The organism is Rhizobium sp. ZW T2_16, from assembly GCF_044987325.1.
Classification (GTDB): Bacteria; Pseudomonadota; Alphaproteobacteria; order Rhizobiales; family Rhizobiaceae; genus Neorhizobium; species Neorhizobium cellulosilyticum.
The window spans coordinates 1-41,104 of the sequence record NZ_JBJDRG010000026.1 but is presented as its reverse complement, the minus strand read 5'-3'; the positions used below and the strand labels follow the sequence as shown (position 1 = coordinate 41,104).

At 57.3% G+C, this 41,104-nt stretch carries 39 protein-coding genes and 3 pseudogenes; 11 read left to right on the top strand and 31 right to left on the bottom strand.

Features of this window, described 5'->3' with window-relative positions; genetic code table 11:
• From ACI3K0_RS27920 to ACI3K0_RS27865, 12 genes and pseudogenes are all read right to left on the bottom strand, one after another.
• A pseudogene (locus ACI3K0_RS27920) lies at positions 1–234 on the bottom strand (IS6 family transposase); the annotation flags it as partial.
• A gap of 126 nt (positions 235–360) precedes the next feature.
• Positions 361–945, bottom strand: coding sequence for a DUF308 domain-containing protein (locus ACI3K0_RS27915; RefSeq protein ID WP_404946735.1), 585 nt, complete (start codon positions 943–945; stop codon positions 361–363).
• Between the two features lie 51 nt (positions 946–996).
• Positions 997–1,305: a hypothetical protein gene (locus ACI3K0_RS27910; RefSeq protein ID WP_286195194.1), complete on the bottom strand. Its 309-nt coding sequence runs from the start codon at positions 1,303–1,305 to the stop codon at positions 997–999.
• Between the two features lie 31 nt (positions 1,306–1,336).
• Positions 1,337–2,113 carry a molybdopterin-binding protein gene (locus tag ACI3K0_RS27905; RefSeq protein ID WP_206829503.1) on the bottom strand — a complete coding sequence of 259 codons (777 nt, stop codon included), beginning with the start codon at positions 2,111–2,113 and terminating at the stop codon, positions 1,337–1,339.
• Positions 2,110–2,964, bottom strand: a complete 855-nt coding sequence (locus ACI3K0_RS27900) for a cytochrome b/b6 domain-containing protein (protein ID WP_206829502.1) — start codon at positions 2,962–2,964, stop codon at positions 2,110–2,112. The genes ACI3K0_RS27905 and ACI3K0_RS27900 overlap by 4 nt, the downstream gene beginning before the upstream one ends.
• Before the next feature lie 109 nt (positions 2,965–3,073).
• Positions 3,074–3,700 (bottom strand): hypothetical protein, encoded by a 627-nt coding sequence (locus tag ACI3K0_RS27895; RefSeq protein WP_206829501.1) that lies wholly within the window; start codon positions 3,698–3,700, stop codon positions 3,074–3,076.
• 67 nt (positions 3,701–3,767) lie between these two features.
• Positions 3,768–4,358 carry a TetR/AcrR family transcriptional regulator gene (locus ACI3K0_RS27890; protein ID WP_206829500.1) on the bottom strand — a complete coding sequence of 197 codons (591 nt, stop codon included), beginning with the start codon at positions 4,356–4,358 and terminating at the stop codon, positions 3,768–3,770.
• 164 nt (positions 4,359–4,522) lie between these two features.
• The gene (locus ACI3K0_RS27885) at positions 4,523–5,287 is read right to left on the bottom strand and encodes an SDR family oxidoreductase (protein WP_404946734.1); all 765 of its coding nucleotides are present in this window, start codon (positions 5,285–5,287) and stop codon (positions 4,523–4,525) included.
• A 38-nt stretch (positions 5,288–5,325) separates the two neighbouring features.
• A complete protein-coding gene (locus ACI3K0_RS27880) occupies positions 5,326–6,120 on the bottom strand; it encodes an SDR family NAD(P)-dependent oxidoreductase (RefSeq protein ID WP_404946733.1) in 795 nt (264 codons plus the stop codon).
• 663 nt (positions 6,121–6,783) lie between these two features.
• Positions 6,784–7,305, bottom strand: coding sequence for a DUF309 domain-containing protein (locus ACI3K0_RS27875; RefSeq protein ID WP_206829497.1), 522 nt, complete (start codon positions 7,303–7,305; stop codon positions 6,784–6,786).
• A gap of 480 nt (positions 7,306–7,785) precedes the next feature.
• The gene (locus ACI3K0_RS27870) at positions 7,786–8,187 is read right to left on the bottom strand and encodes a DUF2177 family protein (RefSeq protein WP_404946732.1); all 402 of its coding nucleotides are present in this window, start codon (positions 8,185–8,187) and stop codon (positions 7,786–7,788) included.
• An 85-nt stretch (positions 8,188–8,272) separates the two neighbouring features.
• Complete coding sequence (locus tag ACI3K0_RS27865) at positions 8,273–9,343, bottom strand: DNA topoisomerase IB (RefSeq protein ID WP_206829593.1); 1,071 nt, start codon at positions 9,341–9,343, stop codon at positions 8,273–8,275.
• Between the two features lie 123 nt (positions 9,344–9,466).
• Between ACI3K0_RS27865 and ACI3K0_RS27860 the strand changes: the two genes are divergently transcribed.
• The 3 genes from ACI3K0_RS27860 (at position 9,467) to ACI3K0_RS27850 (ending at position 13,569) form a co-directional block, all read left to right on the top strand.
• On the top strand, positions 9,467–10,036 hold the full coding sequence (locus ACI3K0_RS27860; RefSeq protein WP_206829589.1) for a type 1 glutamine amidotransferase domain-containing protein: 570 nt from the start codon (positions 9,467–9,469) through the stop codon (positions 10,034–10,036).
• A gap of 88 nt (positions 10,037–10,124) precedes the next feature.
• Positions 10,125–11,201, top strand: coding sequence for a catalase family protein (locus tag ACI3K0_RS27855; protein WP_404946731.1), 1,077 nt, complete (start codon positions 10,125–10,127; stop codon positions 11,199–11,201).
• Between the two features lie 73 nt (positions 11,202–11,274).
• Entirely contained in the window at positions 11,275–13,569 is a 2,295-nt protein-coding gene (locus tag ACI3K0_RS27850; RefSeq protein ID WP_404946730.1) for an FdhF/YdeP family oxidoreductase, read from the top strand.
• Between the two features lie 381 nt (positions 13,570–13,950).
• Here ACI3K0_RS27850 and ACI3K0_RS27845 read toward each other — a convergent pair whose 3' ends face one another.
• Positions 13,951–15,645, bottom strand: coding sequence for an FAD/NAD(P)-binding protein (locus ACI3K0_RS27845; protein ID WP_404946729.1), 1,695 nt, complete (start codon positions 15,643–15,645; stop codon positions 13,951–13,953).
• A 155-nt stretch (positions 15,646–15,800) separates the two neighbouring features.
• Between ACI3K0_RS27845 and ACI3K0_RS27840 the strand changes: the two genes are divergently transcribed.
• The gene (locus ACI3K0_RS27840) at positions 15,801–16,295 is read left to right on the top strand and encodes a DUF1543 domain-containing protein (RefSeq protein WP_404946728.1); all 495 of its coding nucleotides are present in this window, start codon (positions 15,801–15,803) and stop codon (positions 16,293–16,295) included.
• Positions 16,296–16,413: 118 nt separating this feature from the next.
• Positions 16,414–16,671: a DUF3253 domain-containing protein gene (locus ACI3K0_RS27835; RefSeq protein WP_404946727.1), complete on the top strand. Its 258-nt coding sequence runs from the start codon at positions 16,414–16,416 to the stop codon at positions 16,669–16,671.
• Positions 16,672–16,711: 40 nt separating this feature from the next.
• Here the strand turns inward: ACI3K0_RS27835 and ACI3K0_RS27830 are convergent.
• The 9 genes and pseudogenes from ACI3K0_RS27830 to ACI3K0_RS27790 all read right to left on the bottom strand — a co-directional run.
• Positions 16,712–16,917, bottom strand: a pseudogene (locus ACI3K0_RS27830) (hypothetical protein); the annotation flags it as partial.
• Between the two features lie 117 nt (positions 16,918–17,034).
• Positions 17,035–17,403, bottom strand: a complete 369-nt coding sequence (locus ACI3K0_RS27825; protein WP_404946726.1) for a metallophosphoesterase — start codon at positions 17,401–17,403, stop codon at positions 17,035–17,037.
• A 533-nt stretch (positions 17,404–17,936) separates the two neighbouring features.
• Positions 17,937–19,115 (bottom strand): phosphopentomutase, encoded by a 1,179-nt coding sequence (locus ACI3K0_RS27820; protein WP_148147124.1) that lies wholly within the window; start codon positions 19,113–19,115, stop codon positions 17,937–17,939.
• A gap of 8 nt (positions 19,116–19,123) precedes the next feature.
• Positions 19,124–19,867: an ABC transporter permease gene (locus ACI3K0_RS27815; protein WP_148147123.1), complete on the bottom strand. Its 744-nt coding sequence runs from the start codon at positions 19,865–19,867 to the stop codon at positions 19,124–19,126.
• A gap of 5 nt (positions 19,868–19,872) precedes the next feature.
• Positions 19,873–20,877, bottom strand: a complete 1,005-nt coding sequence (locus ACI3K0_RS27810) for an ABC transporter substrate-binding protein (protein WP_404946725.1) — start codon at positions 20,875–20,877, stop codon at positions 19,873–19,875.
• A gap of 20 nt (positions 20,878–20,897) precedes the next feature.
• Positions 20,898–21,665 (bottom strand): nucleoside phosphorylase, encoded by a 768-nt coding sequence (locus tag ACI3K0_RS27805; protein WP_148147121.1) that lies wholly within the window; start codon positions 21,663–21,665, stop codon positions 20,898–20,900.
• The gene (locus ACI3K0_RS27800; protein ID WP_148147120.1) at positions 21,662–22,426 is read right to left on the bottom strand and encodes an ABC transporter permease; all 765 of its coding nucleotides are present in this window, start codon (positions 22,424–22,426) and stop codon (positions 21,662–21,664) included. The genes ACI3K0_RS27805 and ACI3K0_RS27800 overlap by 4 nt, the downstream gene beginning before the upstream one ends.
• Complete coding sequence (locus ACI3K0_RS27795) at positions 22,426–23,211, bottom strand: ABC transporter ATP-binding protein (protein WP_148147119.1); 786 nt, start codon at positions 23,209–23,211, stop codon at positions 22,426–22,428. Before ACI3K0_RS27795 ends, ACI3K0_RS27800 begins: the two co-directional genes overlap by 1 nt.
• A gap of 198 nt (positions 23,212–23,409) precedes the next feature.
• Positions 23,410–24,294: a helix-turn-helix transcriptional regulator gene (locus ACI3K0_RS27790; protein WP_148147118.1), complete on the bottom strand. Its 885-nt coding sequence runs from the start codon at positions 24,292–24,294 to the stop codon at positions 23,410–23,412.
• A 333-nt stretch (positions 24,295–24,627) separates the two neighbouring features.
• Between ACI3K0_RS27790 and ACI3K0_RS27785 the strand changes: the two genes are divergently transcribed.
• Genes ACI3K0_RS27785 through ACI3K0_RS27775 form a run of 3 tightly spaced genes read left to right on the top strand, consistent with a single transcriptional unit; the run spans position 24,628 to position 28,084 of the window.
• On the top strand, positions 24,628–25,482 hold the full coding sequence (locus ACI3K0_RS27785; RefSeq protein ID WP_148147117.1) for a dihydroorotate dehydrogenase electron transfer subunit: 855 nt from the start codon (positions 24,628–24,630) through the stop codon (positions 25,480–25,482).
• The gene (locus ACI3K0_RS27780) at positions 25,482–26,417 is read left to right on the top strand and encodes a dihydroorotate dehydrogenase (protein WP_404946724.1); all 936 of its coding nucleotides are present in this window, start codon (positions 25,482–25,484) and stop codon (positions 26,415–26,417) included. The genes ACI3K0_RS27785 and ACI3K0_RS27780 overlap by 1 nt, the downstream gene beginning before the upstream one ends.
• Complete coding sequence (locus tag ACI3K0_RS27775; protein ID WP_404946723.1) at positions 26,417–28,084, top strand: hydantoinase/carbamoylase family amidase; 1,668 nt, start codon at positions 26,417–26,419, stop codon at positions 28,082–28,084. Before ACI3K0_RS27780 ends, ACI3K0_RS27775 begins: the two co-directional genes overlap by 1 nt.
• 512 nt (positions 28,085–28,596) lie before the next feature.
• Here the strand turns inward: ACI3K0_RS27775 and ACI3K0_RS27770 are convergent.
• The 6 genes from ACI3K0_RS27770 to ACI3K0_RS27745 all read right to left on the bottom strand — a co-directional run bounded on the left by ACI3K0_RS27770 (position 28,597) and on the right by ACI3K0_RS27745 (position 32,545).
• Positions 28,597–29,481 carry an SDR family NAD(P)-dependent oxidoreductase gene (locus ACI3K0_RS27770; protein ID WP_404946722.1) on the bottom strand — a complete coding sequence of 295 codons (885 nt, stop codon included), beginning with the start codon at positions 29,479–29,481 and terminating at the stop codon, positions 28,597–28,599.
• A complete protein-coding gene (locus tag ACI3K0_RS27765) occupies positions 29,478–30,263 on the bottom strand; it encodes a hypothetical protein (RefSeq protein ID WP_404946721.1) in 786 nt (261 codons plus the stop codon). Before ACI3K0_RS27765 ends, ACI3K0_RS27770 begins: the two co-directional genes overlap by 4 nt.
• A gap of 7 nt (positions 30,264–30,270) precedes the next feature.
• Positions 30,271–30,864 carry a protein-S-isoprenylcysteine O-methyltransferase gene (locus ACI3K0_RS27760; protein WP_404946720.1) on the bottom strand — a complete coding sequence of 198 codons (594 nt, stop codon included), beginning with the start codon at positions 30,862–30,864 and terminating at the stop codon, positions 30,271–30,273.
• 64 nt (positions 30,865–30,928) lie between these two features.
• A complete protein-coding gene (locus tag ACI3K0_RS27755) occupies positions 30,929–31,519 on the bottom strand; it encodes a hypothetical protein (protein ID WP_404946719.1) in 591 nt (196 codons plus the stop codon).
• A gap of 138 nt (positions 31,520–31,657) precedes the next feature.
• On the bottom strand, positions 31,658–31,783 hold the full coding sequence (locus tag ACI3K0_RS27750) for an ABC transporter (RefSeq protein ID WP_244654578.1): 126 nt from the start codon (positions 31,781–31,783) through the stop codon (positions 31,658–31,660).
• Between the two features lie 183 nt (positions 31,784–31,966).
• On the bottom strand, positions 31,967–32,545 hold the full coding sequence (locus ACI3K0_RS27745; RefSeq protein ID WP_404946718.1) for a L,D-transpeptidase: 579 nt from the start codon (positions 32,543–32,545) through the stop codon (positions 31,967–31,969).
• 282 nt (positions 32,546–32,827) lie between these two features.
• Between ACI3K0_RS27745 and ACI3K0_RS27740 the strand changes: the two genes are divergently transcribed.
• Positions 32,828–33,586, top strand: a complete 759-nt coding sequence (locus ACI3K0_RS27740; protein ID WP_404946717.1) for an SDR family NAD(P)-dependent oxidoreductase — start codon at positions 32,828–32,830, stop codon at positions 33,584–33,586.
• A gap of 175 nt (positions 33,587–33,761) precedes the next feature.
• On the opposite strand, the gene ACI3K0_RS27735 is transcribed toward ACI3K0_RS27740, so the two are convergent.
• The gene (locus tag ACI3K0_RS27735) at positions 33,762–35,015 is read right to left on the bottom strand and encodes a type II toxin-antitoxin system HipA family toxin (protein ID WP_404946716.1); all 1,254 of its coding nucleotides are present in this window, start codon (positions 35,013–35,015) and stop codon (positions 33,762–33,764) included.
• Positions 35,008–35,319, bottom strand: coding sequence for a helix-turn-helix domain-containing protein (locus tag ACI3K0_RS27730; protein WP_404946715.1), 312 nt, complete (start codon positions 35,317–35,319; stop codon positions 35,008–35,010). The genes ACI3K0_RS27735 and ACI3K0_RS27730 overlap by 8 nt, the downstream gene beginning before the upstream one ends.
• A 340-nt stretch (positions 35,320–35,659) precedes the next feature.
• On the opposite strand from ACI3K0_RS27730, the pseudogene ACI3K0_RS27725 reads away from it, so the two are divergent.
• A pseudogene (locus ACI3K0_RS27725) lies at positions 35,660–37,921 on the top strand (hypothetical protein).
• 177 nt (positions 37,922–38,098) lie between these two features.
• Here the strand turns inward: ACI3K0_RS27725 and ACI3K0_RS27720 are convergent.
• Positions 38,099–38,983, bottom strand: a complete 885-nt coding sequence (locus tag ACI3K0_RS27720; RefSeq protein WP_404946714.1) for a helix-turn-helix domain-containing protein — start codon at positions 38,981–38,983, stop codon at positions 38,099–38,101.
• A gap of 247 nt (positions 38,984–39,230) precedes the next feature.
• Here ACI3K0_RS27720 and ACI3K0_RS27715 point away from each other — a divergent pair, with 247 nt between their 5' ends.
• A complete protein-coding gene (locus tag ACI3K0_RS27715; RefSeq protein WP_404946736.1) occupies positions 39,231–40,988 on the top strand; it encodes an ATP-binding protein in 1,758 nt (585 codons plus the stop codon).
• Positions 40,989–41,104 lie beyond the last annotated feature (116 nt).

Sequence of the window (41,104 nt, the reverse complement as noted above, 5' to 3'; positions counted from 1 at the left end):
ATGCCAGACGTCCCGGTGCGACGGCCGCCGGCGACGGATTTGCTTTGCGTAGGCCGGTCCGAATTTCCGCCCCCATCGGCGGATCGTTTCATACGAAACGACGACGCCGCGCTCCAGCAGCAATTCCTCGATCAGGCGCAGGCTCAGCGGGAACCGAAAGTACAACCAGACTGCATGGGCGATGTTCTGCTGCGGGAAACGGTGGCGCTTGTAGCTGATGGCTGAATTCTTCATCCCACCATCTCTACGCCCCACTCACTGACAGCAGGTTTATGTGACAACACCAAGCAAGTTGCCCTGCCGCATCATCTGTCATCATTTGAATATCTTCCAAGCGGTTTCATTGGCGCGAGGTAGCGCTTATGAGATGGGATGCATACTGCGACGCGACAGGGCGATCGTCAGCCATATTGCCGAGACCAGAAAATAGAATGCACCCACGCCAGCGTAGCCTGCGACCGTGGCGATAGAAGGCTCATTCGGCATTTGCGCTTGAAAGATGAAGAGTGCACCGGCCACAGAGGATTGGCCACCGCTCAAAATCATCGCCCACTGACCTCCACTCGTTCTCCAACGCCGCACGGCAGTTCCAAGCTGCAACAGTCCTGAAAAAATCGCCCATAGACCGAAAGCGCCGAGAACCCAGTTCATGTTCATTGTCAACGCCAGGATCACGGCTATCGTCATAACCGAGCTCGCTGCGACGTTGATCGCTTGGCTCCGGTTGGCGGCAAATCCACCACTCCTGGCCGCGTCAACGACGTTGGCCGCGGCATCCCACGCCGGATAGATGATCAGCAACGCGGCGGCCACTGCAAACGACTGCCGCCCGACAGTGAGCGCAGCCGCAACCCACATCACTGAGAAGGCCGCTCTGACGAAATAATACTGCTTGAGCCACTGGTCGTTGTCGCGTGTGGCGCGGAAGGTCTGAGTTGTCGACATTGTTTTCTTCCACTTTCTGAATTGGTATATGGGAGGTCCGCGCGAGCCTTGTCAGACGAAGCCAACATGCTTGCCAAATGGGGTGTTCTCGTCCCAATCATTTCGGCCGATACGATCGCTTTCACCGGAGAGTTTTACGGCGTTCTGTGAGCTGTCGTGAGAGGGAACCTTTGCCCTGTCACGCTGGTCGCTCTCCAAGCGCATGCGTTTCTCGAATGCCTCGCTGATCGCCTCCTGCCGCTTTGCGACCCATCGACCGTCGGGATCGGAGAGGATCGAATTGGTTTGGCCGATGTCGACCTGGCGAGACGAAGCTGTCGCAGAAATCGGCATGACTTCCTGAACCTTGCGTCTGCTCATGAACTGTCCTCCTGCTGCTTTTCTCAGGGCCCTAGATCCCGGCGTACCATTCGTAGCCGCGGTCTTCCCAATAACCGCCGTTCCCGCCCCACAAGCCGGCGAAGCTGTCGACCAGTTCTATGCGCATGATGTACTTGGCCTGTTTGTAGCCCAGCTGCCGCTCGACCCTCAGGCGCAAGGGGGCACCGTGGCCGACGCTGAGGTCTTGGCCATTCATCTCGTAGGCGAGGATGGTTTGCGGATGAACCGCGTCGATGAGATCGATGCTCTCGTAGTATCGGCCGCTTCCATCCAGCGTCTTTTCAAGTTCATCGGCACAATGAAGCACGACATACCGCGCCGTTGGCTTGAGCCCGGCTAAACGGAGCAGGCTGGCAAGCGGCACACCTGTCCATTTGCCGATGGCGCTCCAGCCCTCGACGCAGTCGTGGCGTGTGATCTGGGTGCGGGAGGGAAGTGTCTTCAGATCGGCGAGCGAAAATGCCTGCGGCCGATCGACAAGGCCGTCGATCTTCAATCGCCAATTCGCAAACTTCCCTTCCAGCAATTCCGCATATTCATCGCTGTCCGGGGCGCTCGTTCCGTTGACGCGGAAGGACGGAGAAATGTCCTTTTCGTCAAACTCGCGCGCCAGTGCATCGCTTCCCTGAAGCAGTCTCTGCGCTTTCATGGTCAGTTGCTCGGCTGAGCGAAGGACATTGGCAACGTCTGCGTTCTGGTCCAACAGGTCGCAGCCCGAAAGGGTAAGGGCGCTGGCTCCAAGCGTGCCGCCGATGAGAAGGCGGCGTCGGGTGAAAAGCTTGCTCATGATTGCGGGCCTTTCTCCTGGATCGCATAGCGTCCGGTGATCATCGAGCGGATGTTGTTCCAGGTCCCGGACAGGACCACCATTGCCACGTGCACGATGACGAAGATGACAAGCGCCGACGCTGTGATGAAATGGATCGTGCGCGCGGACTGGCGTCCGCCGAAAATATCGACAAGGGACGGCAGAGCGGCATCGACGCCCGGTGACATGGTCAGGCCCGTCAAGACCATCATAGGCAGGAGAACGACAATGACCGCCAGATAGGTGAGCTTTTGAAGTGCATTGTAATGCCTTGCCTTCTCCCCTTCGGGGAAGCGGAGACGAGCGTGGTCGAGGACCTCGCGGCCGAGATGGCGAGGTGATAGTTCGTGCACCTTTGGTGCCAGGTCTCGCCTGAAATGTCCGCTCAGCACGCTGAAGCCGAGATAGACAACGCCGTTGATCACAAACAGCCAGGCGAAGAAGAAATGCCAGCGACGTCCGGCCGCAAGATCCTGGAATGAAGGGATGGTTGCCCAAGAGGGAAAAGCGCGTGAGACTTGTTCGCCTTCAACATTCGACACGCCGAGGACGCCTGTGGTGGGTAGTTTCAGGCCTGCAATGCGAACAAAACCGCGCGGTTGGTCGCCTTCGTCATCGGCGCCAATCGTCAAGACGGCAGGATCACCGTCGGCGCCATAATGTCCCCAGTATAGTTCGGGGTGGGCGTTGAAGATCTGCAGCCCGCTCAGAAGAAGGAAGGTAAGGCAGAGCATGTTCAGCCAGTGCGTGAGCCGGGTCACGACGGAGTGGCGGCGGATAACGATCGTCCGAGGATATTGAACATTGTCATTGGAAGCGTCTGCGCTCATCTCAGCGTCTTTCAACTGTGCATTTAACGGCTGCATTCCAAGCAGCGCCGATCTGTAGTAGCTGGCCGAAGCAGTAAGGCGGCTGCTCCGGCCAGTGACGGCGTGGTCTTCACATGGGGGGAATCACGCCATTCTTGCCGACGACGACCTGATGGGCGATGGGGCCGGTTGCAGCCTTTTCGGCAGTGACGAAGACAACGGCACCCGGTACGAGATCATCCTTGGTGGCCGCAGCAATGGTCACGACCGGTGTCCCATCCGGAATGGCGATCTTCTTTTCCTTGCCATGATAGGTCACGGTGACAGTCCGGCCATCGACGCCTTTAACGGCATCCGCGACCGTCGCATTGGTCATGCTGCTGTCGGGCTTCAGATCCCAACCGTAGCTCCCCTCGCCCGTGCCTTTCATTGCCGGCGGGAAAATGAGGACCTCAAGCGCACCATCGCCGCCGTCGGCCTTTGGCAATGATGCGATACCCACAAAATCGCCCGGCTTGATGTCGGTGACCTTTGCGTTGGCAACGCTGGCGACTTTCCAGTCGTCGGCAAGGGCGACGTCGACGGTCTCACCTTCGCGGGTCTTCACTTTGAGCGTTGACGCCTGGTAGTCGACGATGCTGCCGCGGACATGGATCGGCGCGGCTTTCTTATCCTCGGCAGATGCGGGCGCCGAAAGGACAGTTATAGAAAGGATGCTGGTCAGCCCGAGAGCCAAGGCCGGGAAAGCATTTCTCATTTTTATCTTCCTACTAGTTGGTAGTTTCGATGGACGCGTATGACCCGAGTAGCCTTGCCACGCAGGATTAGTGAGAGACTGTCGGCGTGAGACGATTGAGGGCAGGTTCGAGTATCATTGAGAACACTTCCGGCTTCCCATTGGCTCTCGCCGAAAGCATTGCCCCGTATACGGTTGCCAGAAATGTTTCGGCTTCAACATGCGGCGCACTGGTAAGACTCAGTTCGCCCTGCTTGGAACCGCGTTCCATGACCGAAGCCAGCCACGAGGAGATGAAGCGAAAAAAGTTCGTCACCTCTGTTGCGACTTCCGTGGGGAGGGAAGGCAGCTCACTGGCAAGCATAGCACAGACACAGTAGGGTCTGCTGGCATCCTCAATGCATGCAGCCCAGTGGTTTGCATAAGCCTTGAGGATGTCCAGAGCATTCGGAACCTTCTGCTCAAGGACTGCCACGCTTGCGTGGCCATCCTCTCGATAACGCTTGACCAGCTCACGCACCAGATCGACCTTGCTAGGAAAATGATGATGAATGCTTGCTTTGCGGATACCAACAATCTCCGAGATATCAGCGTAGCTGAAGCCATTGTAGCCGCCGCTTATCAGAAGGTTTCGGGTGGACGCCAGAATGTCGTCGGAGGTGGTCGAAAGATTGCTCATGCAGCCTGTCTACCTTCTAGTAGGCAGATCGTCAACAACAAATTTTGGGTTTGCGTCAGCCGTCCGTGGAGACGGTCACGAGGCGGTGGCATTCTGCGTGAAGTCATGCTCGGCCGACAGATTTTGACCGATGCCGTTCGGATCGCGCGACGTCGGCCTTTGCCTCAAGGACTCACTGGAAGCGGGTTATCGACGATGCTGCGATTGAAGGCTTCGAAAAAGTCATGCTCCTTCGCGCCCGGATTGTCACGCAAGGGCCTGATGGCATCGACGATCACTTCGGGGGTGTCTGTGGCGAGCGCAACCAGCGTCTGCTCGATAAAATCGGGCAACGGCATGGCGCGCGGGTCACCGCTTTTATAGATCAGATCGGTGTCCACCCACGGCGGAGCGATTTCCTGCACGCGCACTGTGGTGTCGCGCAGTTGAAAGCGCTGCGACAGAGCAAAGGAATGAAGCGCCGCCTTGGTCGCCGAATAGATCGCGTTACCGGCGATCGGAACGAAGGCAAGCACGCTGGTGGTGTACAACACAGTTGCGTCGGGTTTCGTCTTCAGATGTTCGATCAGGGCAGAGGTCACACGGATGGGTCCAAGCAGGTTGGTGGCGATCAGGTCCTGCATGACGGCGTCGTCAACCGGTCCGGAGACATCGTCAAAGGGCATGAAGCCGGCATTGTTGAACACCACGTTGAGATCGGGATGGTTTTCGATCAGTTGCCGCGCGGCGGACTGGATGCTGTCGAGGCTCGACACATCGAGCGTGATCGCCGCCATGCCGGGGTTGGCTGAGGTCACTTCGTCGAGCAACGGGGTGCGCCGCCCGGAGACGATCACCTTGTTGCCGAGGCGATGGAGAGCTTCCGCAAGGCCCCGCCCGATACCGCTCGTGCCGCCGGTGATGAAGATGGTGTTGCCAGTCAGTTTCATGGGATCAGTCTCTCATTCTGGAGAGGGTTCGAACGTGTTCAGGCTGCTGTGGTGAAGCGTGGAGCCGGCCGGGTGGCGGAAAGCTGCGGGCCGAGGGCGAGACGTGCCGCCTCATAGGCGGTCCACAGCTCGATATCCTGGAGCGCGGGGATGGTGTCGGTCTCGCCCTGATCGAGCCCTGTAAGCGCTGCATCGACCATGTCTTCGGCCTGCATAACGATTTCGGTGGGAAGATGCTCGACCGGCAGGCCACCGAGAGCCCAGAAATCGGTCCGTGTCGCGCCGGGCAGCACGGCCTGGGCGCGGATGCCGCGGTCCGCAAGTTCGTGGTTGAGAGAAGTGGTAAACGCCTGAACGAAAGCCTTTGTCCCTCCATAGACGCCGTTGAGCAATTCGGGCGCGACCGCAACAATCGAGGCGATATTGATCACCGTGCCGCCGCCGCGCGCTACGAAACCGGGCACTGCCGCATAGGTCAAGCGCATCAAGGCGGTCACGTTGAGGCGCACCATAGCTTCCATGCGGTCGACATCACTTTCCATCAGCGTCGTGTGGGTGCCGATACCAGCATTGTTGACCAGCGCCGTGATGCTGGCATCAGAGCGCAGCACATTCTCGACGCGGGCAAGATCGGCCGCGTCGGCCAGATCGGCTGCAAGCACTCCGACCGCACGGTTCGTCTTGTCCGAGATCGCCGAGGCAAGCGTCTGAAGCTTGTCCCTGTTGCGGGCAACGAGGATCAGGTCGTAGCCGCGCGCGGCAAGACGGTCAGCATAGATCGCGCCGATGCCGGTGGAGGCGCCGGTGATGAGTGCAGTTCCCCTGGTGGTCATGGGTCTGTTCCTTGTTTGTGGAGAAAGCGCCATCGCTTTCGACAAGGACGTTATGGAGCAACTGACATTTGTCCGAAATGACATATAAACTACGTTTTTCAGACATAAAACTTGGAGGGTTGAATGCCTCACGTTTCCATGGTGCTGACGCCGGGCTTCCAGTTTCTCGCACTCGGCGTGCCGCGGCCCAGAGGCCCTGGACGAGGCAGCAGCCGAAATTGGTTGTCAGGCCGCTGTTGTAACCGACGTGCCCTCGTCCAGCGATGTGGTGGTTCTCACAGTGCCGTTCGCGGCTGCGTTCGCAGCTTGCACAGCAGTTCCTTCATGGCAAGATCGTCATCGATACGAACAACTACTACCCGGATCGGGATGGCACTATCAATGCGCTCGACCGACGCCAGACGACAATGTCGCAAATGATCGCAAGCCATTTCCAAGGGGCGACGATCATCAAGGCGTCAACGCCATTCTGGAGAAAGACCTTCTCGGTCCTGGTGGACTTCCAAACAGAGCCAAGTGTGCCTTGCCGATTGCGGGTGACGATGCCGCCGCCAGGGTCATTGTGGCCATCCTATCCGACTCAACATGAAGCATGTCACCACGATCGAGCGATAACGTGCCTGCCGTTGAGCGCCGAGAACTCGATGACTCATCGGCAAATTTCTACGTATTTCCCAGGACGAAGTCGAAGACTGGTTCAGGCTGTGCCTTGGTCGTCGTCCGCGATGCCGGCATAGCCTCAGCTGTCGCTTCGGCGAGATCAGCAAGTTGCCGAGGCGATATGCCTATGGCGCTCGAGAAATGGCCATGCGGCGCCGGGGTGAGGTTTCGCAACAGCGCGCTGGCGCGTCCAGCATGACGCATCGCTGGCGTCCGTTTGCCCTCCCGGATCTTTATCCCGGCTGCGGATAGCAAGATTAATCCCTTCAGGAAGGCCCGCAACTGGCTTCCTCTCTCTGCAGCCTGCCAAAGTCCCTCCCACGCCTCGTGAGCTTCCCAATAGTACCCATGATTGAAGAGGTCCTGGCCCCAGGCGAATTCCTCAGAATCGAGAGACGCACGAACTAAAACCGGCGGGACACCGTAGCTGTGTCCTCCAGGATCACGGACTGGATGTGGACCCTCACCGGGCAAGTAGGCGTAGCGGGGGAATGATCTATTTGGAAGTAACCGAAGACGTCCCATAGCCCTAAGTCCTTTGCAAAACCTTGAGACAGCATGCTCTTAGCTTGCTGGATGGACAACCGCCCCCGCGTAACCTGGCCTGAGAGCAAAGGCATGAGCCGCCTTGATGGGAACCGAACCTTCGACCCGCAAGGTCCAGACCAATTTAAAATTCAAAGATCTTTAAATAGCAGAAGTTTAGTATGCTGTGCACTGAGTGCGGCTGGCGATAACCTGAGATCATGAACTGAGAAGCGCTGTCCATTCCCAGAGAATGCGAAACATTCAGCGATCGCGTTGATCGACCTCCTGTTCCGAGGCTTTCTGGCGAGGCAACCGAAGACCACCTCGCCAGGACCTTTTACTTGCCGTGCCCGATGGCCAACCCACGGGTTAATCTGTACCGGAGACGGCAAGACCGGGATCGTAAAACTTGAATACTCAAATACGCGCAAGTCACTCTCCAGTCTTTTGAAGGTCTCAGATCGTTTGAAAAAGCGACTATTCGTAGTGGCGAGCTACAGCATATCCACCTGCGCTAGCGAGCCCTGTCAGCACAGTGCCCCAGATCATATCGACGACGCTGAGGGTTACGGGCCAGTTCTTTATGGTTGACAGATTGGTGATATCGTAGGTCCCGTAAGCGGCGAGCCCGAGCAAGGCGCCATTGCCGGCCGCTGTCCAGAGCGACCCCACTTCAAGCCCGGGCCGGACTGCCAGAACAACAATCGCTACAGCGAAGAACAGGTAAAACACTGTGGCCACCGCAAGATTTGGCGACGGCAGCATCAGATCGCCGAGTTGCTTTTGGTAGAACTTGCGGGCAACTACGCCCAGCCAGATGGCATCGATAGCCAAGAACAGGACGAGCGTCGAGAAATAGGCAATTCCAAATGTCTTCATCGTACTCATCCGTTTTCTGTATTGTCGCAAGGCTGACCATCGGTCGATTAGACCGTTGGCGCGGGCTGAGGAAATTACGTGGACGTTATGCGGCTGCCGCCGATCGGCGCTTCAGCCATCGCAGCACACGTATTTCTTCCTCGTCTAGCCACTGCTGCAAACGCTCGCTTTTGCTCTTGAGCTTCAGGACGTCTCGCAGCATCCCCGACTGGAAATCCTCAAACACGGCTGGATGGATGTAGGATGAGCGGCACACAGCGCGTGTGTTGACGAGCTTTGCAGCCACTGCGTCGATCGCTTCGTTCAACTGACGGTTCAGTTCGCGCTTTGTGGCCGCCACCTCAAGCGCCGCCAATGCCTCGACGGCCATGCAGGTGGCGCCCCAAGTTCGGAACTGCTTAGAGCTGAAGCTGTCGCCGGTTACCTCACGGATATAGTCATTAACGTCGTGTGAGGAAATCGCGCGGCAACCGCCTTCGTCGCATACGTATTGGAAGAGATGCTGACCTGGAAGCTCCTGCAGTTTTCGAACAACGTTGGCGATACGCCGATCGCTGTGCGCCAGATTCCATTCCTTGCCAGACTTGCCTTTAAAGCGGAACTTCAAGCTGCCGCCCTCGACCTTTACATGCCGGCTGCGCAACGTCGTCAGACCGTAGGACTTGTTCACCTCTGCATAGGCCGTGTTACCAATGCGGATGTAGAGGTTGTCGAGCATCCAGACGACCGTGGCCAGAGCTTTGTCCATTCCCAGACCGCGGGAGCGTAGGTCTTGCTCTACGCGTTCGCGCAAGTCCGGCAAACGGTCGGCGAAATCGACCAGCCGTTCAAATTTCGCTATACCGCGTTCGGCATGCCAGTCTGCGTGGTAGCGATACTGGCGACGTCCTCGCGCATCTTTGCCGATTGCCTGCAGATGCGAAAAAGGGTTCGTCGAGATCACGACATCGGTATAGGCTGGAGGGATCGCCAAGGCATTCAGCCGCTTGATCTCCTCGGCTTCCTTAATCCGTCGCCCATCCGGACGATAATAAAGAAAGCCTTTGGCGCCTACCTTACGCGTGATCCCCGTTTCAAGGCCAGGGACATAGACTAGTCCTGAAGCGAGCTTTGCGTCCGCGGCAATCGTGTCGATTTTCGTGATGATCTGGTTCATTGGCCAATAACTCACAGATCGAGCGGCTGTTCCGCGCTGCGGGACAATCGGCGAGCCGACGATCCGGAACATCATCGCGGCTTCTTCGTTAGCCGCCTCCCGTGAACGCAAAAGGAAACTTCAATGACATTGAACGGCAGAAAGATTGCAATTCTTATCGCACCGCGCGGTACCGAGGAGCCCGAATTCAAGCAGCCGAAGGACGCCGTTGAGGCGGCTGGTGCGATGGTGGCCGTAATCGGTATCGAGACCGGCGAGGCCAAGACAAATAACAACGACCTCGATGCTGGCGGCAGCTACCAGGTGGACAATGTGGTTTCTGAGGTTTCCGCTGAGGAATTCGACGGCCTTGTCATTCCCGGCGGTTGTGTCGGTGCGGACAAGCTCCGGGCCGACAAGGACGTGGTCGCTCTCGTGCAATCGTTCTTCCAGCAGGGCAAACCGGTGGGCGTCATCTGTCACGGACCTTGGCTGTTGGTAGAAGCCGACGTCCTTCAGGGACGGACCGTGACCTCGTTTCCGACTGTCCGCAAAGATATTGAAAACGCAGGCGGCATATGGGTTGATGAGGAAGTGGTCTGCGATCAGGGCCTCGTCACCAGCAGAACACCTGACGACCTTCCGGCATTCTGTGACAAGATCGTCGAGGAGTTCGAAGAAGGAAAACATCGAGGGCAAACGCGCAGCGCTTAACCTACTGTTTCGGACTATATATCAGCAATTTCGCGAGCGGAACTTTCGCTCGAAGTGCAGCGTTTCCCGTTCTTTCGGGGAGCGCCTCATGTCGATATCACAGCCAATCCGCTATTCATCTGATCTGGAGAGCATCAAGGATGATGAGACAGAGACGATCGCTGGCCTAAACGAACATTTCGACGTCATCATGCAGAAGACAGCAGAAGACTACGGTCACGCCGTCCGCTCAGTGCATGCAAAGGCGCACGGCATCATCGAGGCGGAAATGACGGTCGCAGGCGGCTTGCCGCATGAGCTGGCCCAGGGCATGTTCGCGACGCCTGGAGCGCATAAGGTTTTTCTTCGCCTCTCGACGAATGCCGGCGATATTCTTCCTGACGCAATCTCCTTGCCTCGAGGCCTTGCCATGAAGGTGCTTGATGTCGAAGGGTCCCGGCTTCCGGATGCCGAAGGCTCGACACAAGATTTCATCATGGTCAACGGTCCCGTCTTCCAGGCGCCAACCGCCAAGAAATTCCTATCCAGTCTGAAGCTTCTCGCCAAAACGACGGACAGGATGGAGGGCACAAAGACCGTGATGTCGAGCGTACTCCAGACGGTGAACAAGGGCCTTGAAGCCGTTGGCGTTTCAAGCCCGAGTATCCAATCGCTCGGTGGCGCGCCGAACCTCGATCCACTCGGAGAGACATACTTCAGCGTCACACCGTTCCGCTATGGTGATTACATTGCCAAATTCAAATTGAAGCCGATCTCGCGTGACCTGACAAAGCGGACGGACACCCTCATTGACGCAAGCGTTCGTGAAAACGCCGTTCGCGAAACTGTTCAGGCGGAAATGCAGGAAACCAACGGGGTCTGGGAATTCCAGGTCCAGCTCTGTCGAAATTTGGAAAACCAGCCCATCGAAGACCCGACGGTCGAGTGGAACGAGGAAGACGCTCCGTTCCTCACCGTCGCGACGGTCACCGCGATGCCACAAGATAGCTGGCGCGATGTGAACGTGAAAAAGGTCGATGAAGAGATGCGGTTCAGCGTTTGGACGGGTTTAGAAGCCCACCGGCCCCTCGGCAACATCAATCGGGCGCGTAAGGATCCGTACCGCCATTCGGCAGAATTCCGAGCCCGATTTAACGGTTGTCCGTTCCACGAACCGTCCCGCTGATCCGAGCTAGGAATGTCTCGCGAGGCGTTCCGGTAAACGGAGTGCCTTTGTTTGTTCTGATCGGAAAGCATCTATGACTAAGGTAATGCAAAATCCTGAATCCGAAGGCACCTCAGGTGGCTGGGGATCAGTCAAATCGATCGCACGTATCATCGGTGATGAGCGGCCCTCCCCAATGGTGCTTGAGGAACTGGCCCGGCAGAACAAGCCGGGTGGCGTGATGTGCGTTTCCTGCGCCTGGCCTAAACCAGTAAACTACCACCCTTTCGAATTTTGCGAGAACGGCGCGAAAGCGACAATCTCGGACCTAACGAGCGCTCGCTGCACGCCTGAATTCTGGACTGATCACACTGTGACGGCGCTTCGCGACTGGAAAGACTACGACCTCGAGCAAACCGGCCGGCTGACCCACCCCTTACGTTACGACAGGGCGACCGATCGTTACGTCGAAGTCGCTTGGGAAGACGCCTTCGAAGATATCGGTAGAACATTGCAGTCCGTCCCGCGCGAAAGTGTTGTTTTCTATTCTTCTGGTCATGCGGGGTTGGAAGCATCCTACCTCTACGCATTGCTGGCTCGGACCTACGGAAACAACAATCTTCCACAAAGCTCCAACATGTGCCACGAGACGACATCGGTCGGGCTGCAGAAGGTGATCGGTTCTCCAGTCGGAACCATCGTTTGGGATGACCTGGAGAAGGCTGACGCATTCTTCTTCTTCGGTCAAAATCCCGGGTCAAACAGCCCGCGCTTCCTTCACCCACTCCAGGAGGCGAAAAAGCGCGGCGCGAAAATAGTGACGTTCAATCCCGTCATGGAGCAGGGCCTCGTTTCCTTCGTAAACCCGCAGAGCCCTGTCGATATGCTGACGGGGCGCGAGACCCAGATCAGCGACGAGTATCTCCAGGTTCGCGCTGGCGGTGACATCGCTGCCATTCTCGGTCTTTGTAAGGTCATCGTCGAGGCAGACGATGCCGCCGTGGCGAACAGAGCATCGCGCGTTCTCGACGTCCCCTTCATCGAGGAGCACACGGTCGGTTTCGACAGCTTCATCGATCTCATCCGATCGACAGAGTGGGAGACCATCGAGGCAGAAAGCGGCCTGACTGAGAACGCGATCAGACGTGCCGGTGAGATCTACGTTCAATCGAAGCGTGTTATAGGTGTCTATGGCATGGGGCTAACCCAGCACTCTCAGGGCGCGCTGAACGTTGCCATGATCGTCAATCTCCTTCTTCTGCGCGGCAACATTGGTCGCGAGGGCGCCGGCTGCTGTCCGGTACGCGGCCACTCGAACGTTCAAGGCCAACGAACTGTCGGTATTGCCGAAAAGACCAAGCTTATCCCCATGGACAAGTTGAAGTCCCTCTTCGATTTCGACCCGCCAACCGAAGATGGTGTGACTATCGTCGATGCTGTGAAGGGAATGATGGCAGGAAAGATCAAGGCAACCATATCGCTTGGCGGTAACCTGGTCCGCGCCGTTCCCGATCAGAAGGCAATGGAAAACGCCTGGGCCCAGCAGGATTTGACCGTTGTCGTTTCGACGAAGCTGAACCGAAGCCACCTCTTTCCAGGCGCGAAGTCCTACATCCTTCCGTGCCTTTCACGCTTAGAGCGCGACGAGCAAGCCACGGGTGCGCAGTCCGTCACCACCGAAGACAGCTTTTCCCACATCTCGGGATCCGTCGGCAAACGTACGCCAGCCTCCAAACACCTTCGAAGCGAGCTTGCAATCGTGACCGGCATTGCGAGAGCGACCGTTGCCCCGAGCCCAACGCTGAAATGGGATGAGTGGACCGGCAATTACAGTCTCGTCCGTGACCTCATCGAGGCGACCTACCCGGATCAATTCGAGCACTATAACGATCGTATGTTTAAGCCGGGCGGATTTTACCGGGGCAATGCGGCACACGAGCGCGTCTGGAAGACCGAAGAGAAGAAGGCAGTCTTCACGACACCCAAACAGCTCAACGCCTTGGCGTTCAGCGACGCCGAAGGGCGCTACCGCCTCGTCACCATGCGGTCGAATGATCAGTTCAACACGACGATTTATGGATATTCAGATCGGTTTCGCGGGATCGAAGGAACCCGAGACGTGGTGCTGATGTGCGCCGATGATATCCAGTCGGCGGGGCTGCACGAGGGGCAGGTCATTACCCTTGTGAGCGATTTCGAAGACGGGATCACGCGTGAGCTTCCCGGTCTCACGGTAACCAAACATAATCTTCCGCCAGGGACAATTGGAGCGTATTATCCAGAGGCCAATGTGCTGGTTGCCGTCGACCATCATGATGAGTTGTCGAAGACGCCAGCGTCGAAAGCGGTGCCTGTCCGGATACAGGTGAAAACCCACGCAGCCCAATAATTAGTATCACGAGGTCACATGATGGACGCATACCTGTTTTCGACTGACCATGCCGGCTCGCATCCGCCTTACCTGATCGTTCCCGATCAGAATTCCCCTCGCCCGGGACATCCTGATGGCAAGTCTTGGGTCCCTTTCAAAGCGATTGGATTCAAGGACGCTACGTTGGTCGGTGATCCTGAGGCAATCGAAAAAGCTGTCAAGGCAGACGGATCGTACGTTGGAGGTTAGATAGAGTGCCCGGTTATTGTCTCAGCCTTGGTCAGTTTCATTCAAGCTATGAGACGCTGCGGTTATTACCGCACACGGCTTCACAACCCGGGTTAGCCCTTTTGAACCGTAGTCTGGTCCGAAGCCTGGCTGGACCGTTACTGGTGGCATTCACACGAATTCGATAGCGCGGGCCTTAGCTGACCTAGCAGCCTCCGCGGCACGACGGCTACGAGCTGGCCGCGTCACGTCGGCGATAATAGATTCAGCAACGATCTTTCCGAGCTCAGCGGCACTGGTGATGCCTTGTACAAAGGGCCGCTTGTGGAGAAGGTAGGAAACGGCAGGGATGTACAGACGCCGCACAGGCTTGATCCCGGCAATAAGTGGCCGACATTGCTCGTCGACATCAATGCCCCCGGTACGGATTGAGTTTCCACGCGGCGTGATGGTTCGTGCTTGCGATATCAGTCGAGCGTCGTGAAGCGACGGGAACGGCAAATCATCCGCCGATAAAGTTTTCTGTCCCGTGGCGTCGATCAAGGTATCGAACTGCAGCGTGCCGTCCTCGAAAGTGACGGTAGCACCGCGTTCGACATTGTCGGTTACGATCTCTGATCGGTCGCCAAGCTTTACAATATTCAGCCTATTGGCCTTACGGAGCGCAATCAGGCGCTCGATCGATAGATGGGGTACGGTGGCATAATCGTCGGCAAATATGCTCTTGAACGATCGGTTGAACCGGTCAAGGTCTTCGGCGGTGAAGTAGCTGACTGCGGTCTCAATAATCTCGTGGGTGATGAGGATCGCATACCGCCATCCAACGGTATGTTTCGCTAAGTAGTTTTGTTTTGCTTCATTAAGGTTCGATGCCGCCCATTCAAACGGATCACATTTGTCTCTGACGCCGTAATAGGCTGTTGCAAACGTGTCGACCGTCAGCCCTTCAAGCCCGATGAGCCGAGCATATTCTGGATCGGCGACCAAAAGTTCCTGACGGAAGAGGTCGAACACATCGTCGAGCAGACCGCTACTCCCGAGCGTAATACGGGCAGACACCGCTTGCGCTGTGCAGATCAGCGGGTCTTTGTAGGGGATGGGGAAGAAGAAGTCTGCCTCGGGCAGTAGACCTTTGCGAGACATCATCGACACTTCAAACCCGTCGTGACCATCCTTAATCTGGTAGTCGAGACAACCATCCGCGTTTCGATCGAAGCGGCCAAACATGGTCGCGACGGTCATTACCGCGTCAATCGCACTGAGCGATGTTCCGAGCACACCGATCTTGCCACTCGGGATCGAATGCAACGCGGTAGCGGGCCACGGGGCGGCAAAATAACCCGGCGACGTTTCGGGCGCGGACGGGAAACTGTGTCCCGTCGCTACAATCACATAATCGAAGAGTTCGATGCTCGCATCGTCTCCGTATTTTAAAGCGAAATGACTACCGCTGGGCGCGATGTCCGCGACCTGACAGCGCTCGCAGACACAGATCGTATAGTTCGCCTGCTCACCCAGTGCGACGATCGTCTCGAACTGCGCTCGGAAATAGTCGCCGATAACCACACGCGGGTAGAAGGCACGATCAGATATGCCGATGCGTTCGATCTCGAATTCCGACAGATATTCTTCGGATTGTTTGGCAAGCCAGGCAACGAGGGTCTCAGGAAGATCAGGGATTTCGATGCTTGGAATGTTCGACAGCATCGCCGGATCATTGATCCCGCGCTGGTAGGGCGTCCCCTTGCCGGCGACGTCCGACGCTTCAAGGATGACGATTGCCAACGGTGACTTAGACTTTATGAGATTTTGCAGGGCATACAGAGCCGTCGGGCCGGACCCGACGATGGCGACGCGTTTACGCATTTGGGGCTCCAGCAGCGCGGGACGCACTGCGCAGCTACCAAACGATTACGACGACGACCTGTTCCAACGTTGGCTGGTCACTCATTGACGACAGGCACGAAAAAGCCATTTACGCCGTGGACGGAGAAACAGAAGGCAAACGTATGAAGCTTTTCATGTTCTACATTGGCGGCGATTGCGGTGGATCGAACATCGAGTTGCATGATATCCGGTTTTCGATCGGAGAGAGCGCGGAAGCCTGCTACGACGACCTGCGGCGGCAATGGTGGGGCGATCCAAAAGGTCTCCACCTTGATTGTTGGGGCGAGCTCACCCAGGCGGATGGGTACGATATTAAACTGTTGACCACCTCACCCACAGACATTGAGAAAAAGTTGTTCTTCCTCAATCTCGGAGGATATGACGCCAACGAGTTCGGGGAGATCCACAAGAACGTCCTTCTCATCGCTCCAGACGCGCGAGCTGCCACGAAAAAGGCATTGTCGCGAGTCCGGCATTGGACGTTGCCCCATAAGGACAACGTCTTCGAGGTGGAAAAGGCGATCGACGTCAGCGCACAAGCAAAGCACTATGGATACTCGATCCGGTTGACAAAAGCTCTGGAGGAACGGCCGTTCGAATTCGTCTGCAAATATCTGAGGCTTGCCTAGCCTGTCGATTTCCGCCGCAGGATCATTGCCGGACCCATTCGTCGCCGCGGGCAGCGTGACCCACACTTATACGACATGCAGGATAACCGTTGGCCGCACCCCAGACTAGAGCAGAACCATGAGCGAGCAAGCAGTGTCAGCGATTCTGAGCTTTGTCGCAAGTCGACCCACGGGCACGACGTGCCCGAGCGAAGTCGCACGCAGCCTCGCAAAGGACAACAACGCTCCACTCGACTGGCGCGAATACATGCCTATTGTTCACGACGCAGTTGATGACCTTGTGGAGCTAGGAGAGATCGTTCTGACATGGAAGTCCTCATCGATGACCGAACGATCAGGTCCCGATCGTATAAGCTCCCCGCACAAGCAGGATTGAGGATGTACTTGCCGATTAAAGAACGTGAGTAGGTTCCTTTTCAGGCGAGCATCTGACGAACTTTTTCTGCAATCGTATCCATTTGAACGGTTTTGTCAGCACCTGCATATCGTCGCTGAGGTCGCCACTTTTGAGCACAGCATTCTCAGCATATCCGGTGATGAAAAGCACCTTGATCCCGGACCTCATTGCACGGACCGCATCCGCCAACTGCCTCCCGTTCATTCCGCCAGGTAAGCCGACGTCAATTGTGCATGTTTTCCGTAGTTTGCAGCCTGGCTCTAACGGTAGGTTTTAGGGAGAAATGCATCACGAGCGCCCAGTTTTGCGGAGGAATGTCGATCTCGATCGTCGTTTTATCATCTAAACGTACGATTTCGCACTAATCTTGTTCTGACCTCTAACCGTCGTGGTGCCTCCCCAATCCATCCAGTTGACTGCATCCCCATCCGTGAGCGTCCCGCGAAGAAGTTCACGCAGGTAAAAGTCATGGTTCCTAAGGATCAGGCAGGACCCCGGATAGAGGTCGAGCGTCGAACAGACCTGATCAAGCACCTTTGGACTATGAGGGCCACGATCAATCAGATCGTCCAGGAATATCACAACCGGTTTGGATTGGACTTTATTCGATTCCTCGGCGATGTAATCGAGCATCGCGCCGAGAAGGTCTGCGCGTCCATGGACGTCGGCGATAGCATACATAACAGGCGGAAAGTTATCGGTGGCGCTCACAATTATTCCTGCAAATGAATGTTGAGGCTACCAACTGCCCTCACGTTTTCAGTCCGTCAAAACTGGAGCAGCCAGATCGGCACCAAGTTCGAGTTTGTCGGGCATATACCCTAACTTTGTTAGATGAAGGCGCTCCATCAGAAGGTCGGCAAGAGAACTCTTAAAGACAACCAAGTTTCATATAGATTATGTCGGCATCACCTCAAAGGCCCGCCGACATCATCTCCAAAAACCTGGATCGAGCAGTCAACTGCCGATGGAGTCATGCTGCAAATGTTCGTCGGGTCAGCCCTAAGAGAATACTGGTCTCCATCAACGAGTTTTGAACATTTATTGGTGCGTAACCGTCAGGCTGATCGACTTTGATGGACGTAGGTTGCAGCATTCGCTGCGGCTTGCGTTTTCGAGCATTCGCACGTCACAAACATCTTTTCTTGTTTTGTCACAATCATTCGACGCAAGCGCTCCTCAGAACGTCGCGCATGACTTTGCCCAACGGGATTGGCTGCGGTGGATCCTGTTTCCTTAATCGCTCAGCGGATCTGCAACCGCCCCGCTACCATTTCGGCCACATCAGAAAATGATATGATCCCGAGTGACAGCGACGTGACGTCTGATCCGGTCACCAGCACCGGCACCCGTTCGCGGGTATGGTCCGTCCCGGCCCAAGTCGGATCATTGCCGTGGTCGGCAGTGATGATAAGAAGATCACCTTCGCGCAGGCGGCTCGTCAGTTCCGGCAGGCGGGCATCGAAGGCTTCGAGCGCGCGAGCATAACCGGAAACGTTACGGCGGTGGCCCCAAAGGCTGTCAAACTCGATGAAATTGGCAAAGACCAGATCACCGTCCTCCGCCTTGTCTGTCCATTCCAGAGCGTGGTCGAACAGCGCCATGTCGTCCTTGCCCTTGGACACGCCGGTAATGCTCTTCATCGCAAAGATGTCGCCGATCTTGCCGACCGCATGCACGCGACCGCCGGCAGCGACCACCCGGTCGCAAAGCGTGCCGTCAGGCGGTGCGATGGCAAAATCCTTGCGGTTGGCGGTGCGGGTGAAACTGCCCGGCGCTTCGCCGACGAACGGCCGTGCGATGATGCGGCCGACATTCAGCGGATGAAAGATCTCGGCAGCAATGCGGCAGGTGTCCAGCAGCCGATCGAGCCCGTAATGGGTTTCATGCGCGGCGATCTGCACGACGCTGTCTGCAGACGTGTAGACGATCGGCTTGCCGGTCGCGATATGCTCGAGACCGAAGGCATCGATGACTTCGGTGCCGGAGGCGTGGTTGTTGGCGAGTGTGCCGGCAATGCCGGCGCGTGACAAGAGTTCCGCCATCAGCTCGGCAGGGAAAGCAGGCTCGGTGCGCGGGAAATAATGCCAGTCACGTTCGACAGGCACGCCCGCCAGTTCCCAATGGCCGGATTGGGTATCCTTGCCGGCCGAGACTTCCTGCGCCGCGCCATAACGACCGGCGGGGACGGAAGAGAGGCCGGGGGCTGTCTTGCCCGAGGCGAGCGTGATCGCCGCGCCAAGCCCGAGCGCATCCATGTTCGGCACCTTCAGCGGTCCGCTCCTGCCATCCTCCGCGCGACCTTCGGCGCAGGCCTCGGCAATATGCAGGAGCGTGTTGGCACCCTCATCGCCATAACGTGCCGCATCGGGTGCTCCGCCGCAGCCGACGGAATCGAGAACGCAGAGGAAGACGCGTGCCATGACCTATCTCAAGACAGCTGGAAGCGGCCGAGCGAACGGCGGCGGATCAGTTCGATCACCTCGTAGAAGGCCCAGCCGATCAACGACAACAGAATGACCATGCCGATGACCACCGATGTGTCGCTGTTCTCCTGACCGGACGACAGAAGATAACCAAGCCCCTCATTGGCGCCAATCAGCTCGCCGATGACAGCAGCGGTCATGGCCAGCGTGGTGGCGACCGCCATTCCGGCAAGAACCGACGGCAGCGCCGAGGGCAGTTCGATATGGCGGAACCGCTGCCAGGGGCTGAGTTTCAGCACGGTGGCGAGATCACGGAAACTGCCTTCGCCATAACGGAGGCCCGTCACCATGCCGGACATGACCGGAAAAAAGGTGACGATGGCGATCAGCACGATTTTGGGTGTCGGCCCGATGCCGAGCCACAACAGCAGAAGCGGCGCGATGGCTATTTTCGGGGCGGTCTGCAAAAGCAGGATGAGCGGCGTGGCAAAGCGTTCTGCCCGTGGGAAGCGTGCGAATACCACGCCGGCAAAGATACCAGCGGCGGTTCCGAACACGAAGCCCGCGACGATTTCCGACAGTGTCACCCAGATGTGGCGGGTGAGCTTGGCGTTTTCGAACAGGAAGACAATACGGTTGAACACTTCGACAGGGCCCGGCAGCAGAAATGCCGGGACATCGAAGAGATAGACGATTGCCGTCCACAGGACCAGGGTCGCGATCAGACCCGCAATGCCACGCAGGATCATCAGGCTTACTTTCCGATCATGGACGGATCGACGACGAAGTCTTCAGCCTTCGGAGCGCTGTCGATCACCTTGAACTGCGCAAGGATATCGGCGTTCTTCTGCCAGCCGGCGATATCGGCCGCACCGAGACCCTTTTCCTTGGTGAGTGCGCTCTGCCAGACCGACGGAACGAAGGTCTTTTCGAAGGCGGTGGTAAGGATCGGCTTCTGATCCTTCGGCCAGGTCGGGGCGTATTTTTCGAGCGCGATGTCGAGCGCTTCCGGCACGTGGCCGTCGATGACCCATTCATAGGACTGCGTGACGGCGGTGGTGAAACGCTTCACGACATCTGCATTTTCGGACAATTTCTTGTCGCTGGCGACGACGACATTACCGAAGGATGGCAGGAAGTCGTTGGACAGGATCATGGTGATCTTGGTGCCGTCGGCCTCGAGATTGTACTTGCGAAGCTCGGAGAAGACGATCGCATCGACCTGACCGGCCTGCAGCGACTGGACGATGGCGCCGGTGGCGACGGCTTCGACGGTGACGTCATCGAGCGTCAGGCCCGCCTGCTGGAGGCCCACCTGCAGTTGCAGGTAGTTCGGGCTTGCAAGGCTGGTGACGGCGATCTTCTTGCCCTTCAGGTCCTTGTAGGTCTTGATGCCGCTTGCTTCCTTGGCCAACAGCGCGCCGATTCCGCGCTGGTAGGTCGTGTGGACGACCTTGACCGGCAGGCCATTGGCGGCAGCGGCAACCACGGCATCACCATTCGGGAAGCCGAAATCGACATTGCCGGCGGCAATGTTGGTGAGGATGTCGGCAGCGGCGGCATAGATGAACTCGACCTCGATGCCGTTCTTTTCGAAGATGCCCTTTTCGACGCCGGCATATAATGGCGCATAAAACGGTGCGGCGGCGCCATCGATCTGAAGGATCACCTTGTCGGCGGCTTCCGCCGTCATGGCAAAGAAGGGCGAGGTGATCAGGGCGGCAAGGCTTGCTGCCGTGGTGACGCGGAACTTGAACATTGTTGTGATCCCCTTTTTGTTCATTGTTTCGAGAAGGCACGTCCTGCAATGCGCAGGAGATTTCGCTGGGTGGGTTCGTAATCGTCGAGCCATTCGTCTGTGGCGCGGTTTCCGTGGACGCCGAGCAGGCAACCGGTTTCGAGCCCGATGGCGCTGCCGACCGTCATGATGATCTCGCTCTCCATCTCGACGCCGATAGCGCCCTTAGCCAGAAAGCCGTCGATGAAGGCGCCGGACAGATCCTGCCCGTCATCGACGGGGCGATAACGGCGGTCCTGGCCGAAATAATAGCTGTCGGTGGAGGCGACCATGCCAGGACGACAGGTCAACCCCTGCTCGGCCGCGGCATCGACCAGACCGGACACGATCGCGGGCGAGGCCTTGGCTTTACCGCCGGCGGCGCGGTAGGTGCGCGCGGTGCCGGTATCGCCGAGGGCGCGATCGACGGCGACAAACGAGCCGGGTTCATAATTCGCCACCAGCGCCGACATGCCGCCGATGCGCACGACGCGCTTTGCGCCGAGCATGGCCAGTTCGACCAGCGCGATCTCGGTCGAGGGACCCCCGATTCCGGTGGAGCAGATCGTCAGCCGCTGGCCCTCAAACGTGCCGGTGATGAGCGCGAATTCGCGCTTGCGGCCGAAATCGGTCACGTCTTCCAGCATGTCGGCCAGCAGGCGCACGCGATCGGGATCGCCGGGGGTGAGAACATTCTCGGCGATATCGCCGGGACCGCAAGGCAGATGCGGCGGGCGGCCGTTCTTCCAGGGAAAGGCTGCACTTGTCATCGCTTGGCACCCTTCCAGGACAGAAGCCGGTTTTCGAGCATTGTCAGGACGACATGCATGAGCAGACCCAGCACGACCGTCAGCAGCACTGCGGCAAACAGCAGCGGCGTCTTGTAGGTCGCGCCGGCATAGGTCATCAGGTAACCGAGGCCGAGCTTGCCGGACATCCATTCCGCCAGCACCGCGCCGACCAGCGCCTGAACCGCGCCGATCTTAAGGCCGACAAAGATTTCCGGCATTGCCGACGGCAGCTCGATCTGGCGGAACCGCTGGATATGGCCGAGACCGAGAAGTTTTGACAGATCCTTCATCTTCGGATCGAGCGTGCGGAAACCGGCGACTGCGCCGATGAACACCGGAAAGAAGACCAGCGAGAAGATCAGGATGATCTTCGACAGGATGCCGAAACCGAACCAGACCACGAACAGCGGCGCCAGCGCGATTTTTGGGGCGGTCTGGAGGATGACGAGCGGGCCATCGACCCAGATGGCGAGCTTGGGAAAGCGCGTCATCACATAGGCGAGCGCGATCCCCGCGACGAGGCCGAGGATGAGCCCCAGCACGATGTTCTGCACGGTGAAACCGAGATGCACCCAGAGCTCGCCGCTCATCGCGATACCGGCCAGCGCATTCCAGGTGCGCAGCGGCGACGGCAGGAGATAAGTCGGCATGGCCATCGGGCCGGTGGCGAACCACCAGGCGCCGAGTAACACGGCTAGTGCCAGCGCATAATCGATCCAAGCGGTGAAGCGCCTGATCATCAGTGCGCCCGCTCGCCGTGCACCACACCCGGCGTGCGCAGATCGCGACGAAGCTGGGCAACCAGCGCATGATAGGCAGGATCGAGTTTGGTATCCTCGCCGCGCGGGCGGGACAGATCGACGTCGTGAACGCATTTCAGCTTGCCGGGACGCGCAGTCATGACCATGACGCGGTCGGCCAGATAGGCAGCCTCATCGACACTGTGGGTGACGAGCAGGATGGTCTTGCCGGTCGACTGCCAGATGCGCAGCAGTTCGTCGTTAAGCGTATCGCGCGTCATCAGGTCGACGGCCGAAAAAGGCTCGTCCATCAAAAGGATCGGCGGATCGTCCGAAAGCGAACGGGCAATCGCGGCGCGCTGGCGCATGCCGCCGGAAAGCTGGCGCGGCAGCGCCTTTTCGAAGCCGACAAGCCCAACCATCTTGATGAGATCGAGCGCAACCTTGTCGGCCTCGGCTCGGGAAACCCCGGCGGTATCGAGGGGGAAGCGGACGTTTTCGAGAATGGTCTTCCACGGCAGCAGGACGGGCTCCTGGAAAACGAAGCCGACCGGGCGCTTGCGACCGGCGGTATCGAGCGTGATCGTGCCGCCGCTGGCGTGATCGAGTCCGGAAATCAACCGCAGCAGCGTCGACTTTCCGCAGCCGGAAGGACCGACAATCGAGATGAACTCACCCTGCTTGATGGTGATCGTGACCGGCTCGAGCGCCGTCACCGTTCCGTGGTCCGCGACGAATGTCTTGTGGACACCCGCGATATCGATCATCCGTTCAGATTGCGACACCAAAAACTCCGTATCTCAGAAACGGGAAGATCAATGCCGATATCGAGAGGGCCCTGCCCACTCGTGTCGCCAGTTTTCCCGGGAAAGGCCGCAAGCTTTCACAAAACATTCACCCACGCAACAAAAATTCTCAAAGATGAGATTTGTATCAAAAGAATATCCTTTTACGTGCAATGCGAGAAAGATTCATATCTTGACCTAGCGTTGCAATACGGTCTTTTCGATAAAATCCGCTGCCTGATCTCCCTTGAGACTGCGCCGCCACAACTGGTCGGTCATGCTGCCGTAAAGCTGCACTGCCTCAGTGGCGGCAGTGACGGTGGCGACGCCGACACGGATATTGGCGAAGGAGCCAAGACGGAACGGACTGACGGCGACCTGCGCCCGGTCTGCCCGCTTGAACACCTGGAAACTGGCGCCCGGCATTGAATCGATCACCACGCCGATCTGCACGCCGATCGGCTGTTCACGCAACATGCGGACGATGTTGCGGATCTCTTCATGCGCCGCCGCCTGCCGCTTGGCCAGATCGACATCGGGCGGATTATGGGCGCCGACAAAACCGACGCGCGCGAATTCCTCCAGTTCGGCGGCCGATACGAGGCTGACGATATTGGGGCTGCGGCGACGAAAATTATCCTTGCGGGCCTTGAGGATATCCATCAGCGCGCCGATATCGCGCAGCGCCGCCGGCCGGTTGTCTACATCCTGCGGAATGCTTTCATCGAAAATCTTCGGTAGCAGTTCGTCGTAGCGGTCCGTTGTCAGCAGGTAGGAAATCGGCCCGAACATCACGGTGATCTGGTCGACATCCTCTTCCATCTGGCGCATGCGCTCGAAGAAGCTGATGGCGGATGCGATATATTCAACCCCGACGCCCAGCAATGTCGGCAGGGAAACACCGAGGAGATCGGCAATCTTGCCAAGTGTATCGACCTTCGGAGGTTTTCCGGATTCGTATCGATAGATGGCAGCGCGTGACACGCCTGCCCTGATTGCCAAATCTTCGGGCGTGAGGCCGGCCCCCATACGAAAGGCGCGCAGGCGACGGCCGACATCCTCGGTGGAACTCACAAAGTCCATGGCGATTCCCCCGTTCGCGGATTGATAAACCTTCGAATGCCTAAACAAACTCGGGATAATTCGCAATGCGGATATTTTTCATGCGAACAATCTCATTTTTGAGAATCGTCTTGACAGTATTCGCGGTTCCAAAATAGGCTTTGTTTTTGAACGCATGGAGAGCCCTATGACGTCCGATCGCCTTTTCGCCCGACGCTGATCCTCAGCCAACGGCCGCGCGCGACGACGGGGATGCCTCAGCTGTCGCAAGCCTCTTTCGATTACAGAAACGTCCTTGAGCAGCGGTCAACCGCTGCCGGGCATCCCATTTCCCCTTTTCCTTCCGGAACCGCCATGTCAGCCAGCCTCCGTGCCATTTCCGATTCAGCCTTTGCGCCCGCTGCCCTTCTGCGGCAGCCTTCCATTCATGAGCTGGAGGCCCGCATCAAAAGCCACGAATGGGTGAACGGCCAGTACCGCTTGATGGTTCTTGCCGCGCCCGATTGCGTGCTCGATTGCCGGCCCGGCCAGTTCTTCCACCTGCTCTGCCCGCAGACGGATCGTTTCCAGCCCTATTTCCGCCGGCCGATGAGCATCTACGGCTATGACCGGGAAAGGGGCGAACTGTCCTTTCTCTACAAGGTCGCAGGCACCGGAACCGGTGCGCTGGCCGAACTCGAGGCGGGCGGCACACTGAATATCGTCGGCCCGATCGGCCAAGGTTTCGAGATCCGGCCGGAATGGCAAAGGCCGCTGCTGCTGGCCCGTGGCGTCGGACTGGCAACGCTTGCGCCGTTGGCAAAGGAATGCGCCAGCCTCGGCCGGCCATTGACGGCGATCTGTAGCGCCCGCTTTCCCGAATTGCTGATGTCGACCGACCTTTTTCGAGACTGCGGCGCCGAGGTCATCACCGTCACCGACGAAGAAGGCAATTCCGGCGTCGAAAGCCTGACGGCCTTGATCGAAGGGCTGATCGCAACGCGCGGCATCGATGCCTTCTTCACCTGCGGTTCCTCGCGCTTGATGCGCATGCTGCAAGATATCGGCACGCGCCACGGCATCGGTGGACAGGTGGCGCTCGAACAGCACATGGCCTGCGGTATTGGCATGTGCCAGGCCTGCGTGCGCCCCTTCCGGCGCGCCGATGGCGCGGTGAACTTGCGGGTTTGCCGCGAAGGCCCGGTTTTCGATCTGCAGGAGGCGATGTGATGGCCGACCTTTCCACCCGGATCGGCGCATTGACGCTGAAAAACCCGATCATGCCGGCCTCCGGGACGTTTTCCGAGGAACTGGCCGAGGTCTTCGATCTCGACTGCATCGGCGCGCATGTCACCAAGACGATCACCCGCGAAAAACGCTCCGGCAATCCGGTGCCGCGCGTCTGCGAGGTCAATGGCGCGATGCTGAATTCGATCGGCATTCCGAGCAAGGGCGCCGAATGGTTCGTGAAGAACACCATTCCCTTCTATGCCGCTTACGAGGCTCCGCTGGTGATCAGCATCTCCGCCAATACCGCCGACGACTTTGCCCGTTTTGCCGAAGAGGTGAGTGTGCTGGGCGTGGCGGCGATCGAGGTCAACATTTCCTGCCCGAATCTCGAGGACCATGGCAAGGCCTTTGCAATGCGCCCCGGCTCCACCGAGGACGTCATCCGCAAGATCCGGTCCGCCACCTACCTGCCGATCTGGGCAAAGCTGTCTCCCAATACAGGCGAAGTGGTGGACGTAGCGCTGGCGGCGGAAGCCGCCGGTGCCGATGCGCTGGTGACGGCCAACACCATGCTGGCCATGGCGATCGACAGCCGCAGCGGCGAAATCAAGCTCGGCAATGTCATGGGCGGCCTGTCCGGCCCGGCACTGAAGCCGATCACGCTACGCATGACCTATCAATGCGCCAAGGCCGTTGCCATCCCGGTGATCGGCTGCGGCGGCATTTCCAGCGTCGATGATGTGATCGAATACCTGATGGCCGGTGCCCGCGCCGTGCAGGTGGGCACCGCCACCTTCATCAGCCCCAACACCATGCCGCGTCTGGTAGCAGAGCTTGAGGCAACGCTTGCCGTACGTGGCCTCGCCTCGCTCGACGCCCTGATCGGCTCGGCACGACTTGCCGACGAAACCATCACCCTTGCGGAGTATGCCTGATGCCTGCCGCCCTTCTCAAGACAGCGGAAGTCTTCGACCTGACCGCCACGGCCGAACGTCTGTTTGCCGAGATCGCCGCCCGCACCGCCGATGTCGACGGTGTCAGCCGCCCGGCTTTTTCCGAGATCGAAACGGCGACGCTGGAATACCTGATCGATTTCGCACAATCGGAAGGCCTGGTGGCGGAATGGGATGCCGGCAGCAACGTCGTCTTCAGCCTGCCCGAACACCGGAGAACTCCGCGTTTCACGCTAATTGGCTCACATGTGGACAGCGTGCCGCGCGGCGGCAATTTCGATGGTCTCGCCGGCGTTCTCTCTGGCCTTCTGTGCCTGGTGCGCGCTTGCCGGGAAGGATTTGTCTTTCCCGCTCCCGTCAAGGTGATTGCCATGCGCGGCGAGGAAAGCGCCTGGTTCGGCCCCTGCTATATCGGCTCGAAGGCGCTGGTCGGCGCTCTTTTTGCCGATGAACTTGCAGCACGCCACCGGGCCGACGGCCGCACGCTCGACGAACACATGCAGGCGACCGGCATCGACATGGCGCCGGTGCGCGCAGGCAAACCGCTTCTCGATGGCGCGACGGTCAGCGCCTATCTGGAAGTTCATATCGAACAGGGCCCGGTGCTGATCGAGCGCAATCTGCCGGCGGCGATCGTTTCGGGCATCCGCGGCAATTTCCGCTACAGGAAGATCGCCTGCTTCGGAGAGGCCGGCCATTCCGGCGCCGTTCCGCTGGCCTACCGGCATGACCCAGTTCTGGCCATGGCGGAACTCCTCAATGTGCTCGATGCCGCCTGGCACGATTTCGTCGCCAAGGGCCGCGACCTCGTCGTGACCAGCGGCATGGTTTCTACCGACCAGCAGAAACACGCTCTTTCCCGCATTCCCGACAGTGTCGAATTCAGCCTCGACATTCGCAGTCAGGACAGCGCGATGCTGGAGACGATGCACGCGCTCGTGCTCTCCCATGTCGGGCGCATCGAGCGTGAACGTGCCGTCCGTTTCGACCTCGGCCAGGCGCTGTGGACCAGCCCCGCGCTCTGCGACGAAAGGTTGATCGCCATGCTGCAAACGGCATCGGAGACCACCGGCGTGCCGGCATCGGCCATTCCCTCGGGCGGCGGCCATGACGCGGCCGTGTTTTCCAAGGCCGGCATTCCCTCGGCGATGATCTTCATTCGCAACCGCAACGGCTCGCACAATCCGCAGGAAGCGATGGAGATCGACGACTTCGGCCTCGCAACCGGCATTCTTTATCAATTCCTCGGCGGCTTCACAGGAACAGCCGAGCGGGCAACAGTTTCAAACCAGACAGGAAAGGCGAAAGTTTCCATGTTCAGCAGCATCACCGATATCATCCGCGAGAAGGGCAATGGTGCACGTGCCTATCAGGCAGCGGCAGTTGCAGCACGGCAGGCAGCCCTGGCGGAACCGGATCGAGCCGCTGGCTATTTTATTCTTGCGACTGCAGCGCAGGAGTTCGGCGATCTGCATTACGACGGGGGGTCTTATGCGAGTGTATTCGAGCAGGAACTCGAACGTTTTCAGAGCTACGTTGATATGCTCGACAAGGCCTTCCAAGATTCTGACACTGAGCAGCGTCTGAACGTAGTCTCGAAGATTGCAACAAGCATAATCAGAGGCAAGATTGCCGAGCATCAATCCTAGAACGATCACTGGTTGGCCGCCACCTGAGATCAGCCACCAGGGGCGAGCCCAGCTGCTTTTACACGCCCGCTCGGTGACTCCATTTGGAATGGTTTATCACGGATTGAAATTGGAAGTCCTTGAATTATTCCGACAAGTTGCCGAGCCCAAGGGCTAAGGTCTCAAAGGAGTAATCATCAATTTCCCGGCGGGTATGCCGGGAGATGTAGGCCTCTTCCTTACTTGGGATCCACCCATTTTGTAGCCGTGGGCAAGATGGCGCAGATAGTATGAGCCGTTCAAGGAACCTGCCGGCGACAAAGCTGGAGTGTGCTGACACGCGCAGCCTCGAAAGCATGGCTCGAGAATGCGACCTAAAAAATCGCGACATGAAAATCAGAGTTGAAACTACGCCACGGTATCGTCAGCCACTTTATTACAGTGGGGCTTTTAGCTCGCCAGCCATACGCTTTCGCAGTTAGTGATACGCAGCTCGCGTAGACCGAATGCATCTCACTGCGGTACTATTCCGTTCATCCGGTGCCTGATTTGCGACCGTTGGCACTATATGTGGCACGGCAGCAAGCTTTGTACCGAAGGCCTGAGCCGCAAGGGCAGAGGTCGCTACTCCGGCGCTGCAACCGGCCAACTACAAACAGCAGAAAACCTGTCGGTAACATTCTTGCAGTCGCGGCTGCGATTTTCGCCCAAAACCCTGGAATTACAAGTCGACGTCCTGACTTGAAACCGTGCCAGACGTGCTCAGCTACGTAGGGAGCCGGGTATCTGGGAAGAATTTTGAACAACGGTACTCTTCCAGCTCCAGAGTGATCTAGGAATTCAGTAGCGACAGGTCCTGGCGCGGCGCAGGTTACGGTCACACCCGTAAAGCGAAGCTCGGCATTCAGAGCTTCGGAAAACGAACGCACGAAGTTCTTGCTCGCGTAGTACATTGCCATATTGGGGCCTGGAAGGAAGCTCGCAACAGATGCCAGATTGATCACACCACCTTGCCTTCGCCTCAACATTCCTGGCAGGAAATGGAGCGTCAGCTCACTTAACGCCCGAATATTGACGTCAATGATACCGATCTGCTTGTCGATCTGCATGACGCTCGCCGCGCCGCGCAACCCGTATCCGGCGCTATTGACAAGCACATCACAGAGAAGCCCCTTCTCGGTAAGGAACTCTTCCACACGCGCTGCGGCACCGGCCAAACAGAGGTCCAGATCCAGAATAAACGCCTCGCCCCCCGCCATGCGAATCTCGCTGGCAGCCTCAGCGAGATGGTCGAGCGAGCGAGCAACGAGTACGACGGGACGACCCTCGCTGGCAGCAACCTTGGCGATTGCTTTCCCAATCCCGCGTGACCCGCCGACGACCACAACGGCACGTCTGGCTGCTGTTTCATCAATCATTCCGTTGTGCCGGTTTTGGATGTTGTCATGATTGTTTCTTCGCCGGGAAGCTGCTTGACTTCCGATGCGACATCATCGTTCAAGATCGCCTCGAAACGCGCTAGCGCGCGCGCGACGGTTGCGCCGTCCATTACTCGGTGATCGTAAAGAATTCGAACGCTGATGTTTCCATCTTCGTCGATCTGTCCCCAGTTGAGTAGCGTTGTGAGCGGCGTCAGTGGGTTCAATGATTCCGCGCCCAGGCCTGAATAAACCGAAAGCTGAAACGTTCCGAAAAATCGTTCGCGCTGTCTTGCGAGATTGAGACCAAACCACATTAATAGCCACCTGACGGGCCCGGGCAGTTTGGCGAACCGCAAAGCGCGCCGGAATTGTTTGATCGTCAGGACAGGCTCTGAGCGCGTCGCTTCGACGATCTGTTGGATCGAGGATATCGAACGGCTCTCAGGATGCTTGATGGTAGCAAGCAAAACAGCACGCTCGCCTTGATACTCGCGCTCGTAAGCGACAGATGCAACACTCTTCGAATATTCGTAGAAATGCGGCCAGGGGAGTTTGACGTACGCGCGGCGAAGTTCAGGTATCTCCTGAGCAAGGGCTCCATATCCCCTTAAGAAAAGTACTGTCCAGGAGGGGCGTCGGGTCCGCGAGTTCCGTGCCGCCAAAAGATGTCTGAGATCCATTCTTCTTTGGACAGTGACCCTGGGTATCCCAATCGAAAATCGCATCAGATCTCCGACGAGCCGGCGGGATGCAGATATTTTAAGGGCACGGCCTCGCATATGCGCCTCAATAGAAATAGGGAATGATCCGCTTCGTTGTGTTCGCGTAGTTTAGATAATCAGTGCCAAAGGTTTCCATCATCATGTGTTCCTCTTTTCCTACCCGGAGGAAAAATAGAATAGAGAATCCCAGAAGCCCTGCCAGTCCGACAGCCCAGTTGGGCAGCAAGAACATCTGCCCGAGTGCCAACAACAGAAATGAGCTGTACATCGGGTGACGGACGCGTGAATAAGGGCCGGTGTCCACCAGCCTGTGCTTGTCACGTATCTCCAAGCTGATGGACCAGTTCTTGCCGAGTTCCTTATGAGTTTTTCGGAAAAGCCACAGACCGGAAAACAACAGGACAGTGCCCAAGGCGGTGGCCCATATGTGGGCAGGAAAGTCCGCAACGGCCGGCATGCCTGTCGCTATATAAACACCCGGGACAAGACCTTGCCCTAGGACTGCCGCCCACAAGCCAATTCTATCGACGACCGAACGACGATTATCGATAACGCGAATGGCCTTGGCCCGCCGTTCGAAAGGGCGGCGAATAATATACCAACCTATGATGCCGGCGACCCAAATGGACTCGCCGATAATGGCTGAGGATGCATTCATCTAAGGCACCCAGGAAGATCGGCTAGTGGCGGTTTTCTCGGTCCAGCGCTCTTTCTATCCATTCTCATCCCCCGTTCAGCTCGCGAAGCTTCGTGATGAACTGTTGAGGTCTAAGATAAATCGAAGGTGCTTTGTAACCCATGGAACGCGCAATATCTGCCACGAAAGCATTGCAGTTGCTCACGGACGCCAGCCAGACTTTTGATTTGGCTTTGAGCATGCGGATATGGGCTACGACTTTCTCATACTCAGCCCTGGTCAGCACGACGCGCCAACTTGCCGAACGATATTCCTCCTCCAGATCGCCATCACTTTCACCCGTCTCGGCAGGTACCGGAATCAAGTGACCAAGGACGTAGGGGAGCGGATCGTTTGTAGCTGGTGCTAACCCGGCCACCTCGCGAGTAATCGTCTGGCCATTGGCTCCCGATTGTCCAAAAATGACATAGGAATGCCCATAAGTCAGCGCATAGCGTGAACGAAATTCAATGAAATACCGACGTTCGGCACGTCGAGAGGCGATGGTGGGTGAATCGGAGCTGTTGTGGTAAGTCGATATGTAACGCGGTAGCGGCGGTTTGTCGTCACCTTGGCAGGAAACCATAAACAGAGACAGGCAGACCATGAGGGACGCGAAGTACTTTCTACCCGGCATCAACCTGCTCTTTCCCTTGGACGCCAGAATTCGAGTGAGAGCTGCCAGCTTCTCAATTCGAACGCGAATGATTGGAAGAAATTGACATAATTCATATGACGGGGAGCATCGGCGGATGCTCCCCGTCGATCTCGAAAGCTACTTGTACACGGCTGTCTGCGCTGCAGGCGGCGGGGCCTTCCCCTTGCCCTTACCAATCATCCCGCATCCGCTCAGGCTGGCGACTGACACGATTGCGACTGCGATAATCATAAGTCTGCTCATAAAGATGTCCTCTCCTGTTTCGGAATCGGGTCTTTCAGGCAACGCTTTATTTCATAACCGTAAAAAACTACCACGAATAGCATATAAATGTCACACAACCTTTTCATTCGTTGAACGGTGTTCTCGTTTCGGTCAGCGCGCTATGTGAAACCAGCCCGGTGCAGTCCTCGCAAATCTGCGTCATCAGATAATCAAGACCTGCGTCCCGAGAGGTGTCAGTGAGTATAGATGGACGATGTCGTTGTTGGTCAGCCGCACGCAGCCATTCGAAACCGCATGTCCTATCGACCAGGGTTCGTTTGTGCCATGAAGACGGTACATCGTGTCCTCGCCGTCCCGATAGAGGTAAAGTGCAGCGGCTCCAAGCGGGTTATGAAGGCCGCCCTCCACGCCTCCCGCATATTGCTGCAGACGCGGCTTGCGCTGGATCATGCTGGCAGTCGGTGTCCACGACGGCCACTCCGCCTTTCGACCCACTGTCGCTCGCCCCTTCAGCGAGAGGCCGGCCTCTCCGACGGCGACACCATATCGCGTTGCTCGACCGCCATATTCGACGTGATAGAGGTACCGCTCGGCCGTATCGACGATGATCGTGCCAGGCGCCTCGCCGCCATCATAGGGAACGCGTCGACGTCGGTATTCGGCAGGCAGCCGATAACTCGTAACGGCGAACGGCGACCAAGCCATTGAAGTACAACCGGATGCCGAACCGCTCAAACTGAAGAGCATAAAGCGTCGGCGCGTCATGAGGATCGTGCTCATGCCTACCTATCGCGTTCGTTGAAAATCTGTCTCGATGCGATGCCAGTCTTTTGTAAGGTCGGGTCGCGGGACTTCCACTCTATTACAGCAAAGCTTTTGCCACCAATCCGACAAGCAAAGTTAGTGATTGCTTTTTCTTCCGTCTCTGCAACCTTACCGGTACGCTATGGAAAGTAAACCGTGATTCCGTAAGCAGGGCACAAGACTGCTTTAGGCTTCGACAAAGAGTTATCTACCCAAACATCCTGCTTCGGATCGTGTGTTAACTTGGGGGACGATCAGGTGAAAGCTGATATGCGGGGGAAGATCGCGATCGTGACTGGCGGCGGTTCTGGCATCGGTGCGGCCATATGCCGGCGTCTGGCAGAGGAAGGCGCTGAAATCATCGTAGCGGATGTGAACGATGACGCGGCGCGCAGGATTGCGTCTGAAATTTCCGCTTGCGGACATCTCGCCCACGACATGGCTGTCGATGTTACGAACCCGGAAGCTGTCGAGGCCATGATTTATGATGTTACCATGAGATTTGGCGGTCTTCATCTGGCAATCAACAATGCCGGCAGCTATGGCGGTCAGGTCGACACCGCTGGCTATTCGCTCGATGAGTGGCATCGGGTGATGGATGTCAATCTCAACGCCGTTTTCTATTGCATGAAATACGAAATTGCTGCAATGCTTAAGTTCGGCCAAGGAGCGATTGTCAATGTCGCTTCCGTGCTTGGCTCGGTAGCACTGCCAGCAACTGCGGCATATACCGCAAGCAAGCACGGAGTTATCGGGCTGACCAAGGTTGCGGCGATCGAATATGCGAAGCGCGGCATTCGCATCAATGCCGTTTGTCCAGGTTGGATTGAGACACCGCTCCTCGAGGCCGCTTACAAGAATTTTTCCAACAACCGGCGCATGGAGGCATTACAGCCAATGGGGCGCTGTGGAACGCCAAATGAAGTAGCCGCCCTCGTTTGCTTCCTATTGTCAGATCAGGCAAGCTTCATTACCGGAAGCTGTCATCTTGTCGATGGCGCGTACAGCGCTCATTGACCGAGCTTGACAGGACCGCAAAACCGAAAATGTGACGATCCAACTGATTGTCCTCTGAACTCAGTATCCACAGGTTAACTTTTGAAGGAACTCAAACCAACGACCCAGTTGGCACCTATTCATGATTTGCTGGTGGATACTCTCGCAGGGGGATGCTAGCGGTCCGAAGCCAGCGCTACTCGGCGCATGTGCCAAGGATAGGCATCATCGCGTTGATGTGCCCGTCGATGCGTTCCAGCACTTTTGGGGGAACATAAGCCCGCTCTGGCAAGGACCACCAGAACCTGTCGACCTGGCCCACAATTTCGGTCACCGCTCCGAGGACTGCAGCTTCCGGCAGTTGTGCCCGATTGGCGAATGCTTTCCATCTCTGCGCATTCATCGCTTTGAATGAGCGCTCGCCAGCAAGCGACAGTGCCATTCCGTCAGCTGGAATATACGGGATTGTTGAAAGTACGTCGTAAACTGGTGCGATCGCCGGTTTGTCACCCACACCATCATAGGCAACTGACCAGTTTTTGAGATGCATGTCGCCGTTACCAGTCATGACGGCGAAAGCCAGCCGTCGTACGAATTCGAGCGAGGTAGTAGTTGAGACCGCTATTGCGAGCGCTCTGGCGATGTCATGATACGCTGCCCCTTCGTATTTTCGGGAAGGATAAATACCAAATACCTGGGCGAAATCCTCCATGTGGATCCGCTCACCGTTTGCCTTACGATCGAACCGCTTGACCAATAGGACTTTGCCATCTGACAGCGTCGCAAATTCCTCCGGAATGCCCTCAAAATCTGCTTGGTCGACGAGTTCACGCTCTGGTACGTCCATCCCTATGGCTTCGGCCAAGGCGAGTTGAGCGTATTCGTTCTCGGAGACGCCGGGGAAAGATGTCGAGGGGAACTTGGCAATGTACGAACCCTGCTCGTCACCGAGCGGGATGGTCAGTCCTCCACCCTTGCCTGTGTTCTTGATGACAGAGAGCTTCATCTGGACACCAGCCAGAGAAAAGCGGGCTTTTGGTCTGGGGCGCGAACGCGCCTCGACAGAAGCCACAGCACCTCCGCTCGGCGCGACACGAACAGCTCCTGGCAGATCCGAACCAAGCGCGACAAGGATATCGAAGTCGTTTCCGGCCCGGACGCTGTCTACGTGGTGCTTCTCCATCGCTTCGCGCAGCTTGTCTTCCGGCAGAAGATTGGCAAAAAACGCCGGCAGTGCTCTTGCTACGGGCTTCGGATCTTTGCGGAGACCACCGGCGGCCGAACGAAAAGACAGGCTGAGCACAGGGAACCCGCCGGTCGCACGATAGCTGTCCTCGAAGCTGAATGCGGTAAAGTCGCCCGGCGTCCTGACGATCGTCCCAACTTTGAGATCATTCAGGAATACCTCGAGAGACGAAATTGATCTCGGATGAAGCGGAACATCAGTCATGATCGTCGCTCTCCCGGCTGACAACGAAGGCTGGCAGATCATCTTCGTCACCATGAGGCTTCAGGAGAGCATCGACTGCCGGGGCGATAGCTTTCGGGATGAGCATCAGTTCGAGACCAAGTGCGCGCGCGATGTTGATCAGTGTCGTAACGCGGGCAGCAGCGCTGCCGACCTCGATTTCGCGATACCTCGGGCGCGAGATGCCCGCCATATCTGCAACTTGTTCCTGCGTGAGTTGGAGGTCCTTGCGGGCCGCCTTTAACACGCTACCAACTTCCAGCAAAGGGTTTGACAAATGGCCCACGTTGATACTCCGACAGATCATTCTCTTCTAGAAGGAATGTATGCGGATCTTTTGTCAAGCGCTCAGTTATCAAAATGATCTGTTGACATATCTCCTAATTCAAAATGAGCCCTCAAGAGATCACTATGGCAAGGCACCGACCAAAAAGTTGACGTCCTCACCTGCACAGCAATAGGTATAATTTTATTAAATGCGACACTCTACTCCCGCTCGCCCTCGGCATTGGCGCCGAGAGAAACGGAATGGGCATGACAAAAACGACATTTCATGACGTCATTTTCAGCGAAAGATATCCGAGTTCTGCGAGTTGCGTATCGCGCCAATCGCATCCTGGCGGGTGATGGAGAATATCCGGCCTTACCTGATCAGTTTGATCATCTACCGGAAATCGCCACCGCGACTGAATGGCCATATCGACTGGATGACGATTGGTCAGGCATGTGGAATCGAAGCCGAACTGACGCTAGAACTGAAAAAGCAGCTTCGGCCAGGCTTGGATTCAATCATCCGATGGCTCGAGGCACCACCGGCAGCCGAAGGACGACGGTCACCAAAGCCGACAGTTAGCCCGCGCAAAACGGTGCCCACCAAAAAGGCAAGTTCCGTATCCTCCCCCAGAAAGCCGCAACGCACAGCGGCCGACGGTTCCGTTGACCGGTCTGCTGCGGTACGGCCTGGGCCTGCACCGAAGCAGATCAGCCCTAACCCCGAGCCGCTTTTCGAAGCGACAGAAGATCCAGCGAGCTTTCAGGAAGCGCTGACTTATCATATGAGGCGGTTCGGCGACACGTATTGGCAGCTCTACCGCGCCGTTGTTCATCTCAATGAGACCTTCGACAACAAGACGCTTCTGTCATGGATACAGGAGAGCGCGTTCCACGCTCTGTTGCGAGTTTCGACATCCTCCGCCGGATTGAGCGACGGTACGGACTTTCGGAGGAATATTTCAAAGAGAAACTGCCGCATCAGGCGCGCTCACTTTATGGCCACGAACTCGGTGAGATCAGCCCGGCTGAACGGCGCAGGATCTCGCTGCATCTTCCGGATGATTTCAGCAATCTGCCCTTCAGCAAGCGCGAAGAGATCCTTGATTGGGATCGCCGCGTGATCATCTCCGGATCGACAGAGTATCGTCGATACCAGGCGGCGGCCAGCAAGCAACGATACGCAATCCGCTTTCCCGGCGTCACCTATGGCCGAAGCACTTTATCACTGAGATCCTTGGTACCCGCGGTTGGCGCCAATCAGAATGTCGTGGCCGAGTGTGATGATCCCGATTTGCTGTCAGGCGTTATGGACGCGCCGCCACGGCTTGCCATGGAAATGGCAGATCTCGTTCGTTTCAAGACCTCGACACTGACCGCGATTGGATTTCAGCGGAATGGCGTTTGGGGAGAGGAAACGGCTTCGCAAAAGATCGAACACCTTGGCCTGATGTTTGGGGCGCTGGCCGCTTCACCAAACGGTTCAGTAAAAGGTTTTGGCGTTCCGCTCAGTCATTTGAGTTTTGGTCTTCTAATCTTTCCTGGCGTGTGGGAGTGGTATCTGCAGTGGCGGGAACAGCGCCGTGGCTTCTATACCAAATGGGAAGAGGACATGCTGATGGTTGCCCAGGCCCTCACTCGCGCGGATGTCGGTTGGATACGGCAGCACCCGGAGCTGCTTCAAAACGTCAGGCCGATCTCGGGCTTGATTGAGCAGGAAGAAATCGACTTCGCAGCCCGCGACTGGAACGGCGCCTGCGACGCCTTTCACCGACATGCCGCAAATCGTTCCAAGGAAATTCAACGCGTCATGCGTGTTCACCGCGACCCGTTCGAGCCGATCATGTGCGTCCTCAAGGCCGAAAGCCCATTGGCGGAATATCGTAAGATCACGGACGAAATTCTCTCACGCATGCCGGATGAAAGAAGATATCCACGGCCAGCGGCTGAGGCCGTCAGATCATTCCTGCTGCTTCGGCTCGGCCTGCACCTCGGACTGCGGCAGAAAACCTTCGTCTACTGCGTGTTTGTCCGCGCGGACATTATCCGACATCGGAACGCCGGCTTGAGGACATGAAATGCGGGGAGTTGCGCTGGAGTGATCGCGACCATGGGTGGGAGGTCCTTATCCCGTCGGTCGCATTCAAGAACTCCGGCTCATCTTTCTTCGGTCAAAAGCCGTTCCGTCTGATCCTGCCGGACTTGCTCGATCTCTACAAATACCTCGATGCGTACATCGACCGCCATCGCGGCGTTCTGCTTGGTGGTGCCAGAGACCCTGGAACGTTCTTCGTCAAGACGGTGAAGACGACCAGCATCGATGCAGCCTACAACTCCACCACGTTCTACGAGGCGTGGCGGACGGTTATTCAGCGCTACGGGATCTACAACCCATACACCGGGCGTGGTGCGATCAAGGGCTTGCTGCCGCATGGTCCGCATAACCTGCGCGACATTCCGCGACACATATTCTGAAGCAGACAGGATCATACGAGCAGGCGAGCTACGCTATTCAGGACACGCCCGATGTCGTGCAACAGCACTATGGTCGCTTCCTGCCGCAAGACAGGGCCGCGCTGGCGGCCAAGATCCTCAATCAGGTTTGGGAAGCTGCATAAAATCGAATGAGATGCTCGGCTTGGATGGTGGCGACAGCCTACGTCCGAGCCGACCTCGTCGTTTCGCTCTTGAAAGGATCCGAACCTACGATCTACCTTGAAACTCTAACAATATGATACTTCTCATGAAATTATCATGGGCGACCGAGGCGGAAGTTCAAATGCTGCAATACATACTTACTCGTTGAGAAACTCAGGCCGGCGGCAAGCTCCCGGGGTTTCCCCAAACTGTCGTTGGAACGCCCGGATGAATGCCTGTTGAGACGAGAATGAGCAAGCAAATGCGATTTCCGCGAGCGCCATCTCCGTATTCTCAATGAGCTCACGCGCACGATCAAGTCGCCTCTTGCCGATGTACCGACTTGGGCTCTCACCTACGGAAGCCTTGAAAGCTCTCGAAAAGTGAAACCGGCTGAGACATGCGATTGAGGCGATGTCAGAAATCGTAATATCAGAATCAAGGTTGGCCTCCACGTAGTCGAGAACACGTCGTAACCTTCTGTTGTCCAATCGAGTTGCGTGACTGACGTGCTCTGACGCTGTGTGGCAGTCATCGTGATAACGCCCGCAAAGATGCGCGATCAGAGCAGTCGAAAGCTGCTCAACCAAAAGTGCCCCACCGGCGGTTTCGCTTTTCAACTCGCTTGCTATGCGAATGCAGACTTGGCGAACAAATTCATCTTCAAGCCCTGAGCGGTACAAGCGATCGTCCAGTAAAATCGGGCGTGCAACCACCTCTGAAAATGCATTGATCTGCTCGTCACCGAGGTAGATATGCAGAACTTCCGGTATCGTCTCGCTGATCATGATCTTGTCTTCAAGCACACCGATCGGCGAAAACCAGACTGTGCCGGTTCGGCTGGCGGCGGTCTGGAAGTTGCCATTGCCTCTCCTCTCTACCCGCCCATGCAAGGTACCTCGCAAAGCAAGCGTGATTTCTGTCTTCGATGAACAGATGTCGGGTATGCGTCCGGCCGGGTGCGAGCGTATCTCAGCCGCTACTCCAGTCCATCCTCTTGCCTGCGAAGTGAAAAGCAGTCCTGCATCAGGAAACTTCTGCACCCCATGTTCATAAAGTGACTATCCGTTGCGACCATCTCTAGGCAGTCTGTTTTACGCGCTTTGCACGGAAATCAACATATAGCATTTTGGGTAAGAACTTGGGCACAAGTAGAGAAGACCTTTCTTACTCTAAATGCTTCAATCGTCGTCGCCGAGAATTTTGAAAGACCTGCTATCCGAGCGAACATCTCGTGTTAACGTAAGATTGTATCAGGTCGGGTGATTGATCCTTTACAAAGGCGTTACGGTGGACGTGGAACTGCGCTTCGATTCATTTTCTATCTCTCCAGCGAGGCGTAACCTCAAGCGGGTTGGCGCAAGCATCCCTTTAGGAAGCCGCGCCACTGACATACTCCTTCTGTTGCTTTCCCGTCCCGGTGAACTGAAAACCAATGATGAAATCATCAGGCATGTCTGGCCAAGCACATTCGTCGATGAAGCGAACTTGCGCGTTCATATCTCTGCTTTGAGGAAAGCTCTGGGAGACACGAAAGGCGAACCTAGGTTCATCACCAATATCCCGGGCAGAGGCTATGCCTTCATCGGCCAGGTTTCCACAAGCTCGCAGGCTCCGAGCATGCCGCAAGCGGATTTCGACCAATTTCGCGGCTCTCGGCCTAACGTATTCGGTCGCAGCGAAAACATAGAGATCATCCTTGCTCAATTGCAGAAAGGCAGACTGGTTACCGTGACCGGGCCGGGAGGGATCGGAAAATCTACCGTTGCAAGGGCAGTAGCCGAGCGGCTGAGCAGCCGCGCAGAGGTAATCAGTGTTGCATTTTCGGACCTCGCGTCGGGAGATCTTGTACCGGCCGCAGTTGCCGCGAGCCTTGGTCTCAAATATCGCGCAGAGAACGTGCTGGCGGTTATTTGCGCCTCTCTGGAAAACAGCGAGGCTACGATCATCCTGGACGGCTGTGAACACGTCATCGATGACGTTGCCAAACTGGTCGAAACCTTGCTCCAACGCACTTCGAAAGTCCGCTTTCTGGCGACCAGCCGGGAGCCGCTTCGCGCGGGAGACGAACGCGTCCATCGTCTGCTACCTCTCGAAATCCCGAATGCGCAAGCCGATGTCGAGGACGCACTAAACTTCTCTGCGGTGCAGCTGTTCGTGGAACGCGCCGATGCTTGCCTTGGCGGTTATCGCCTGACGCTTGCCGATACACCGGTTGTTATCGACATCTGCATGCGGCTGGACGGGATCGCGCTCGCCATCGAACTCGCCGCAGGCCGGCTTGAGGCGATGAGCCTGTCCACCCTGGCGGCATCGCTCAACGATTGCTTTCGGGTTCTCAGCCGTGGAAGGCGAACCGCGCTGCCACGGCACCAGACACTGCGCGCGGCGCTGGACTGGAGCTATGTCCTGCTCTCGGAACCTGAACGGCGCGGCCTGGACGAGCTGTCGATTTTTCGCGGGCGTTTCACCATATCGGCCGCAGCCGCCGTCCTGACCGGCGATGCCTATGACCTTGTTGCCGCGCTCGTCGCCAAGTCGCTCGTCGTCGCGGAAACATCGACGACCGATGAGTTCTACCGCCTGTTGGACACAACCCGGATCTATGGTGCGGAAAAGCTCGCGGCGTCAGGAGGATATGACGCAGCGATGGAACGGTTCGCGCGCTACCTCTGGCGGTTGCTCGATACAGCCTCGGCAAAAATCCACGTCCAGCCCACCGAGGAGGCCGTGCGCGATTTCGGCCATCTTTTGCCGGGCCTGCGCTCATGCCTGGACTGGGCCCTGGCCGGTCATGGAGACAGTCTGGTCGGTGCCCGGCTGACCGTTGCGGCCTTGCCGCTATTCTTCAAGCTGTCGCTTTACGACGAATGCATCTCGGTCGTCACCGCATCGATCGAATTCCTCAATGCAAATCCCGATATCGATGAGGCTAGCAGGATGAAGCTTTACACCGCGCTAGGCTGGCCTCAGATCATTGCGGCAGCTACTCCGGGACGGGGCGCGGAAGCCTGGAGCGCTTCAGCCGTGATGGCGTCGTCGCCTTAAGTTTGGCTATGGCACGGTGATCGACATCGGCCAGGTTTCAGGCGCTGATCGACATGGTGATATCTCGCCATGCCGCGATAGCGTGAGAGCGAAGCTTTCGATGATCTGCTGCGGTC

What these genes read in the sequence shown, in the direction of transcription:
- ACI3K0_RS27915 (WP_404946735.1), bottom strand. Translation starts at nt 945, where the DNA reads ATGTCGACAACTCAGACCTTCCGCGCCACACGCGACAACGACCAGTGG.
- ACI3K0_RS27910 (WP_286195194.1), bottom strand. Translation starts at nt 1,305, where the DNA reads ATGAGCAGACGCAAGGTTCAGGAAGTCATGCCGATTTCTGCGACAGCT.
- ACI3K0_RS27905 (WP_206829503.1), bottom strand. Translation starts at nt 2,113, where the DNA reads ATGAGCAAGCTTTTCACCCGACGCCGCCTTCTCATCGGCGGCACGCTT.
- ACI3K0_RS27900 (WP_206829502.1), bottom strand. Translation starts at nt 2,964, where the DNA reads ATGAGCGCAGACGCTTCCAATGACAATGTTCAATATCCTCGGACGATC.
- ACI3K0_RS27895 (WP_206829501.1), bottom strand. Translation starts at nt 3,700, where the DNA reads ATGAGAAATGCTTTCCCGGCCTTGGCTCTCGGGCTGACCAGCATCCTT.
- ACI3K0_RS27890 (WP_206829500.1), bottom strand. Translation starts at nt 4,358, where the DNA reads ATGAGCAATCTTTCGACCACCTCCGACGACATTCTGGCGTCCACCCGA.
- ACI3K0_RS27885 (WP_404946734.1), bottom strand. Translation starts at nt 5,287, where the DNA reads ATGAAACTGACTGGCAACACCATCTTCATCACCGGCGGCACGAGCGGT.
- ACI3K0_RS27880 (WP_404946733.1), bottom strand. Translation starts at nt 6,120, where the DNA reads ATGACCACCAGGGGAACTGCACTCATCACCGGCGCCTCCACCGGCATC.
- ACI3K0_RS27875 (WP_206829497.1), bottom strand. Translation starts at nt 7,305, where the DNA reads ATGGGACGTCTTCGGTTACTTCCAAATAGATCATTCCCCCGCTACGCC.
- ACI3K0_RS27870 (WP_404946732.1), bottom strand. Translation starts at nt 8,187, where the DNA reads ATGAAGACATTTGGAATTGCCTATTTCTCGACGCTCGTCCTGTTCTTG.
- ACI3K0_RS27865 (WP_206829593.1), bottom strand. Translation starts at nt 9,343, where the DNA reads ATGAACCAGATCATCACGAAAATCGACACGATTGCCGCGGACGCAAAG.
- ACI3K0_RS27860 (WP_206829589.1), top strand. Translation starts at nt 9,467, where the DNA reads ATGACATTGAACGGCAGAAAGATTGCAATTCTTATCGCACCGCGCGGT.
- ACI3K0_RS27855 (WP_404946731.1), top strand. Translation starts at nt 10,125, where the DNA reads ATGTCGATATCACAGCCAATCCGCTATTCATCTGATCTGGAGAGCATC.
- ACI3K0_RS27850 (WP_404946730.1), top strand. Translation starts at nt 11,275, where the DNA reads ATGACTAAGGTAATGCAAAATCCTGAATCCGAAGGCACCTCAGGTGGC.
- ACI3K0_RS27845 (WP_404946729.1), bottom strand. Translation starts at nt 15,645, where the DNA reads ATGCGTAAACGCGTCGCCATCGTCGGGTCCGGCCCGACGGCTCTGTAT.
- ACI3K0_RS27840 (WP_404946728.1), top strand. Translation starts at nt 15,801, where the DNA reads ATGTTCTACATTGGCGGCGATTGCGGTGGATCGAACATCGAGTTGCAT.
- ACI3K0_RS27835 (WP_404946727.1), top strand. Translation starts at nt 16,414, where the DNA reads ATGAGCGAGCAAGCAGTGTCAGCGATTCTGAGCTTTGTCGCAAGTCGA.
- ACI3K0_RS27820 (WP_148147124.1), bottom strand. Translation starts at nt 19,115, where the DNA reads ATGGCACGCGTCTTCCTCTGCGTTCTCGATTCCGTCGGCTGCGGCGGA.
- ACI3K0_RS27815 (WP_148147123.1), bottom strand. Translation starts at nt 19,867, where the DNA reads ATGATCCTGCGTGGCATTGCGGGTCTGATCGCGACCCTGGTCCTGTGG.
- ACI3K0_RS27810 (WP_404946725.1), bottom strand. Translation starts at nt 20,877, where the DNA reads ATGTTCAAGTTCCGCGTCACCACGGCAGCAAGCCTTGCCGCCCTGATC.
- ACI3K0_RS27805 (WP_148147121.1), bottom strand. Translation starts at nt 21,665, where the DNA reads ATGACAAGTGCAGCCTTTCCCTGGAAGAACGGCCGCCCGCCGCATCTG.
- ACI3K0_RS27800 (WP_148147120.1), bottom strand. Translation starts at nt 22,426, where the DNA reads ATGATCAGGCGCTTCACCGCTTGGATCGATTATGCGCTGGCACTAGCC.
- ACI3K0_RS27790 (WP_148147118.1), bottom strand. Translation starts at nt 24,294, where the DNA reads ATGGACTTTGTGAGTTCCACCGAGGATGTCGGCCGTCGCCTGCGCGCC.
- ACI3K0_RS27785 (WP_148147117.1), top strand. Translation starts at nt 24,628, where the DNA reads ATGTCAGCCAGCCTCCGTGCCATTTCCGATTCAGCCTTTGCGCCCGCT.
- ACI3K0_RS27780 (WP_404946724.1), top strand. Translation starts at nt 25,482, where the DNA reads ATGGCCGACCTTTCCACCCGGATCGGCGCATTGACGCTGAAAAACCCG.
- ACI3K0_RS27775 (WP_404946723.1), top strand. Translation starts at nt 26,417, where the DNA reads ATGCCTGCCGCCCTTCTCAAGACAGCGGAAGTCTTCGACCTGACCGCC.
- ACI3K0_RS27770 (WP_404946722.1), bottom strand. Translation starts at nt 29,481, where the DNA reads ATGATTGATGAAACAGCAGCCAGACGTGCCGTTGTGGTCGTCGGCGGG.
- ACI3K0_RS27765 (WP_404946721.1), bottom strand. Translation starts at nt 30,263, where the DNA reads ATGCGAGGCCGTGCCCTTAAAATATCTGCATCCCGCCGGCTCGTCGGA.
- ACI3K0_RS27760 (WP_404946720.1), bottom strand. Translation starts at nt 30,864, where the DNA reads ATGAATGCATCCTCAGCCATTATCGGCGAGTCCATTTGGGTCGCCGGC.
- ACI3K0_RS27755 (WP_404946719.1), bottom strand. Translation starts at nt 31,519, where the DNA reads ATGCCGGGTAGAAAGTACTTCGCGTCCCTCATGGTCTGCCTGTCTCTG.
- ACI3K0_RS27750 (WP_244654578.1), bottom strand. Translation starts at nt 31,783, where the DNA reads ATGAGCAGACTTATGATTATCGCAGTCGCAATCGTGTCAGTCGCCAGC.
- ACI3K0_RS27745 (WP_404946718.1), bottom strand. Translation starts at nt 32,545, where the DNA reads ATGAGCACGATCCTCATGACGCGCCGACGCTTTATGCTCTTCAGTTTG.
- ACI3K0_RS27735 (WP_404946716.1), bottom strand. Translation starts at nt 35,015, where the DNA reads ATGACTGATGTTCCGCTTCATCCGAGATCAATTTCGTCTCTCGAGGTA.